The organism is Modestobacter muralis, assembly GCF_010682105.1.
Taxonomy (GTDB): Bacteria; Actinomycetota; Actinomycetes; order Mycobacteriales; family Geodermatophilaceae; genus Modestobacter; species Modestobacter muralis.
Window position 1 is genome coordinate 1 of the sequence record NZ_JAAGWH010000021.1, and the last position, 57,126, is coordinate 57,126.

54 protein-coding genes (1 of these 54 only partly in view) are annotated in these 57,126 nt (G+C 74.3%); 38 read left to right on the top strand and 16 right to left on the bottom strand.

All coding sequences use genetic code 11. From position 1 onward, the window contains the following. Positions 1-17: 17 nt before the first annotated feature. Positions 18-875, bottom strand: a complete 858-nt coding sequence (locus GCU67_RS09145) for a siderophore-interacting protein (RefSeq protein WP_338104892.1) — start codon at positions 873-875, stop codon at positions 18-20. Positions 876-1,231: 356 nt separating this feature from the next. Here GCU67_RS09145 and GCU67_RS09150 point away from each other — a divergent pair, with 356 nt between their 5' ends. From GCU67_RS09150 to GCU67_RS09160, 3 genes are read left to right on the top strand one after another with little or no spacing between them, the layout of a single operon-like run. After that, positions 1,232-2,047 carry a hypothetical protein gene (locus GCU67_RS09150; protein ID WP_163610918.1) on the top strand — a complete coding sequence of 272 codons (816 nt, stop codon included), beginning with the start codon at positions 1,232-1,234 and terminating at the stop codon, positions 2,045-2,047. Then, on the top strand, positions 2,044-2,613 hold the full coding sequence (locus GCU67_RS09155) for a phage holin family protein (protein ID WP_338104893.1): 570 nt from the start codon (positions 2,044-2,046) through the stop codon (positions 2,611-2,613). The genes GCU67_RS09150 and GCU67_RS09155 overlap by 4 nt, the downstream gene beginning before the upstream one ends. 17 nt (positions 2,614-2,630) lie before the next feature. Next, entirely contained in the window at positions 2,631-3,263 is a 633-nt protein-coding gene (locus GCU67_RS09160) for a DUF3618 domain-containing protein (RefSeq protein ID WP_163610919.1), read from the top strand. Between the two features lie 102 nt (positions 3,264-3,365). On the opposite strand, the gene GCU67_RS09165 is transcribed toward GCU67_RS09160, so the two are convergent. Together GCU67_RS09165 and pdxA are read right to left on the bottom strand one after the other, a co-directional pair. Continuing rightward, the gene (locus GCU67_RS09165) at positions 3,366-4,211 is read right to left on the bottom strand and encodes a DeoR family transcriptional regulator (protein ID WP_163610920.1); all 846 of its coding nucleotides are present in this window, start codon (positions 4,209-4,211) and stop codon (positions 3,366-3,368) included. 38 nt (positions 4,212-4,249) lie between these two features. Next, on the bottom strand, positions 4,250-6,550 hold the full coding sequence (pdxA, locus tag GCU67_RS09170; RefSeq protein WP_211661079.1) for a 4-hydroxythreonine-4-phosphate dehydrogenase PdxA: 2,301 nt from the start codon (positions 6,548-6,550) through the stop codon (positions 4,250-4,252). A gap of 201 nt (positions 6,551-6,751) precedes the next feature. On the opposite strand from pdxA, the gene GCU67_RS09175 reads away from it, so the two are divergent. From GCU67_RS09175 to GCU67_RS09245, 15 genes are all read left to right on the top strand, one after another. Beyond that, a complete protein-coding gene (locus tag GCU67_RS09175; RefSeq protein WP_163610921.1) occupies positions 6,752-8,335 on the top strand; it encodes an ABC transporter substrate-binding protein in 1,584 nt (527 codons plus the stop codon). A 2-nt stretch (positions 8,336-8,337) separates the two neighbouring features. Continuing rightward, positions 8,338-9,330, top strand: a complete 993-nt coding sequence (locus GCU67_RS09180; protein ID WP_163610922.1) for an ABC transporter permease — start codon at positions 8,338-8,340, stop codon at positions 9,328-9,330. Beyond that, the gene (locus GCU67_RS09185; protein ID WP_163610923.1) at positions 9,327-10,253 is read left to right on the top strand and encodes an ABC transporter permease; all 927 of its coding nucleotides are present in this window, start codon (positions 9,327-9,329) and stop codon (positions 10,251-10,253) included. Before GCU67_RS09180 ends, GCU67_RS09185 begins: the two co-directional genes overlap by 4 nt. Positions 10,254-10,256: 3 nt before the next feature. Then, positions 10,257-11,162, top strand: a complete 906-nt coding sequence (locus GCU67_RS09190; protein WP_211661080.1) for an ABC transporter ATP-binding protein — start codon at positions 10,257-10,259, stop codon at positions 11,160-11,162. Continuing rightward, positions 11,159-11,965: an ATP-binding cassette domain-containing protein gene (locus tag GCU67_RS09195; RefSeq protein WP_163610924.1), complete on the top strand. Its 807-nt coding sequence runs from the start codon at positions 11,159-11,161 to the stop codon at positions 11,963-11,965. The genes GCU67_RS09190 and GCU67_RS09195 overlap by 4 nt, the downstream gene beginning before the upstream one ends. Beyond that, positions 11,962-12,942, top strand: a complete 981-nt coding sequence (locus GCU67_RS09200) for an aldo/keto reductase (RefSeq protein ID WP_338104894.1) — start codon at positions 11,962-11,964, stop codon at positions 12,940-12,942. Before GCU67_RS09195 ends, GCU67_RS09200 begins: the two co-directional genes overlap by 4 nt. Positions 12,943-12,974: 32 nt before the next feature. After that, positions 12,975-13,772 carry an HpcH/HpaI aldolase family protein gene (locus tag GCU67_RS09205; protein ID WP_163610925.1) on the top strand — a complete coding sequence of 266 codons (798 nt, stop codon included), beginning with the start codon at positions 12,975-12,977 and terminating at the stop codon, positions 13,770-13,772. Then, positions 13,772-14,950 (top strand): sialidase family protein, encoded by a 1,179-nt coding sequence (locus GCU67_RS09210; protein ID WP_163610926.1) that lies wholly within the window; start codon positions 13,772-13,774, stop codon positions 14,948-14,950. Before GCU67_RS09205 ends, GCU67_RS09210 begins: the two co-directional genes overlap by 1 nt. Next, the gene (locus GCU67_RS09215) at positions 14,947-15,618 is read left to right on the top strand and encodes an SDR family NAD(P)-dependent oxidoreductase (RefSeq protein WP_211661081.1); all 672 of its coding nucleotides are present in this window, start codon (positions 14,947-14,949) and stop codon (positions 15,616-15,618) included. Before GCU67_RS09210 ends, GCU67_RS09215 begins: the two co-directional genes overlap by 4 nt. Before the next feature lie 123 nt (positions 15,619-15,741). Next, on the top strand, positions 15,742-16,128 hold the full coding sequence (locus GCU67_RS09220; RefSeq protein ID WP_163610927.1) for a response regulator: 387 nt from the start codon (positions 15,742-15,744) through the stop codon (positions 16,126-16,128). Further along, positions 16,125-17,576, top strand: coding sequence for an ATP-binding protein (locus GCU67_RS09225; protein WP_163610928.1), 1,452 nt, complete (start codon positions 16,125-16,127; stop codon positions 17,574-17,576). Before GCU67_RS09220 ends, GCU67_RS09225 begins: the two co-directional genes overlap by 4 nt. A 229-nt stretch (positions 17,577-17,805) precedes the next feature. Beyond that, positions 17,806-18,417, top strand: a complete 612-nt coding sequence (locus GCU67_RS09230) for a TasA family protein (RefSeq protein ID WP_163610929.1) — start codon at positions 17,806-17,808, stop codon at positions 18,415-18,417. A 49-nt stretch (positions 18,418-18,466) separates the two neighbouring features. After that, positions 18,467-19,111 (top strand): signal peptidase I, encoded by a 645-nt coding sequence (locus GCU67_RS09235; RefSeq protein ID WP_163610930.1) that lies wholly within the window; start codon positions 18,467-18,469, stop codon positions 19,109-19,111. Next, positions 19,108-19,554, top strand: a complete 447-nt coding sequence (locus GCU67_RS22375; protein WP_163610931.1) for a hypothetical protein — start codon at positions 19,108-19,110, stop codon at positions 19,552-19,554. Before GCU67_RS09235 ends, GCU67_RS22375 begins: the two co-directional genes overlap by 4 nt. Beyond that, positions 19,548-20,423, top strand: a complete 876-nt coding sequence (locus GCU67_RS09245; RefSeq protein ID WP_163610932.1) for a response regulator — start codon at positions 19,548-19,550, stop codon at positions 20,421-20,423. Before GCU67_RS22375 ends, GCU67_RS09245 begins: the two co-directional genes overlap by 7 nt. Before the next feature lie 96 nt (positions 20,424-20,519). Here the strand turns inward: GCU67_RS09245 and GCU67_RS22775 are convergent, their stop codons facing one another. The 3 genes from GCU67_RS22775 to GCU67_RS09260 form a co-directional block, all read right to left on the bottom strand. After that, complete coding sequence (locus GCU67_RS22775) at positions 20,520-21,224, bottom strand: response regulator (RefSeq protein ID WP_163610933.1); 705 nt, start codon at positions 21,222-21,224, stop codon at positions 20,520-20,522. 216 nt (positions 21,225-21,440) lie between these two features. Then, positions 21,441-22,622 (bottom strand): acyl-CoA dehydrogenase family protein, encoded by a 1,182-nt coding sequence (locus GCU67_RS09255; protein ID WP_163610934.1) that lies wholly within the window; start codon positions 22,620-22,622, stop codon positions 21,441-21,443. A 122-nt stretch (positions 22,623-22,744) separates the two neighbouring features. Then, on the bottom strand, positions 22,745-23,527 hold the full coding sequence (locus GCU67_RS09260) for an isocitrate lyase/PEP mutase family protein (protein ID WP_163610935.1): 783 nt from the start codon (positions 23,525-23,527) through the stop codon (positions 22,745-22,747). Between the two features lie 205 nt (positions 23,528-23,732). Here GCU67_RS09260 and GCU67_RS09265 point away from each other — a divergent pair, with 205 nt between their 5' ends. Continuing rightward, entirely contained in the window at positions 23,733-25,031 is a 1,299-nt protein-coding gene (locus GCU67_RS09265; RefSeq protein ID WP_163610936.1) for a DUF2786 domain-containing protein, read from the top strand. Between the two features lie 67 nt (positions 25,032-25,098). On the opposite strand, the gene GCU67_RS09270 is transcribed toward GCU67_RS09265, so the two are convergent. Both GCU67_RS09270 and GCU67_RS09275 read right to left on the bottom strand, forming a co-directional pair. After that, on the bottom strand, positions 25,099-25,281 hold the full coding sequence (locus GCU67_RS09270; protein WP_163610937.1) for a hypothetical protein: 183 nt from the start codon (positions 25,279-25,281) through the stop codon (positions 25,099-25,101). 102 nt (positions 25,282-25,383) lie between these two features. Then, positions 25,384-25,977 carry a WHG domain-containing protein gene (locus tag GCU67_RS09275; protein ID WP_163610938.1) on the bottom strand — a complete coding sequence of 198 codons (594 nt, stop codon included), beginning with the start codon at positions 25,975-25,977 and terminating at the stop codon, positions 25,384-25,386. 77 nt (positions 25,978-26,054) lie between these two features. Here GCU67_RS09275 and GCU67_RS09280 point away from each other — a divergent pair, with 77 nt between their 5' ends. Continuing rightward, positions 26,055-27,608, top strand: coding sequence for a DHA2 family efflux MFS transporter permease subunit (locus tag GCU67_RS09280; RefSeq protein WP_163610939.1), 1,554 nt, complete (start codon positions 26,055-26,057; stop codon positions 27,606-27,608). A gap of 79 nt (positions 27,609-27,687) precedes the next feature. Here the strand turns inward: GCU67_RS09280 and GCU67_RS09285 are convergent, their stop codons facing one another. Together GCU67_RS09285 and budC are read right to left on the bottom strand one after the other, a co-directional pair. Beyond that, positions 27,688-29,325: an APC family permease gene (locus tag GCU67_RS09285; RefSeq protein ID WP_163610940.1), complete on the bottom strand. Its 1,638-nt coding sequence runs from the start codon at positions 29,323-29,325 to the stop codon at positions 27,688-27,690. Positions 29,326-29,396: 71 nt separating this feature from the next. Continuing rightward, on the bottom strand, positions 29,397-30,173 hold the full coding sequence (budC, locus tag GCU67_RS09290; protein ID WP_163610941.1) for a meso-2,3-butanediol dehydrogenase: 777 nt from the start codon (positions 30,171-30,173) through the stop codon (positions 29,397-29,399). 146 nt (positions 30,174-30,319) lie between these two features. Here budC and GCU67_RS09295 point away from each other — a divergent pair, with 146 nt between their 5' ends. From GCU67_RS09295 to GCU67_RS09315, 5 genes are all read left to right on the top strand, one after another. Further along, a complete protein-coding gene (locus GCU67_RS09295; protein ID WP_163610942.1) occupies positions 30,320-31,855 on the top strand; it encodes a DHA2 family efflux MFS transporter permease subunit in 1,536 nt (511 codons plus the stop codon). 145 nt (positions 31,856-32,000) lie between these two features. Then, positions 32,001-34,103 carry a SpoIIE family protein phosphatase gene (locus GCU67_RS09300; protein WP_211661082.1) on the top strand — a complete coding sequence of 701 codons (2,103 nt, stop codon included), beginning with the start codon at positions 32,001-32,003 and terminating at the stop codon, positions 34,101-34,103. A gap of 113 nt (positions 34,104-34,216) precedes the next feature. Then, positions 34,217-35,179, top strand: coding sequence for an anti-sigma factor RsbA family regulatory protein (locus GCU67_RS09305; protein WP_163610943.1), 963 nt, complete (start codon positions 34,217-34,219; stop codon positions 35,177-35,179). A gap of 21 nt (positions 35,180-35,200) precedes the next feature. Further along, positions 35,201-35,596, top strand: a complete 396-nt coding sequence (locus GCU67_RS09310) for a TIGR03618 family F420-dependent PPOX class oxidoreductase (protein WP_163610944.1) — start codon at positions 35,201-35,203, stop codon at positions 35,594-35,596. Positions 35,597-35,769: 173 nt separating this feature from the next. After that, positions 35,770-37,020 carry a Cache 3/Cache 2 fusion domain-containing protein gene (locus tag GCU67_RS09315; protein WP_338104896.1) on the top strand — a complete coding sequence of 417 codons (1,251 nt, stop codon included), beginning with the start codon at positions 35,770-35,772 and terminating at the stop codon, positions 37,018-37,020. Positions 37,021-37,068: 48 nt separating this feature from the next. On the opposite strand, the gene GCU67_RS09320 is transcribed toward GCU67_RS09315, so the two are convergent. Continuing rightward, positions 37,069-37,659: a methyltransferase domain-containing protein gene (locus GCU67_RS09320; RefSeq protein WP_163610945.1), complete on the bottom strand. Its 591-nt coding sequence runs from the start codon at positions 37,657-37,659 to the stop codon at positions 37,069-37,071. 7 nt (positions 37,660-37,666) lie between these two features. Beyond that, positions 37,667-39,571, bottom strand: coding sequence for a lytic murein transglycosylase (locus GCU67_RS09325; RefSeq protein WP_163610946.1), 1,905 nt, complete (start codon positions 39,569-39,571; stop codon positions 37,667-37,669). Positions 39,572-39,885: 314 nt separating this feature from the next. Between GCU67_RS09325 and GCU67_RS09330 the strand changes: the two genes are divergently transcribed. The 6 genes from GCU67_RS09330 (at position 39,886) to GCU67_RS09355 (ending at position 46,606) form a co-directional block, all read left to right on the top strand. Next, a complete protein-coding gene (locus GCU67_RS09330) occupies positions 39,886-40,668 on the top strand; it encodes a DeoR/GlpR family DNA-binding transcription regulator (RefSeq protein ID WP_163610947.1) in 783 nt (260 codons plus the stop codon). 179 nt (positions 40,669-40,847) lie between these two features. Beyond that, positions 40,848-41,951 (top strand): ABC transporter substrate-binding protein, encoded by a 1,104-nt coding sequence (locus GCU67_RS09335; protein ID WP_163610948.1) that lies wholly within the window; start codon positions 40,848-40,850, stop codon positions 41,949-41,951. 93 nt (positions 41,952-42,044) lie between these two features. Next, positions 42,045-43,697, top strand: a complete 1,653-nt coding sequence (locus GCU67_RS09340) for a sugar ABC transporter ATP-binding protein (RefSeq protein WP_338104897.1) — start codon at positions 42,045-42,047, stop codon at positions 43,695-43,697. Continuing rightward, positions 43,690-44,718: an ABC transporter permease subunit gene (locus tag GCU67_RS09345; protein WP_163610949.1), complete on the top strand. Its 1,029-nt coding sequence runs from the start codon at positions 43,690-43,692 to the stop codon at positions 44,716-44,718. The genes GCU67_RS09340 and GCU67_RS09345 overlap by 8 nt, the downstream gene beginning before the upstream one ends. Beyond that, a complete protein-coding gene (locus GCU67_RS09350; protein WP_163610950.1) occupies positions 44,715-45,719 on the top strand; it encodes an ABC transporter permease in 1,005 nt (334 codons plus the stop codon). The genes GCU67_RS09345 and GCU67_RS09350 overlap by 4 nt, the downstream gene beginning before the upstream one ends. Further along, positions 45,716-46,606, top strand: a complete 891-nt coding sequence (locus GCU67_RS09355) for an aldose 1-epimerase family protein (protein WP_163610951.1) — start codon at positions 45,716-45,718, stop codon at positions 46,604-46,606. The genes GCU67_RS09350 and GCU67_RS09355 overlap by 4 nt, the downstream gene beginning before the upstream one ends. A gap of 2 nt (positions 46,607-46,608) precedes the next feature. On the opposite strand, the gene GCU67_RS09360 is transcribed toward GCU67_RS09355, so the two are convergent. Further along, positions 46,609-47,604: a LacI family DNA-binding transcriptional regulator gene (locus GCU67_RS09360; protein WP_163610952.1), complete on the bottom strand. Its 996-nt coding sequence runs from the start codon at positions 47,602-47,604 to the stop codon at positions 46,609-46,611. A gap of 102 nt (positions 47,605-47,706) precedes the next feature. Between GCU67_RS09360 and GCU67_RS09365 the strand changes: the two genes are divergently transcribed. Continuing rightward, the gene (locus tag GCU67_RS09365; RefSeq protein WP_163610953.1) at positions 47,707-48,543 is read left to right on the top strand and encodes a phytanoyl-CoA dioxygenase family protein; all 837 of its coding nucleotides are present in this window, start codon (positions 47,707-47,709) and stop codon (positions 48,541-48,543) included. A 57-nt stretch (positions 48,544-48,600) separates the two neighbouring features. Here the strand turns inward: GCU67_RS09365 and GCU67_RS09370 are convergent, their stop codons facing one another. Further along, positions 48,601-49,812 (bottom strand): threonine synthase, encoded by a 1,212-nt coding sequence (locus GCU67_RS09370; RefSeq protein ID WP_163610954.1) that lies wholly within the window; start codon positions 49,810-49,812, stop codon positions 48,601-48,603. 57 nt (positions 49,813-49,869) lie between these two features. On the opposite strand from GCU67_RS09370, the gene GCU67_RS09375 reads away from it, so the two are divergent. Further along, positions 49,870-50,598: a molybdopterin-dependent oxidoreductase gene (locus tag GCU67_RS09375; protein ID WP_163610955.1), complete on the top strand. Its 729-nt coding sequence runs from the start codon at positions 49,870-49,872 to the stop codon at positions 50,596-50,598. Further along, on the top strand, positions 50,582-51,238 hold the full coding sequence (locus GCU67_RS09380) for a cytochrome b/b6 domain-containing protein (RefSeq protein ID WP_163610956.1): 657 nt from the start codon (positions 50,582-50,584) through the stop codon (positions 51,236-51,238). The genes GCU67_RS09375 and GCU67_RS09380 overlap by 17 nt, the downstream gene beginning before the upstream one ends. Here GCU67_RS09380 and GCU67_RS09385 read toward each other — a convergent pair. Further along, positions 51,220-52,620 carry a TonB-dependent receptor gene (locus GCU67_RS09385; protein ID WP_163610957.1) on the bottom strand — a complete coding sequence of 467 codons (1,401 nt, stop codon included), beginning with the start codon at positions 52,618-52,620 and terminating at the stop codon, positions 51,220-51,222. The two genes, GCU67_RS09380 and GCU67_RS09385, sit on opposite strands and share 19 nt — an antisense overlap. Positions 52,621-52,777: 157 nt before the next feature. On the opposite strand from GCU67_RS09385, the gene GCU67_RS09390 reads away from it, so the two are divergent. The 4 genes from GCU67_RS09390 to GCU67_RS09405 all read left to right on the top strand — a co-directional run bounded on the left by GCU67_RS09390 (position 52,778) and on the right by GCU67_RS09405 (position 57,009). Next, entirely contained in the window at positions 52,778-53,470 is a 693-nt protein-coding gene (locus GCU67_RS09390; RefSeq protein ID WP_163610958.1) for a GntR family transcriptional regulator, read from the top strand. Between the two features lie 151 nt (positions 53,471-53,621). Continuing rightward, the gene (locus tag GCU67_RS09395) at positions 53,622-55,148 is read left to right on the top strand and encodes an NCS1 family nucleobase:cation symporter-1 (RefSeq protein ID WP_163610959.1); all 1,527 of its coding nucleotides are present in this window, start codon (positions 53,622-53,624) and stop codon (positions 55,146-55,148) included. 5 nt (positions 55,149-55,153) lie between these two features. Continuing rightward, a complete protein-coding gene (locus GCU67_RS09400; protein WP_163610960.1) occupies positions 55,154-55,930 on the top strand; it encodes an aspartate/glutamate racemase family protein in 777 nt (258 codons plus the stop codon). 95 nt (positions 55,931-56,025) lie between these two features. Beyond that, entirely contained in the window at positions 56,026-57,009 is a 984-nt protein-coding gene (locus tag GCU67_RS09405; RefSeq protein ID WP_163610961.1) for an intradiol ring-cleavage dioxygenase, read from the top strand. A 9-nt stretch (positions 57,010-57,018) separates the two neighbouring features. On the opposite strand, the gene GCU67_RS09410 is transcribed toward GCU67_RS09405, so the two are convergent. Then, positions 57,019-57,126 carry the 3' portion of a potassium transporter Kup gene (locus tag GCU67_RS09410; RefSeq protein ID WP_163610962.1) on the bottom strand. It continues 1,839 nt past the right edge of the window, so the window shows 108 of its 1,947 coding nt (coding positions 1,840-1,947); the start codon falls outside the window, past its right edge — the gene reads right to left on this strand; it ends in the stop codon at positions 57,019-57,021.

Sequence of the window (57,126 nt, forward strand, 5' to 3'; positions counted from 1 at the left end):
GGGCGCTCGCGGCCGCCTCAGCGGGCCGCGAGCGCCTGCTCGGCCGCCTCGACCTCGGCGTTCCACTGCGGCTTCTCGGCCTGCCAGCGGTCCTCGGTGCGGCCCTGGCGCCAGTAGCCGGAGATCGAGGTGAACGCCGGGTCCAGCCCGCGCTCGGCCCGCAGGTGCAGCCGCAGCTCCCGGACCAGCCCGGCCTCGCCGTGCACGAACACGTGCCCGGTGCCCTCGGGCAGCGTCGCCGCGCGGACGGCGGCGACCAGCGACTGCCCCACCGGGGCCGGCCCCCGGTGCACCCACACGATGCCCACGCCCTCGGGCAGGTCGAGGTCGTCCTGCTCCTCCGACCGGTCGGCCACCTCGACGACCACCAGCGCCGGGGTCCCCGCGGGCAGCCGGGTCAGCGCCGCACCGATCGCCGGGAGGGCGCTCTCGTCACCGGCGAGCAGGTGCCAGTCGGCGTCCGGGCTGGGCGCGTAGGCACCGCCCGGGCCGGAGAACTGGAGCAGGTCGCCGGGCTGGGCGGCGGAGGCCCACGGACCGGCGAGCCCGGTGTCGCCGTGGTGCACGAAGTCGATCGTCAGCTCGCCGGCCGCAGCGTCCCAGGCGCGCACCGTGTACGTGCGGGAGACCGGCCACTGCTCCGGCGGCAGCTCGGCGCGCAACTGCTCGACGTCGAAGGGCGCGCGGTAGCCGGCGCCGGGCGGCGGGAAGAGCAGCTTGACGTAGTGGTCGGTGAACTCCCCCGCCGGGAAGCCGGCGAGCCCCGCACCGCCGAGGACGACCCGGATCATGTGCGGCGTCACGCGGGAGGTGCGCAGCACCGTCCCGACCCGGGCCACCCGGGGACGTCGAGGTGCGCTGCTGGGACTGCTCACGGGGCCTCCTGGTCGACCGAAGGCGAGCCTTGCCTTCGCTCCGCACGCTACCCGCGCCCGCTGTGCGCCCCCGGCAACAGGATCGTCACCGGGAAAGATCGAACTCGCGGTTTACACCGTAGCGACGGGCGGGTACCAGACCCCCAACGGAACGGCGTCCCACCGAGGCCACGGTGGAACCCCCCAGTGTCGGTGCCGCGGAACCTCGCGGTGCCAGCGCCGTCCCGCTCCAGCAGCTGCAGCCGGCCCATCTGGTCCGGTGATCGACCATGCCCTGGAGCGGTCGGTGGTCCACCGGGCACGGATGCCCAGTTCTGCTCAGTCCACGAAACGCCCATGCACGACGAGGAGGAACGATGACGCACTCCATCGACACCCCGACGCCCTCAGCCCAGAGTGGCGCGACCAACGTGACCGGCACCCAGTCCACCGGCAGCCCGTCCACCAAGGACGTCGCCAAGGACCAGGCCGGCAACGTCGCCTCGACCGCCGCCTCCGCCGGCAGCCAGGTCGCCTCGACCGCTGCCGACCAGGCCAAGCAGGTCACGCAGGAGACCAAGCGCCAGGCGCAGGACCTGATCGCCCAGGGCCGCACCCAGGTGACCACCCAGCTCCAGGACCAGGCCCGCAACGGTCAGCTGAAGGCCAGTGAGGGCCTGGAGCAGATCGCCCAGCAGCTGCGCACCATGGTGTCCGGCAGCGGTGAGGCCCCCACCGGTCCCGCCGCCGACCTGGTCACCCAGGCCGGGGACAAGGCCCAGGAGCTCGCCACCTGGCTGCAGTCCCGCGAGCCCGGCGACCTGCTCGTCGAGGCGCGCAACTTCGCCCGCCGCCGTCCCGGTGCCTTCATCCTCGGTGCTGCCGTCGCCGGCATCCTCGCCGGTCGCCTGACCACCGGCGTCGTGGCCGCCCACAAGGACGCCGCCCCGAGCAACACGGGCACCACGCCGCTGCCGGCCACCCCGTCCTACGGCACCACGAACTACGCCGCGGAGACCACGGCCACCGGCTACGCCGACGCCGGTTACGCGGGCACCACCCCTGGCTACGCCACGACCGGCACCACGGGCTCGGTCCCGCCGCCGCCGTACGGCACGCCTGCCACCACCGGGACCGCCGGCATCGGCGGCTTCGACGACCCGGCCCGCACCTCGGGCCCCGGCCAGCTGTGAGCCACCCCTACGGCGGCCAGCCCGCCACCGGCTACGGCGACGGCGGGGCGACCAGCTACTCGCCCGGCATGGAGTCGAACCAGGCCCAGTACCTGGACGACGAGCAGCCGATGACCGCCGACGGGCACCCCGACGTCGAGCACACCTCGGTCGGGAACCTGATCGGCGGGGTCACGCAGGACTTCTCCGAGCTCATGCGGCTGGAGCTCGCGCTGGCCAAGGCAGAGCTGCGGGCCGAGGCGAACAAGGCCACGGCCGAGGTCAAGGCGCAGACCGGCAAGGCCGGCAAGGGCGTGGGCATGCTCGTCGGCGCCGCCGTGGCCGGCCTCATGGTCCTGGTCTTCCTCAGCTGCGCGATCTGGTGGGCACTGGAGAACGTCATGGACGCGGGCCTCGCGGCCCTCATCGTGACCGTCCTCTGGGTGGTCATCGCCGCCGTCCTGGCGTCGATGGGCCGCAAGGCCCTCAAGACGATCGACTTCTCGGGGCTGAAGCACCTCAACCCCAAGCCCGAACAGACCGTGGAGACCCTCCAGCAGGTCCCCGGCGCCCTCAAGCCCAACTGACCGGACAGGAGCTCGACATGACCAGCAGTGACCCGGACGTCATCCGTCGCCAGATCGAGGAGACCCGCGCCAACCTCAGCTACGAGGTCGACGCGCTCAACGAGAAGGTCAACCCCTCCCGTGTGGTCGACCGTCGCGTGGGCAAGGCCAAGACCAGCGTGACCGGGCTCAAGGACCGCGTCTTCGGCGCAGCCCACGAGACCGGCAACCACGCCGGTGGCGCCGCCCACAACGCGGCCGACACCGTGCAGGGCGCTGCCTCCGACGCCATGGGCGCCGTGCAGCAGGCCCCCGGCCAGCTCAAGACGCAGGCCCAGGGCAACCCGCTGGCCGCCGGTCTGATCGCCTTCGGCGTCGGCTGGCTCGTCTCCTCCCTCCTGCCCACCAGCGAGAAGGAGAAGCAGCTGGCGCAGCAGGCCGAGACCGCGGTCAAGGAGCACTCCCAGCCGCTGGTCGACCAGGCCAAGAACGTGGCCCAGGAGATCGGCGAGAACCTGAAGCCCGCCGCCCAGGACGCCGTGCAGTCGGTCAAGGCGACCGCGCAGGACGGTGTCCAGACGGTCAAGGCCGAGGGCCAGTCCGCCGCGCAGGACGTCCAGGGCACCGCCCAGGACGCCAAGCAGACCGTGCAGGGTCACGCCTCCGCCTGATCCTCACCCGCAGTTCCCGTCGGGCCCCGGTGCACCAGCACCGGGGCCCGACGTGCGTCCGGGGACGACCGCCGAGGACGGCGGTGCCGTCCCCGGGCGCGTTCAGTCGGGCGGCCCCGCGACGTGGCCCTCGGCGTCGACGACCACGACCTCCACCCCGGCGGCGTGGAAGGGCGCGACCGCCCCGGGCTCGGCGCCGTCGTCGGTGACCAGCGTCCACCCGTCGGGCAGCTGGGCCCAGGCGTGGAAGGGCCGGCGGCCCAGCTTGGTGGCGTGCGCCAGCACGTAGACCCGCTCCGCCTGCCGGGCCATCAGCTCCTTGAGCCGGGTCTGCTCCAGCTCTGCCTCGCAGATGCCGCGGTCGGCGGTGACGCTGTCGGCGCCGAGGAAGACCCGGTCGAACGTCATCCGCTCCAGCGCGGCCTCGGTCAGCGGACCGACGAACCCCTGCGACAGGTGCCGCAGCGTGCCCCCGAGGCACTCGACGTGGACGTCCTCCGCGTCGGCCAGCGCCTGGATGCTGGTCAGCCCCGTGGTCGCGACGGTCAACGGCGACGTCCAGCGCAGCTCGTGAGCGAGCGCCCCGACCGTGGAGCCGGCGTCGAGCAGCACCGTCTCCCCGGCCACCACCTGCCGGGCAGCCCAGCGGGCGATCCCCCGCTTGGCCTCGAACGCCTCGCCGATCCGCTGGCGGAGCGAGGGCTCGGCGTGGCTGAGCAGCGCCATGGCCCCGCCGTAGGTGCGGGCCAGCCGCCCCTCCGCGGTCAGCTGGGCGAGGTCCCGCCGGATGGTGGAGGCGGTCACCTCGAACGCCCCCGCCAGCTCCTCCACCGAGGCCAGCCCCGTGGAGGTCGCCAGCCGGACGATCTCCTCCCGGCGGTACCGGGAGCCCGACTGGCGGCTGGACTCGCCGCCGGTCTCCGACGGTGGGCGTTGCTCTGGCTGCACGACGTCTCCCCTGCTGGAGGTGCGGTCGCAGCCGGCGGTCAGGCCGCCGGTCGCGGGGACATCTGCGCAGCTTGCCGCAGTGCCTCGATCATGCTGCCGATCTCGACCTTCCCGGTGCCGGCGATGTCGAAGGCGGTGCCGTGGTCGACCGAGGTGCGGATGACGGGCAGCCCGACGGTGATGTTCACCCCGGCCTCGATGCCGAGCACCTTGACCGGACCGTGGCCCTGGTCGTGGTACATCGCCACCACCAGGTCGTAGTCGCCCCGGCCGGCGACGAAGAAGGCGGTGTCGGCCGGCAGCGGGCCGCGCACGTCGATGCCGTCGGCCTGCAGCCGCTCGATCGCCGGGACGATCTTCTCCTCCTCCTCGCCGTAGCCGAACAGCCCGTTCTCCCCCGCGTGCGGGTTGATGCCGCACACGCTGATCCGCGGGTTCGGGATGCCGGCCCGCACCAGGGCGTCGTGCCCGCGCCGGACCGTGCGCTCGACCAGGCCTGGCTCGATCCGGTTGATGGCGTCGATCAGGCCGAGGTGGGTGGTGACGTGGATGACCCGGATCCGCGGCGAGCTCAGCATCATCGACACCTCCTCGATGCCGCAGAAGTGCGCCAGCAGCTCGGTGTGCCCGGGGTAGACGTGCCCGGCGGCGTGCAGCGCCTCCTTGTTCAGCGGGGCGGTGCAGATGCCCTGCACCTCCCCCGCCATCGCCAGCTCGGCGGCGACCCGGATGTACTCGTAGGCGGCGTGCCCGGCCACCGGCGACAGCCGGCCCCAGGGCAGGTCGGCCGGCAGCAGGCCCAGGTCGATCACGTTGATCCGGCCGGGGGTGAACACGGCGTCGGCGACGCGCTCGACCACGGCGATCTCCGCGTCCAGGCCCAGGATCTCGGCGGCGGCGCGCAGGCGGGCGGCGTCGCCGATCACCACGGGACGGCAGCGCGCGAGAGAGGCCGGGTCGACCAGCGCACCGACGACCACCTCCGGGCCGACGCCGGCGCCGTCGCCCATCGTGACGGCGATGAACGGCGTGGGGCCGCTGTCGGCCACGGGCTCGGTCGGGGAGGTGAGGGTGCTCATGGAGGGGCCTTCCGTCGTGCCGCCGGAGGCGACGGGGTGCTGATCGGTGGAGGGGACGGCGACCTCGCCGGTGAGGGCGGTGAGGATCGCGAGCAGGGAGCCCGGGCCGCCGAAGCTGCCGGGGCGGGTGACGACGGAACGTCCGTCCGGGGCGGTGCAGACCACGGCGCCGTGGTGGACCGTCGCCCGGGGGGCCAGGGTGCGCACGCCGAGCCCGTCCAGCACGCGGCGGGCGGTCTCGCCCCCCGTGAGCGCGAGGTCCACGGGACCCCCGGGCACCGCGGCGAGCGCTGCGGACACGAGCCGGGCGAGGCCGGCGGACAGGTGGCGGCCCGCGCCGGGCACGACCCCGCCGGCCGGGTCCGGGCGCAGCACGACCGCACCGCGCGTGACGGCGTCGGCGAGCCGGCGCACCACGCCGGCGTCCGGGACGGCGGCCAGCAGGTCCGGCACGGGCACGAGCACCTCCGGCACCCCGCCGGCGCGCAGCCCGGCGACCTGGCCGAGCGCGACGCCCTCCGCCGTGCCGACGACGACCAGCGGTCCCGGGCCACCGGTGCGGTCCGGCACGGGGGTGGGCACACCGCCCAGCGGGGCGTGGCCCAGCCGGCGCCCGACCGCGGCGGCGAGGCCTGCGGAACCGGCCAGCGCGACGCCGGGGAGCCCGGCTACGGCGGCGGCCACCGCGTCGAGGTCGGCGTCGGACTCCCCGTCGCAGACCGGGACCCGCCCCGAGGCCAGGACCGACCGCAGCAGGTCCGGCAGACCGGACGAGCGCACGTCCGCGAGCGGGACGACCTGCACGAGCAGCGGGGCCAGCGCCTGGGCCAGCGACGACGGGGCGGTGCGGCCCTCGGTCGCCCAGGCCGGCGTGCCGGACAGCGGGCCGCCGGACACGACCGGGACGCCGTTGCGCACGACCCGGTCCAGGGCCGGCAGCGCGGTCGCGACGACCACCGGGCCGACGGCACCGACGGCCGCGGCCACCGGCCCGCGCAGCAGCGAGTCCAGCTTGACCAGGACGGCGGCGCCAGGGGTGCCGGCGACCGCGTCCCGCACGGCGGCGTCGGTGACCGCGGCGTCGGCGTGCCGGGTGTCCAGGTCGACGACGGTCACCCCGGCCGACACCGCGGCCCGCACCCCCGGACCGGACAGCACGACCCGCGCGGACCCCGTGCGGGGAGCGAGCAGCGCGGCGGTCTCGGCGGCCCCGGACAGGTCGTCGGCCAGCACGAGCAGGGCGGCCGCCGGTGCGGTCACGTCGGCCCCTCTCCCCGTCGGACGGTGGTCGGCGACGGCTGCACCGGAGGGTCAGCAGACCTGGCGGAGCTCGTCGATCAGTGTGCAGCCTGACACGTCATGCGCGGAATGCGCTAGCCCCTTGCGCGAAACGCGCACGGCTGTACGGTGACGTAGGCAACACGCCGGCAGCCCGCCGGCCGATGAGGTGAGAGGTCGACGATGACCGCAGCGGGACCCGGCGGAGAGCTCTCGCGCCGCTCCTTCTTCCGGCTGGGCGGTGCCGTGGGCGCCGCACTGGCGCTCGGCCCGGCGCTGTCCGCCTGTGCCGGCCCGACCGGCGCCGCCGGCCCGGGGACGATGACCCTGGCGCTCAACCGCTCCCTGGTGAGCCTGGACAACAAGCTCAACCAGTTCGACGCCGCCGTCACCGTGCAGCGGGCGGTCCGGCAGGGGCTGACCCGCATCGGGGCCGACCTGACCCCGGAGCTGGTGCTGGCCGAGAGCTTCGAGCTCACCGACGACACCCAGTGGACCGTCAAGCTCCGCGACGGCGTCCGCTACTCCGACGGCACCCCGGTCACCCCGGCCGACGTCGCCACCGCGCTGCAGATGTACCGCGACGTCAGCGGCTCGTTCCTGGCGGCGTTCTTCCGCGAGTGGCCCACGGTCGAGGTCCTCGACGACCGCACCTTCACCATGAACACCGAGCGGCCCGAGCCGGTGCTCGACTACCTGATGGCCAACATCCTGGTCACCCCGGCGGCGGCCAACGCCCCCGAGGAGCTGCAGACCGGTGTGGGCTCGGGCCCCTACGTGGTGGCCAGCTCCAACCGCGGCACCGGTGACTACACCCTGACCCGCAACGCGGCCTACTGGGGGCCCGCCGCCAACGTCGAGACCGTCCAAGTGCGCTTCCTGCCCGAGGAGTCCAGCCGGGTGGTGGCGCTGCGCTCGGGCGAGGTCGACGTCATCGACACCATCTCCCCCGACTCCGCCGACCAGCTGGCCGGACTGCCGCAGGTGACCGTGGAGCAGGCCGGCGGGACCCGGATCAGCCAGCTCTTCTACAACTTCCGCAAGCCCGCCGACCACCCGCTGTCCGACGTCCGGGTGCGGGAGGCGCTGTCCTACGCGATCGACGGCCGGGCGCTGGTCGAGGACGTGCTGGTCGGCTCGGTGAGCCAGGCGACCGGCGTCGTCCCGTCCGACCTCGCCGGCGCGACGGCCACCCACACCTACTCCTACGACCCGCGGAAGGCCCGGCAGATGCTCGACGCCGCCGGGGTCCGCAGCGGGGACCTCGAGCTCACCCTCATCTGGGAGACCGGCGAGTTCGCCAACGACGTGTCAGTGATGGAGTCCACCGTCCAGATGCTCGCCGACGCCGGGGTGCGCAGCCGGCTGGTGCAGTTCCAGCCCGGCGGCGACATCTCGCTGTGGCGGCAGGGCAGGGCCGGCGACTGGGACGTGCTCGGCAACGGCTACGCCTCCCCCACCGGCCTGGCGCTCACGATGCTCAAGGGCATGTACGGCGGGACCGCCGAGAAGGAGGCGACCCGCGACACGTACCACGGCTACGTCGTCCCCGACGTCCAGGAGCTGATCGACGCCGCCGGCACCGAGGTCGACCCGGCCCGCCGTCAGCAGCTGCTCGACCGGGCCCAGGACGCGGTCTGGGAGACCTGGCCGTGCATGTGGGCCTTCGTGCCCAAGTCGGTGCTGGCCCGCCGCGCGCGGGTCACCGACCTCGCCCTGCAGTCGACGAACTCCTACCCCCTCGCCTCCACGAAGCTGGCGGTCTGACCATGACGACCTACGTCCTCAAGCGGCTCGGTCAGAGCGTGCTCACGCTCTTCCTGACCCTGACCACGGTGTTCGTGCTGCTGCGGCTCGCCCCCGGCGACCCGGCCGCCGCCTACGCCGGGCCCAACCCCACCACCGAGGACCTCGCGCGCATCCGTGCGCAGTTCGGCCTGGACGACTCCCTGCTGGGCCAGTACGGGACGTTCCTGGCCAACCTCGTGCGGGGTGACCTCGGGACGTCGTTCTCCTTCCAGGCCCCGGCGCTGGACGTCGTGCTGGACCGGCTGCCCTACACGCTGACGCTGGCGGTCTCGGCCATCCTGGTGACCGCGGTCGTCGCCGTCCCGCTCGGGGTGTGGATGGCCCGGCACGTGCACACCGGCCGCGAGTTCGGCGCCAACCTGTTCACCATCGCCGGGCAGTCGATGCCCGACTTCTGGAGCGGCATCATGCTGCTCACCCTCTTCGCCGTCGTCCTCCCGGTGTTCCCGGCCTCGGGCTTCGCCACCTGGGGCGGGCTGGTGCTGCCCACGCTCACCATCGCCGTCCTGCAGATCGCGCTGATCAGCCGGATGGTCGCCCGCGAGATGAGCACGAACATGACCTCGCCGTTCCTGACCGTGGCCCGGTCCCGCGGGGTGTCCGAGCGCGGCCTGACCTGGCGCTACGGGATGACCAACTCCGCCATCCCGGTGCTGACCGCGCTGGGCACCCGGTTCGCCGCGATGCTCAACGGCGTCGTCGTCGTCGAGGTCGTCTTCGCCTGGCCCGGCGTCGGCTCGCTGGTGGTGCGGGCCCTGGAGACCCGCGACTACCCGCTCATCCAGGCGACGGTGCTGGTCACCGCGGTGCTCACGGTGGCCGTCCAGCTGCTCATCGACCTGGCCTACCCGCTGCTGGACCCGCGGGTCCGGCTCACGAAGACCTCGGGCAGGTCGGCGTCGCCGGCCACGGCCCCCAGCGCCCAGACAGCCCAGGAAGCGGTGCCGGCATGACGACCACCCTCACCCCGGGACCGGCCGCGCCGGCCCCGGTCACCCCGGAGCGGCCCAGCGCCGTCACCCCGGCGGACCTGCGGCGGGCAGGTGCCCGGCGGCAGGCCCGCTGGGCGCGGGCGAAGACCTGGACCGGTGCGGTCTGCACCCTGGTCGTCGTCGTGCCCGTCGTCCTGGCCGGCCTGCTGCCGTTGCCCGACCCCGACACCCAGGACCTGGGTGCCCGCCGGCTGGCGCCGTTCACCGACGGCCACCTCTTCGGCACCGACCAGCTGGGCCGCGACCTGCTCTCCCGGGTGCTGCACGGCGGTCAGACGTCGCTGATGATCGGCGTGCTGGCGATCATCGTGTCCGGCCTCATCGGCATCGTGCTGGGCTCGCTCGCCGGCTTCTTCGGCGGCTGGGTGGACGCGGTGATCAGCCGGCTGCTCGAGGCGCAGATGTCGCTGCCGCTGCTGCTCATGCTGCTGCTGGTGGTCGCCCTCTTCGGGCCCTCGATCCCGGTGATCACGCTGGTGATCGCCATCGCGCAGTGGCCCGAGGTGGGCCGGCTGACCCGCTCGCTGGTGCTGCGCGAGCGGGAGAAGCCCTACGTGGCGGCCGCGACGGTGCTGGGGCTGAGCCGGGTCGCGGTGCTGGCCCGGCACGTCGTGCCGAACGTGCTGCGCCAGGCGACGCTGGTCGTGCTGCTGCTGCTGGCCCAGGCCGTGCTGCTGGAGAGCGCGCTGTCCTACCTGGGCGCCGGTCCCGAGCGCCCGTTCGCGACCTGGGGCCGGATCATCTCCGACGGCCAGGACTACATCACGACGTCCTGGTGGCTGGTCACCCTGCCCGGCCTGTTCATCGTGCTGCTCGTCGTCGGTGTCAACCTCCTCGGCGACGGTCTCCGCGACCGCACCCGCCGGGCCGACAAGGAGGCCTGAGACGTGGTCTTCCCCATCCCGCACGACACCGTCCCCATCCTCGAGATCACCGACCTGCAGGTGGAGCTCATCACCGCCACCGGCGTCGTCCGGGCCGTGGACGGTGTCTCGTTCGTCATCCGGCGCGGTGAGACGGTGACCCTGATCGGTGAGTCCGGTTCCGGCAAGTCCACGACCGCGATGGGCGTGCTGCAGCTGCTGCCCGACGACCTCGCGGTGCTGTCGGGCTCGGTGAAGGTCGGCGGCGTCGACCTGCTCACCGACCGGGGCGCCGCCGGGCGCATCCGCGGCCGGATGGTCTCCCTCATCCCGCAGGACCCGATGACCTCGCTGTCACCGGTGCACACCGTCGGCGCGCAGCTCAAGGGCGCCATCCGGCTGGCCGGGCACTCCAAGGCCGCGGCCGGGAAGCGGGCGGTCGAACTGCTGGAAGCGGTGCGCATCCCGCGACCGGCCGAGCAGCTGACGAAGTACCCCCACCAGCTCTCCGGCGGCATGCTGCAGCGGGTCCTCATCGCCATCGCGCTGGCCGGCCATCCGGTGCTGCTGGTCGCCGACGAGCCGACCTCGGCCCTGGACGTGACCGTGCAGGCCGGGATCCTGGACCTGCTGATGGAGCTGCAGGAGCGCACCGGCGTCGGGATCCTCATGATCACCCACGACCTGGGCGTCGCCCGGCTGGTGTCCGACCGGATCCACGTCATGCGCGAGGGGCGGTTCGTCGAGTCCGGCGAGGCCGAGCAGGTGGTCGACGCGCCCCGCGAGGACTACACCCGCCGGCTTCTGGCCGCCGTCCCGCAGCTGGGTCCGATGGACGACGTCACCGCCCGCACCGACCCGCCCCACACCCCCTCCCCCGCCGGTGCCACCGCCGTCGTCCTCGAGAACGCCCCCGGAGGCACCCGATGAGCCAGCCGCTGCTGAGCGTGCAGGACCTGGTCGTCGACTACGGCGCCTTCCGGGCCGTGGACGGGGTGAGCTTCTCCGTCGAGCGCGGGACGACGCTGGCCGTCGTCGGCGAGTCCGGCTGCGGCAAGTCGACGGTGGCCCGCTCCCTGGTCCGGCTGCTCACCCCGACGTCGGGGCGGATCGTGCTCGACGGCACCGACCTCGCGCAGCTGCCCGAGCGCCGGCTGCGGCCGTTGCGCCGCAAGGTGCAGATGGTCTTCCAGGACCCCTACGGCTCGCTGGACCCGCACCTGACCGCCGAGCAGATCGTCGCCGAGCCGCTGCGGGAGCTCCCCCGCGCCGACCGGTCGAAGGAGGCCGCCCGGCTGCTGGACGCCGTGGGGCTGCCCACGAGCGCGCTGCGTCGGCGGCCGGCGGAGTTCTCCGGCGGCCAGCGGCAGCGGATCGGCATCGCGCGGGCACTGGCCACCAGCCCCGAGCTGCTGGTCTGCGACGAGGCGACCAGCGCCCTGGACGTGAGCGTGCAGGCCCAGGTGCTGGACCTGCTCACCGAGCTGCAGGCCGAGCGCGGGCTGACCTACCTGTTCATCTCGCACAACCTCGGGGTGGTCCGGCAGATCAGCCAGCGCATCGTCGTGATGCGGGCCGGGCGGATCGTGGAGTCCGGCGCCACCGCCGACGTGCTGCGGGCACCCGCCGAGGAGTACACGCGGGCGCTGCGCCAGGCGGCGCTGGACCCGACGGCGATGCGCGGTCGCAAGCCGCGCGACGTCGTCCGGCAGCTGCAGGCGGCCGGCGCGTGACCGCCCCGCTGCAGCTGCCCGGCGCCCCGGTGCCGCTGTCCCGGCTGGTGCTGGGCACGATGACCTTCGGCGACACGGTCGACGCAGCCGGCTCCGTCGCGATGCTCGACGCCGCGCTCGCCGCCGGGATCACCGGGCTGGACACCGCCAACGCCTACGCCGGCGGGGCCACCGAGGAGATCCTCGGACCCCTGCTGGCCAGCCGCCGCGACCGCGTCGTGCTCGCCACCAAGGCCGGCATGCCGCACCCCGACGCCGGGGAGCACGCACCGCTGTCGGCCGCCGGTCTGCGCGCCTCGCTGGAGGGCTCACTGCGCCGGCTGCAGGTCGACCGGGTCGACCTGTTCTACCTGCACCAGCCCGACCGCCGGACGCCGCTGACCGAGACGCTGACCGCGGTGAAGGAGGCGATGGACCGCGGGGAGGTCGGCGCGCTGGGCGTCTCCAACTACGCCGCCTGGCAGATCGCCGAGCTGAACGCCGCCGCCGACGCCGTCGGCTGCCCCCGGCCGGTCGTGGCCCAGCAGCTGTACAACCTGCTGGCCCGCCGGGTCGAGGAGGAGTACCTGGAGTTCGCCCGAAGCTCCGGGCTGCTGACCATGGTCTACAACCCGCTGGGGGGTGGCCTGCTCACCGGCCGCCACTCCTTCACCGACGGCGCGACCAGCGGCCGGTTCGGCGACTCCCGGCTGGCCGCGATGTACAAGCAGCGCTACTGGACCCCCGAGCTGTTCGACGCCGTCGGCCGGCTGACCGCCGTCGCCGAGGGCGCCGGGCTGCCGCTGGCCGAGCTGTCGCTGCGCTGGCTGCTGGCCTCGCCCGACGTCGGCGCGCTTCTGCTCGGCGGGTCGAAGGTCGCCCAGCTCGAGCAGAACGTCGCCGCCGCAGCCGCCGGTCCGCTGCCGGCCGACGTGGTCGCCGCCTGCGACGAGGTCGGCGTCTCCCTCCGCGGGCCGATGCCCGCCTACAACCGCTGACCCGCTCCCTCCCCCTGACGTCTGGAGACCCGTTGTCCCGCCACACCGAGCTCGCCGCCCGCATCCGCGCCCGGGAGCGCGTCCTGGGCTACTGGATCACCCTGGACTCCCCCGTCTCCACCGAGCGCATCGCCCGCAGCGGCTACGACTACCTCGCGCTGGACGCCCAGCACGGGTTGTTCTCCTACGAGGGCATGCTGCGCGGGATCACCGCCGTGGACGCCGGCGGTGCCGCGGTGGCGTGGGTGCGCGTGGAGGCCAACGACCCGACCTACATCGGCAAGGCGCTGGACGCCGGGGCGGGCGGGGTGATCGTCCCGCTGGTCGACGACGCCGCGCAGGCCGCCGCGGCGGTGGCCAGCGCCAAGTACCCGCCGCTGGGGCGCCGCAGCTACGGGCCGATGCGCTCGGGCCTGCGGGTGGGCCCGAAGCCGGCCGACAGCAACGCCACCACCCTGGTGCTGGCCATGATCGAGACCCCCGAGGGCCTGGCGAACGTGGCCGAGATCTGCGCGACCCCGGGCCTGGACGGCGTCTACGTGGGCCCCTCGGACCTGTGCATCGCCGTCGGCGGGGCGTTCCCCAACGACCCGGCGGTGGCCGAGGAGTTCGAGGCCGCGCTGGTGACGGTGCGCGAGGCCGCGGCGGCCGCCGGGGTCGCCGCGGGCATCCACACCATGGCGGGCGCGCACGCGGCCCAGCGGCTGGCCGAGGGCTACACCTTCGCCACCGTGTCGGCCGACCTGACCCACCTGGAGCAGGCCGCGAAGGACCACCTGGCCGCCGCCACCGCCGGCCCGGCGACCACCGGCGACGGGACGGGCTACTGATGACCGCTCCCGAGCTCGTCCGCGACGGCGCCCTGCGCGACCGGGGGCCGGGCCGCCGCGACGCGTTCCTGCCGACCACCACCGTGCAGGTGCACGCGGCCAACCTGATGACGCTGCCCGACGGCAGCCTGGGCTGCGTCTGGTTCGGCGGCACCCAGGAGGGCGTCCCGGACATCTCCATCTGGTTCTCCCGGCTCACCGGCGACACCTGGTCCCCGGCCGAGCAGCTCTCCGACGACGGCGCCCGCTCCGAGCAGAACCCGGTGCTGTTCCCGACGCCGTCCGGTGAGCTGTGGCTGCTGTGGACCGCGCAGCACGCCGGTGACCAGGACTCCGCCGAGGTGCGCGTGCGGGTGTCGCCGGACTCCGGGCGCACCTGGGACGAGCCGCGGACGCTGTTCCCGGCCACCGAGCGCGGCGGGGTCTTCGTCCGCCAGCCGGTCGTCGTCCTGCCGTCGGGGCGCTGGCTGCTGCCGGTGTTCTCCTGCGTCACGGTGCCCGGGCAGAAGTGGGTCGGCGACGAGGACACCAGCTCGGTGATGGTCAGCGACGACGCCGGCGCGACCTGGCGCGAGGTCGCCGTCCCCGGGTCGACCGGCTGCGTGCACATGGACGTCGTCCCGGTCGACGGCGGGCTGGCCGCGTTCTACCGCAGCCGCTGGGCCGACTGGGTGCACCGCTCGACCTCGTCCGACGACGGGGAGACCTGGACCGCACCCGTGCCCACGGAGCTGCCCAACAACAACAGCTCGATCCAGGTCACGGCGCTGGCGGACGGCCGGCTGGCGATGGTGCTCAACCCGACCCAGGCCGGGCCCGACACCCCGCGGCGGGTGTCGCTGTACGACGAGATCGACGACACCGGGCTGGCCGCCGAGCAGTCGGTGGTCACCGAGCAGGCCGACGACGGCCGGCGGCGCGCGTTCTGGGGCACCCCGCGCGCCCCGATGACGCTGGCACTGTCCGCCGACGGGGGCGTGACCTGGCCGCAGCGCCGGGACGTCGAGACCGGCGACGGGTACTGCCTGAGCAACAACAGCCGCGAGGGGGTGAACCGGGAGCTGTCCTACCCCTCGGTGCACCAGACCGCCGACGGCGCGCTGCACCTGGCGTTCACCTACCACCGCACGGCGATCGAGCACGTGGTGGTCGACCCCTCGTGGGTGACCGGGGCGTGAGGCACGCGCTGGTCACCGGGGTCAGCTCCGGCATCGGGGCGGCCGTCGTCGACCGGTTGCTCGCCGACGGGTGGACGGTCACCGGGCTGAGCCGCACCGCGCCGCCGGCCCGGGACGGGCTGACCTGGCTGGCCGCCGACCTCACCGACCTGGACGCGGTGCCCGCGGCGCTGGCCGGCGTCGGGCCGCTGGACGCGGTGGTGCACGCCGCCGGAGTGCAGCGCTCGGCCCGGCTGGGCACGCTGTCGGCCGCCGACGGGGAGGTGATGTGGCGGCTGCACGTCGGGGCGGCCACCGCCGTGGTCGACGCCGTCGTCGACCGGGTGGCCGACGGCGGCCGGATCGTGCTGATGGGCAGCCGCACGGCCACCGGCGTGGCCGGCAAGAGCCAGTACGCCGCCACCAAGGCGGCCCTGTCCGGGCTGGCCCGGTCCTGGGCGATGGAGCTGGCCGGCCGGCGGGTCACGGTGAACGTGGTGGCCCCCGGCCCGACGGACACCCCGATGCTGGCCGACCCGGGCCGGGCGGCGACCCCGCCGCGGACGCCCCCGCTGGGCCGGTTCGTCCGGCCCGCAGAGGTGGCCGGGCTGACCGCCTTCCTGCTCGGCCCCGAAGGCGGCATGGTCACCGGCCAGCACCTGGTCATCTGCGCGGGCGCCTCGCTCTGACCTCTTCCGGGTGACCGCTCCCCCGGGCCCGCTCCAGCTCCGGCCGTCGCACGCCGTTCCCCGACGGGACGGACTCCGCCCCCGACCGGGACGGCGACGCGACGAGCAGGAGGAGGGCGGACCGTGGACGCATCCGCGCGCGTGCTGGTGGCCGACGACGAGGAGGACATCCGCCTGCTGGTCACCCTGGCCGTGCGCCGGGCCGGCTGCTCGGTCGTCGCCGCGGTCGCCGACGGTGCCCAGGCCCTGGCTGCGGCCCGGGTCGAGCTGCCGGACCTGGTCGTGCTGGACGTGTCCATGCCCGAGGCCACCGGCCTCCAGGTGTGCGCCGCGTTGCGCGCCGAGCCCGGCACGGCCGGGTGCCGGGTGCTGCTGCTCTCCGCCGGCGCCTCCCCCGACGACATCGCCCGCGGCCTGGCCGCCGGCGCCGACGCCTACCTCGCCAAGCCCTTCACCGTGGCGGGTCTGGTGGCGCAGGTCCGGCTGCTGACCGCCCGGGACGCGGCGTGACCGCGCTGCTCGCCCGGCCCCCCGCGGCGGTGCCCGGTCCCCCGGCGACACGCGGCCGCGCAGCGCCCGCTGCCCTCGCGGTGCTGGCCCTGGCCGGCGTCGTCCTGCTGCTCACCGGGCCGTCGCTGCCGCTCGCCGTCCTCGGTGCGGCCGCGGTGCTCGCGTCCGCCGGCGAGCTCGCCCGGCGGCTGCACCGGTTGGTCACCGCGGCCGAGGAGCTGGAGGCCCAGCGCCGCGACCTCGTGACCCGCGGCCGGTCGACCGCCGAGGACCTCGAGGTCGCCACCCGCATGATGCGGGCGCGCGCGCAGACCATGACCAGCGTCATCGACGCCGTCACCGAGCAGTCCATCATCGGTACCGACCGCGACGGGCTGGTCCGGGTGTGGAACCCCGGCGCCGAGCGGATGCTCGGGCTGCCCCGGGCCGACGTGGTCCGGACCCGCACCATCACCGACTTCCACGCCCCCGAGGAGCTCGACACCGAGGCCGGCGCCGACGACGGGGAGGACGTCGCCCCGGCCGCCCGGTTCGCCGCGCTGGTGCGCACCGCACGGGAGCACGGCAGCGACGTCCGTGACTGGACCTACCTGACCGCCGACGGCCGCCGGCTCACCGTCTCGGTGGCGATCACCCCGCGCACCGACGACGAGGGCGAGCAGGCCGGCTGGAACTTCGTCGGCACCGACATGACCGAGGCCCGGGAGACCGAGCGGCTCAAGGACCAGTTCGTCAGCCTCATCTCCCACGAGCTGCGCACCCCGCTGGCCTCGATCCTCGGGTACCTCGAGCTGGTCATGGACGACGAGGAGCAGCCGCTCACCGACGAGCAGGCGCAGTACCTGGGCATCGTCGAGCGCAACGCGCAGCGGCTGCTGCGGCTCGTCGGCGACCTGCTGTTCACCGCCCAGGTCGACACCGGCCGGCTCACCCTCACCCCCGAGGACGTCGACCTGGCCGCGATCGTGCGCGCCGCGGAGGACACCGCCCGGGTGACCGCCGCCGCCCGCGGGGTCGCCGTCACCGTGGACCTGCCTCCCGAGGGCCTCCTCGCCCGCGGCGACGCCCTGCGGCTCGGGCAGGCCTGCGACAACCTGGTCTCCAACGCGGTCAAGTTCACCCCGTCCGGCGGCCAGGTCACCCTGCGGCTGCGGCGCGCCTGGCGGGACGCCGACGGCACGCTCGCCCACGCCGACGCCCCCGGCCGCTCGCCGGTGGCGCTGCTGTCGGTCAGCGACACCGGCATCGGCATCCCGACCGGGGAGCAGGGCAAGCTGTTCACCAGCTTCTTCCGCGCCTCCACCGCCCGGCGCAACGCCGTCCCGGGCGTCGGGCTGGGCCTGACGATCACCAAGGCCATCACCACCGCACACGGCGGCACCCTGGACGTCGAGAGCGCCGAGGGCCGCGGCACGACGTTCACCCTCGCCCTGCCTCTCCTGCCCTGACACGACGGTGGCCGGCCCCCTCATAGGGGCCCGCCGCGAGGGGAAGGACCCCCTCCTCCCCACCCCTCGCGAGCTCGCGGCGGTACCCGGGAGCGGGCCGGGGGCGAGGGGGTCCTCCATCTTGCGGCTTTCTTGCGGAACGCTGGCGGGTGGCCTGCGGATCGACCTCCAGAGTCATGTCTGTCGCCGGGAGAACCCGCCGACACCGAACTCCCGAGGAGACGCAGCCATGACCGCCACCACCACCACCCGCAGCCGCAACGCCCGCAAGGTCCTCGGCTCGCTGGGCATCATCGGTGCCGCTGCCGCCGTCGCCGGCATGGGCACCTTCGGCTCCTTCACCGACAGCACCACCCCGCTGGCCGCCTCGGTCACCTCCGGCACCCTGTCGCTGGACCTCAACGGCTTCACCGACACCCTGACCATCTCCGCTGCGAACCTCGTGCCCGGTGACTCGGTCGCCACCCGGTTCAACCTGGACAACACCGGCAACGTGGACATGGCCGCGATCGGCCTGGGCGTCACCGCGTCGCCGTCGAGCGTGCTGGACACCGACAAGGTCAACGGCCTGAAGCTGGCCATCGACTCCTGCAGCGTCGCCTGGACTGCCGCCGCCAACAACACCTTCACCTGCGCCGGCACGACCAAGTCCGTGCTCGCACCGACCGCTGCGGCGAGCAACAGCACCCTGGCCAACCTGGCGAGCGTGGCCGCCGGCAAGTCGGACAACCTGCTGGTCAAGCTCGCCCTCCCCGAGGCGGCCGGCAACGAGTTCCAGGGCAAGACCAGCACCCTCTCCCTCGTCTTCACCGGCACCCAGAAGACCGGCACCACCCGCTGACCTGCCGGCCCTGACCACCCCCTTCTGACGCTCCCCGAGAGGACCTGCCATGACCACCGCACTCGCCACGGACTTCGCCCCCGCGTTCCGCCCGGCGCAGCAGCTCGCCGGGATGCCGCGGCTCGCCGCCGGCCTCGGGAAGCGCGCGGTCGCCCTGGTCCTCCGCTGGACGGTCCGCCTGGTCGTCACCCTCGCCGTCCTGGCCTTCGGCCTGCTGGCCGTCGGGCCGCACGTCTTCGGCTACCGGACGATGACGATGCTGACCGGGAGCATGACCGGCACGATCGACGTCGGGGACGTCGAGATCGTCACGCCGCTGCCGGTGGCCGAGGTCACCGAGGGCATGATCATCGCCTACCACATCCCGATCGACGACCACCACCTCGTCACCCACCGGGTCATCGGCGTGCAGACCGCCGCCGACGGCACCGTCACCGTGCAGACCAAGGGCGACGCCAACTCCGCGGCCGACCCGTGGCAGGCCCAGCTGCAGGGCGACACCGCCTACCAGGTCCGCGCGGTCGTCCCCGAGCTCGGCCACGTCATCCAGGCCCTCCGCTCCCCCGTGCTGAGCCAGGCGCTGGTCTACGGCGCCCCGGCCCTGCTGGCCGGCTGGCTGCTGCTGTCCATCTGGCGTCCCACCGCCCCGGCCACCCCGGCCGCGGACCAGCGCACCGAGGACGACGACGAGTGAGCCGCCTCCGCAGCCGCGCCCTGCTGGTCGCCGTCTCCGTCGCCACCGTCCTGGGCTTCGACGCGACCGCCGCCCAGGCCGGCTTCACCGCCCGGGCCGCGCTGCCGGTCACCGCCGGCACCGTCACCGTCGCCCCGCCGAGCGGGCTGTCGACCGCCGGGACGCGCTGCACCACCACCTCCTACGGCTGGTACTCCACCCGCACGATGCACGCCACGGTCAGCTGGCAGGCCAGCCCGACCCGGGGCGTCAGCGGCTACCAGCTCACCGCGGTGCTCGCGAACGGCACGGTCCACCCGATCGGCACCGTCCCGGCGAGCACGACCACCGTCTCGCAGAGCGAGGACGCCGCCCTCGCCGAGGGCGCCCGCGTCCGCCTCACCACCCTCACCAGCTACGGCTGGACCTCCACGACCGTCCTGACAGGAGCCCTGACGTGCTGACCGCCCTGGTGATCGACGAGTCCCACACCGCCCGAGCCCAGGTGACCGGCCTGCTGGAGCTGGCCGGCTGGGGCGTGCACGAGGCCGGCGACGCCGAGGACGCCCACTGGCTGAACGCCTCGCTCGCCGTCGACCTGGTCGTCACCGGCGCCACCGTCCCGGGCTCCCCGTCCGGCGCCGCCCTGCTGACCGAGCTGCGCAACGCCGGCAGCACGGCCCGCTTCCTGGTGGTCACCCCCGAGCCCACCGTCGAGGTGCGCGCCGCAGCCGCGACCGCCGGCGCCCTCGCCTGCCTGCCCGCCCCGGTGGACACCCAGCTGCTGCTGGACCTCCTCGCCCGCCGCGCCGCCGCACCGACCGCGCTGGTCGACGCCGACGACCTGCACGACACCGACCGGGACGACGAGCTGGCCGACCGGCTGCAGGCGATGTACGACGCGGCGCTGCCCGGCCGCTTCTCCGCCATCGACCGCGGTGCCCGCGCCGGTGACCCGCAGGCGCTCGCCGACGCGGCCTTCACCCTGGCCGGGACGTCGGGCCAGCTGGGACACCCCGAGGTCGCCGACGTCTGCCAGGCCATCGCCGCCGACGCCCGCCGCGGCGTCCTGGCGCACTCCCGGGTCTCCGCGCTGGCCGGGCTGGCCGGCGTCGAGCGCCGGGTCGCCGACCGCCGCCGGGCTCCCGGCGCCGTCCACGCGGACCGCGGCGAGCCGCGCGGCACCCGGGACCGCCGTCGCGCCCAGGCCGACCGGCGCAGCCGGGCGGTGGCGGCGATGTCCGCCGGCACGGCCACGGACGTGCTCGAGCAGGCCGCCGACGCAGCGGCCGGCCGCCTCGCCGCCCGCCGGCGCGGTCCCGCCGGCTGCTGAAGGACCCTCCCGCCCCCCGCTCCGCACGGGGACCAGACGACGAAGGGCCCGGTCCCCGAGGGGGCCGGGCCGTTCGCCGGATGCAGGAGGTGCCGGTCAGGCCACCAGTCGGTAACCCACTCCGCGCACCGTCTTGATCTCCGGGCTCTGCAGCCCGGCCGCCGTCAACTTCCGGCGGAGGTTGGACATGTGCGCCTCGACGAGGCGCAGGTTGCCCTCCCAGTCCGTCTGCCACACCTCGCGCAGCAGGGTCTCCCGCTGCAGCACCCGGCCGGGCCGGGAGACGAGGGCGGCGAGCAGGTCGAACTCCGTTCGGGTCAGGTCGACGGCCGAGCCGTCCACCCGCACCTCACGGCTGTCGGGGTCCACCTCGAGCTCGGCCAGCCGCTGGACGCTGTCCTCGAGGGGGGCGCGCGGCTCGGGGACGGAGACCGTCCGCGGCCGGCGCAGCATGGTCTGCACCCGCGCGACGAGCTCGCGCGGGGAGAAGGGCTTGGCCATGTAGCCGTCGGCGCCGACGGCCAGCCCGATGAGCAGGTCGACCTCCTCGGCGCGGGCGGTGAGCATCAGCACGTAGCAGTCGGTCTCGGCGCGCAGCTGCCGGCAGACCTCGGTGCCGTCGGCGTCGGGCAGCCCCAGGTCCAGCACGACGACGTCCGGTGCCTCGCGGCGTACCTCGGCCAGGCAGGCCGCTCCGGAGACCGCCTCCCGGACGTCCATCCCGGCGCGACGCAGCACGGTGACGACGAGTTCGCGGATCTCGTCGGTGTCCTCGACCACGAGCACGGTCTGACCCGGCACGACCCCTCCTCACGACACCCACGGCACGCCGCGGTGGCGTCCACCGGGGTCATCGTCACCGGCGCGCCGGATCCCCACCCGGACGCCGGGTCGATCACCCCAACGGATGACGGACCGGCGCACCCGTGCCGTCGCCAGCGCACCGACCATGCGCCCAGCGGGGTCCCCGGACGTCCTCAAGCCCGCTGAGCGCACAGTCGATGAGGGGGTCCTTCCTCAGGCGAAGGCGCTGAGGCCGGTGATCGAGCGGCCGACGATGAGGGTGTTCATCTCCCGGGTGCCCTCGTAGGAGTACAGCGCCTCGGCGTCGGCGAAGAACCGGACGACGTCGTGCTCGAGGACGATCCCGTTGCCGCCGAACAGCTCCCGCGCCCACGCCACGGTCTCCCGGCACCGGCTGGTGACGTAGCTCTTGGCCAGGGCCGCCTGGTCGTCGCGGAGCAGTCCCTCCTCCTGGAGCTGGGAGACGCGCACCGTCATGCCCATGCTGGCGGTGACGTTGCCCAGCATCCGGGCCAGCAGGTCCTGGATGAGCTGGAACCCGCCGATGGGCCGGCCGAACTGCTCGCGCTCCTTGGCGTAGGCCACCGCGACCTCGTAGGCGCCGAGCTGGCAGCCCACCCCGGCCCAGGCGACGCCGGCGCGGGTCTCCTTCAGCACCTTGTTGACGTCGCGGAAGCTGTTGCAGTTCTCCAGCTTCGCCGACGCCGGGATGCGGCAGTCGGTAAACGTGAGGTCGGCGTTCTGCACCGTGCGGAGGGCGAACTTGTCCTCGATCTTGGCGGCGCTGAAGCCCGGCGTCCCCTTCTCGACCAGGAAGCCCTTCACCTGGTCGTCGGCCACGTCGCGGGCGAACACGATGAGGACGTCGGCGAAGGTGCCGTTGCCGATCCAGCGCTTGGCGCCGTCCAGCACCCACTCGTCGCCGTCCCGGCGGGCAGTGGTGCGCATCCCGCGGGCGACGTCGGAGCCACCCAGCGGCTCGGTCAGCCCGAACGCGCCGATGGTCTCCATGCTGCGCATCGAGGGGACCCAGCGGGCCTGCTGCTCGGCCGAGCCCAGCAGCATCAGCGAGCCGAGCGCCAGGCCGTTGTGGACGCCGAAGAAGGTGGCCATCGACGGGTCGACCCGGGCCAGCTCCATGGCCGTGAAGCCCTCCAGCAGCCGGGAGACCCGCGGCCGGCCCTCGTACTCGTAGCCGCGGCCGACCAGGTCGGCCTCCACGAAGCGCGGGATGAGGTCCATCGGGAACTCGGCGGCGGCCCACGCGGCGTTGACCCGCGGCTTGACCTCGGCGGCGAGGAACTCGCGGAGGGTCACGAGCTCCTTCTGCTCGGTGTCGGTCAGCAGCGACTGGAACGCGAAGAAGTCCGCGGGCAGCAACTGGTCGGCGGTCATGGCAGCGCCTTCTCTCTCGTCATCGTCGACGTCGTTCTCGATGATGACGAAGTTACCCCTCGGTAACAAGAGTCCGCCGGCACGTCACCGCGTGTCCCGGGACGTGCCGGCCGCGCCCTGCGTCAGTTCAGCGGACGGGTGTCCGCCGGCAGGGTGCCGCCGCCGACCATCGCGGTGACGGCGTCCTGCAGCGCGGTCAGCGCCACGCGCTGGGTGAACGGGCCGGTCGAGACCCGCGCGACGCCCAGCTCCTGCAGCTCGCTGGCCGGCAGCGACTTCCCGGGCACGCTGATCACGGTGAGCTTGCGGGGCCCGAACGCCTCAGCCAGCGCGGCGATCTCCTCCCGGGCGACGACGCCGGGCACGAAGACGACCGGCGCCCCGGCCTCGAGGAACGCCTTCCCGCGGGTGACCGCCTCGGTGAGCACGGCCGAGCGGTCGGCGTCGGCACCGGCCTTCACGAAGGCGTCGGTGCGGGCGTTGAGCACGAAGTCGATCCCGGCGTCCCGGCCGGCGCGCAGCACGGCCTCGACCGCGGCGACCGCGTCGTCCAGCGGCTTCATCTGGTCCTCGAGGTTGCCGCCGACGACGCCGACCTCGATCGCGCGGCGGGTGGCCTCCCCGGCGTCGCCGTAGCCCGCCTCGAGGTCCATGGTCACCGGCACGTCGACGGCGGCGACGATGCGGCCGACCATGTCCAGGTGCAGCTCGAGCGGGATGTTCTCCCCGTCCGCGTAGCCGAACGTGGCCGCGATCGAGTGGCTGGCGGTGGCCAGGGCGCGCACGCCCGGGGTGCCGGCGACGACGGTGGCCGACACGACGTCCCAGACGTTGGTCAGGGTCAGGATCTCCGGGGCCGTGTGCAGGTCGAGCAGGGTGCGGGCGCGGGTCGCGAGGTCGGTCATGCCCGTCCCCGTAGCCACATGTCGACTCCTCGACACCTCGACCGGCAGCTCCCCGGGCGTCCGTAGCCTGACCGCATGGTCTCCCCCGGGCCGAGGACGTCGACACCGCGCGCGCCACCGCCCGCCAGGCCGCCGGCCGGGTGCACCCCCGGGCCTGACCCGCCCACCGCCGTCCCCAGCGCGGGGTGCGGTCCACAGCCTGCGCGTGTCCACCCCGCCGGCCGACGGCGCCGGGGACGATCGCGGCACGCCCCGCCCGACCCGCCGAGCCCAGGAGGACCCCATCACCGGCGACCGGACCACCCAGGACCCCGTCCCGCTGCTGCTCGTCGCAGGCTCGCGGCTGGCCGGGCAGCCCGGCGTCCAGGCCGCCGAGCTCGACCCGCTGGTGCGCCGGCTGACCGCACTGGACGACGGCGTCGACACCGACGGGCACGCCCAGCGCGCACTGGCGGCCCTGCTGCCCTTCCTCTGGGAGGCGGGCTGGCAGCCGGCCGACGTCGTGCACGCCGTGCGCCGGCGCACCAACCAGCGCGCCGGCCGGCTGGCCGCCGCGCTGATCCGGGCCGACGCGGCGGCGGCCGCCGACCGGGCGCCGGCGGCCTGGACCGCCCAGCTGGCCGGCCTCGACGGCACGGCCGGCTCGGTGGTCGCGTGGTGGCGCGGCGAGGGGGTCGACGCGGCCGCCGGCTGGCGCGACGTGCTGCGCGTGCTGGGCGTCGTCCGCGACCTGCCGCCGCTGGAGCAGCTGCTCGCACCCCCGTCGGCCTGGTCGGCGGACACCCGGGCGGAGGCCGCCCTCGACCCGGGCACCGACCCGAAGCTGGTGGGCCGGGTGCGGGCCCTGCTGGCCAAGGCGGAGTCGACCGACTTCCCCGAGGAGGCCGAGGCGCTGAGTGCGAAGGCGCAGTCGCTGATGGCGCGGCACCGGATCGACACCGCGGTGCTGGCCCAGCAGCCGGGTGGCGCGTCGTCGTCGGTGGTCGCCCGGCGGCTGCACCTGCAGGAGCCGCACGTCGACGCCCGGGCCGCGGTCGTGCAGGCGGTGGGCGCGGCGAACGGCGTGCGCGTGGTGCTGCTGCCGGCGTTCGGCATGGCCACCCTGGTCGGGGCCGCGGACGACCTGGACCTGGTGGAGCTGCTGGTGGCCTCGCTGCTGCTGCAGGCCGACCGGGCGCTGGGCGCGGCCGCACGGGAGGGCGGCGCGCGGGTGCGGTCCACGGCCTACCGCAAGGGGTTCCTCTACGCGTTCGCCCAGCGCATCGGCGAGCGGCTGGAGAGCGCCCGCGAGGCGGCGACCACAGCGGCGATGGCCACCTACGGTCCGGCCCTGCTGCCGGCGCTGGCCGAGCGGGAGCAGGCCGTCGACCGGCTGGTCGGCGAGCTGTTCCCGCGGCTGCGCAAGCGCACCGGCCGGTCCGTGGACGCGGCGGGCTGGCACGCCGGCCGCCAGGCGGCCGACGCAGCCGACCTCGGCACCGGCCAGCGGGCACTCCCCCGCTGACCGGCCCGGCCCCCTTCCCGAGGCTCGCCCCGAGCTCGCGAGGGGCGAGGAGGAAGGGGGTCCTGCGTCAGAGCAGGACGTCGAGGGAGGCGCCGAGCTCGGCGATGAAGTTCGCCTGGTGGGTCAGGTCGACCGCGGTCGTCAGCCAGCCGGCCACGAACATCAACTGGTCGGCCGAGGCCTGGTCCAGCGACGCCGTCGTCGCCGCCGTGCCCGCCCTCGCCACTGCACTGCACGCCAAGGTCATCATGACCGGCTCCTCTCGTCGTGGAGGAGGAGTCGGCACGACCGTGCAGGAACTGGAGCAGCGGCAGCCGATCGGCCCCCGACCACCCCGGAGGGGTGAGCCGGGTCAGCGCAGCCCGTCGAGCAGCATCTGCAGCAGCGCCTCGTAGCTGGCCGCGGCGTCGGGGGTGAGGACCAGGCCCCCGAGCTCCAGGCTCACCGCGCCGTGCACCGAGCTCCAGATCAGCTGCGCGGTGCCCCGCGGGTCGCCGGGGCGCAGCGCGCCCCGGTCCATCCCGTACCGGACCCGGTCGACCAGCGCGGTGAACGCGGCGTCCGCCCGGTCGGCGAGCTCCGCGGTGGGCGCGGCCTGCGACAGCCCGGGCCCGAACATCGCCCCGTAGTGCTGCGGATGAGCGAGGGCGAACCGGCGGTAGTTGCGCCCGCAGGCGAGCAGCCGGGCGGTGGGGTCGACGTCGGTGTCCTCGCTGGTGGCAGCGGCCAGGCCGTCGAAGCCGCGGGCGAGGACCGCGGCGACCAGCCCGTCCTTGTTGCCGAACCGGTTGTAGACGCCCATCGGGGCCACCCCCGCCTCGGCCGCGACGGCGCGCACGGTCAGCCCGCCCAGCCCGTCGCGCACCAGCACCCGCTCGGCGGCGTCGACCAGCGCCTGCTCCACCGCACGGCTCGGCGTCCGCCCGCCCGCACTGCCCTCAGTCACGCGATCATCCTGCCCGTTGACGTTCGTAGAACAACGTTCTACGTTTGTAGGACAACGTTCTACACCAGGAGGCTCTCGTGACCGTGCCCGCCGCCCCGCCGACCACCCGACGGTGGTGGGTCCTGCTCGCGCTCTGCCTGTCGGTGCTCCTGGTCAGCGTCGACAACACGATCGTTAACGTCGCGCTGCCCACGCTCGGACGCGAGCTGTCGGCGTCCACCAGCGACCTCCAGTGGGTGGTCGACGGCTACACGCTGGCCTTCGCCGCGCTGCTCCTGCTCGGTGGCGCCCTGGGCGACCGGTTCGGCCGCCGGCGGGTGCTCGAGATCGGTCTGGTCCTCTTCGCCGCCACCTCCGTGCTGGCCGCGACGGCCGACACCACCGCCCAGCTCGTGGTCGGGCGGGTCGCGATGGGCGTCAGCGCCGCCGCGATCTACCCGGCGACCCTCGCCCTGCTGGTCTCGACGTTCACCGACCGCCGGGAACGCGCCACGGCGATCGGCATCTGGTCGGCGGTCACCGGCCTGTCGGTCGCGATCGGGCCGGTGAGCGGGGGCCTGCTGCTCGAGCAGTTCGCCTGGGGCTCGGTCTTCCTGGTCAACCTGCCGCTGGCCGCCGCCGCCGTGGTGGCGGGCCGCGTGCTGCTCACCGAGTCCGCCGACCCGCGCCCGCGCCGGTTCGACCTCGTCGGCGCCGCCGCCTCCATCGCCGGCATCGGACTGCTGGTGTCCACCACGATCGAGGCGCCCGACCGGGGCTGGTCCTCCGCCGCCACGGTCGGCGGTTACGTCGCCGCGGTGGCCGCGCTCGCCCTCTTCGTGCGGTGGGAACTGCGCCAGGAAGCACCGATGCTCGACGTCCGGCTGTTCACCGACCGGCGGGTCTCGGTGGGCAGCGGCGCCATCGCGCTGGCGTTCTTCAGCCTGTTCGGGTTCATCTTCCTGATCACCCAGTACTTCCAGGCCGTCCGCGGCTACGACACCCTCACCGCCGGGCTGGCCACGCTGCCCTTCGCGCTGGTCATCGCCCCGGTCAGCCCACTGGCGATCCTGGCGATGCGGGCGGTGGGCACCAAGCTCGTGGTAGCCGCCGGCCTGCTGACCATGGCCGCGGGCTTCGTCGTCGCGGCCGGCAGCACGCTGGAGTCGGCCTACTGGGGCCGGATCGTGGTCGCCATGGTGCTCATGGCCGCCGGCCTCGGCCTGGTCACCGGCCCCGCCACCGAGGCGGTGATGGGCGCGCTGCGCAGCGCGGAGGCCGGTGCCGGTTCCGCGGTGAACGACACCGTCCGCGAGGTCGGCGGCACGCTCGGCGTCGCCGTCGTCGGCTCGGTGCTCAGCACCGTCTACGGCCCGGCGGTCGTCGACGGGCTGACCGGCGCCGGCGCACCGGCCGGGGCCGCCGGGTCGGCCGCGGACTCGGTGTTCGCCGGCCTCGCGGTGGCCGGGTCGCTGCCCGGCGAGGCCACCCTCGCCGTCCAGCAGTCGTTCCTCGACGGCGTCAGCGCCGGGTCGTGGGTGTGCGCCGCCGTCTCGGCCGCCGGCGCGCTCGTCGTCCTGGCCCTGCTCCCCGCCCAGCACCGCACCGCCGACCCGGACCTCGCCGCGGCGCCCGCGGCGATGATCAGCTGACCTGATCGTGCGTGCTCCTGGCTCACCGCACACCGTGAGCCAGGAGCACGCACGGTGAGCCCGGACGGCGGTGGACGCGTCAGCTGCGGGGGTCGAAGGGCTCGCGGCCCGGGGGCAGGTTGGAGCGGTCGGGGGCGATGACGGTGGCCTCCGAGGAGTCCGGCAGGGCCACCGTCGGCGGGGCCGGCTCCAGCAGCAGGTCACCGGTGCCGTGCAGCATCGTCTCGCCGCGGAAGAAGGCCGGTGCGGCCACGTTCCAGGCCACCATCAGCAGCACGCCCAACAGCAGCGCGCCGATGCCGATCACGAACACCCCGCCCACGCCGTGGAACACCGTCTCGCCGTACTCGGGGTCGGCGTACTCCACGCAGGCCAGCACGAAGACGGCGAGCATGAACAGCCCGCCCAGGGCCGGCAGCACGACGCGCATCAGCACGTCGCGCACCGAGTGCACCGACCGGCGGAACTCCCAGGCGCAGGCGAACCCGGTGAGCCCGTAGTAGAAGGCGATGAGCATTCCGGTGGCGGTGATGGAGTCGACGAGCACGTTCTCGCTGACCAGGGTCAGCCCGACGTAGAAGGCGATCGAGACCAGGCCCATCCACACCGTGGAGACCGTCGGGGTGAAGTACCGCGGGTGGATCCGGGCGAAGCTCGTCGGCAGCGCGCCGTAGGCGGCCATCGACAGCGAGCCGCGCGCGGTGGGCAGGATCGTCGTCTGGGTGCAGGCCGCGGCCGACGTCAGCACCGAGATGATCAGCAGCGCCTCGAAGACCCTCCCGAGACCGCTGTCGCCGAACACCGTCGGGCCCAGGGCGTTGAACACGTCGTCGGCGTTGGCCTCGTTGCCCAGGCCCAGCCCCTCGGTGCCCACGCCGGCGAAGGCGACGGTGGCGACGGAGACCACCGTGTAGATGCCCACCAGCAGCACCGTGGAGATGATCGCGGCTCGGCCCGGCGCACGGGTCGGGTTGGCGGTCTCCTCGTTGACCGCGACCGCGGAGTCCCAGCCCCAGTAGATGAAGATCGCCAGCAGCACCGCCTCGGTCATCGCCGTCCAGCTGATCCCCGAGGGCACCAGCCACGACAGCGACGGCGTCAGCGAGCCCGCCGGTGCCGTCCCGGAGTAGACCTTGACCAGCGCGTACACGGCGAAGGCGACGAGGACGACGACCTCGATGGTGAGCAGCACGTTCTGCGTCCGCGCCGTGGGCTCGATGCCCCGGTAGCAGATCCAGGTCATCAGCGCGATCCACACGACGCCGGCGACGGTGGTCCACAGCGCGCTCTCGGCCAGGGAGTCCAGCCCGACCAGCCGGTAGCTGTAGGCGCCGGCGACCTGGGCGAGGTTGGCCATGACGATGACGTCGGCGGCGATGATCCCCCAGCCGCCCATCCACCCGGTGCGCGGACCGAAGGCCCGGGCGGCCCAGGTGAACGTCGTCCCGCAGTCGGGCTCGCGCTTGTTGAGCTCGGCGTAGGCGACCGCGATCAGCCACATCGGCACGAAGGCCAGCAGCATGATCGCCGGCGCCTTCACCCCGACGGCGATGACGACGAACCCGAGCGTCGCCGCGAGGGCGTACGCCGGGGCCGTCGAGGAGACGCCGAGGACGATCGAGGAGACCAGCCCGAGGGCGCCCCGCTTCAGGCCCTTGTCGACGGCCTCGCCCTCCACCCGGGGAGGCGCGGCCGGCGCCGGGGTCGGAGCGGTCATGCCGGAGCCGTGCGCGCGTTCATGGCACGGTTTATCGCACAGCCGCTCCGGCTCCGCCGTGCCGGGGCCGGTCACACGTGCGGCTGCCCCGTCGAGGCGGTGGTCCCGCCGTCCACGGGCAGGACGACGCCGGTGACGTAACGGGCGGCGTCGCTGGCCAGGAACAGCACCGCCGGCGCGACGTCGTCGGGCTGCCCCGGGCGGCCCAGCGCGATCCGGTTCACGAACGGCGCCAGCGACGCCTCGTCGCGGCCGACGCCCTCGGTCAGGTCGGTGAGGGTGAAAGCCGGCGCAACGGCGTTGAGCCGCACACCCTGCGCACCCCAGTCCAGCGCCAGCGAGCGGACGAAGTTGCTGATCGCGGCCTTGGTCGCGTTGTAGGCCGCCTGCCCCCAGTCGCCGCGCTCGCCGGAGACGGAGGAGACCGCGACCAGCGACCCACCGCTGGCGGCCAGGTGCGGCAGGGCGTGCTTGGCCAGGTGGAAGAAGGCGTCGACGTTGGTGGCGCGCAGCCGCTCCCACGCGTCGTCCGCCAGCTCGGTGATCGGCCCGGACTCGTACCCGGCGGCGTTGCTCACCACGACGTCCAGCCGGCCGAACCGCGCCACGACCTGCTCCACCAGGCCGGCCACCTGGGCCGGGTCGGACACGTCGGCCGGGACGGCGGCGGTGCGCTCGGCCGGGGCGCCGGCCAGCGCCTGCTCCAGCCGGTCGGCACGCCGCCCGGTGACGGCGACGGTCGCACCGGCCGCCAGGAACGCCCGCGTGATCGCCAGCCCGATGCCGCTGCCCCCTCCCGTCACCAGGACGACGGAGCCGGTGAAGTCGAACGTCGCTGTGGAGGTCATGGACCCGGTTGTCCCCCGCCGGGAACAGACCGACACCCGAGTTAGTTGCGTGCACCGAGCAATCACCTGGCACGCTGTGCCCAGGCGTTCGCACGCCGGCGCGACGATGCGCCAGTCCACCCCCGCTCGTCGATGCCGGAGACCCCGTGTCCCATCCCGCTCCCCCCCCCAGCACGGGCACACCCACCACCGGACCGGCCACCGCGGCCGACACCAAGGCGGCCGCCGAGGTCGACCACGACCACGGCCGCCGCTGGTGGACCCTGGCCACCCTGGGCCTGGCCCAGCTCATGGTCGTCCTGGACGCCACCATCGTGAACATCGCGCTGCCCAGCGCGCAGGCCGGCCTCGGCTTCTCCGACGCCGACCGCCAGTGGGTCGTCACCGCCTACTCCCTGGCCTTCGGTGGCCTGCTGCTGCTCGGTGGCCGCCTCGCCGACCTCTTCGGCCGCCGCCGGACCCTGATGGTCGGCCTGGCCGGCTTCGCCCTCGCCTCGGCCCTGGGTGGTGCGGCCACCGGGTTCGGGACGCTCGTCGCCGCCCGCGCGCTGCAGGGCGCGTTCGGCGCGCTGCTGGCGCCGGCCGCCCTGTCGCTGCTCACCATCACCTTCAGCGACCCGAAGGAGCGCGGCAAGGCCTTCGGGATCTTCGGCGCCATCGCCGGCGCCGGTGCGGCCATCGGCCTGCTGCTGGGCGGGGTGCTCACCGAGTACCTGAGCTGGCGCTGGTGCCTCTACGTCAACGTGCCGATCGCCGTCGTCGCCGGCCTCGGTGCGCTGCGCTTCATCCGCAAGGTGGCCCCGGCGCAGGGCGTCAAGCTGGACATCCCCGGCGTCATCACCGCCGTCCTGGGCCTCTCCGGCCTGGTCTACGCCTTCGCCCGCGCCGAGAACGAGGGCTGGTCGGACCCGGTGACGATCACCCTCATCGTGGTCTCGGTGCTGCTGCTGGTGGCCTTCGTGCTCATCCAGCAGCGGGTCGCGCACCCGCTGCTCCCGCTGCGGGTCGTGCTCGACCGGCGCCGCGGTGGCGCCTACCTGGCGATCGGCCTGGCCGCGATCGGCATGTTCGCCGTCTTCCTGTTCCTGACCTACTTCCTGCAGCAGACCAAGGGCTTCACCCCGCTCAGGAGCGGGTTCGCCTTCCTGCCCTTCGTCGCCGGCATCATCACCAGCTCCACGGTGGTCGTGCCCCGGCTGCTGCCGAGGATCGGCCCGCGCTTCCTGATCACCACCGGTCAGCTGCTCGGCGCCGTGGGCCTCACCTACCTGTGGCGACTGGAGGCCGACAGCGGGTACCTGCCCCACGTCCTGCCGGCGCTGTTCGTCATGGGCCTGGGCATGGGCCTGATCTTCGCCTCGTGCTTCAACACCGCGACCTCCGGCACGCAGCCGGCGGACGCGGGGGTGGCCTCGGCGCTGGTCAACACCGGTCAGCAGGTCGGCGGGGCCCTGGGCACCGCGCTGCTGAACACCATCGCCGCCACGGTCACCGCCTCCTACGTGCGGGCCAACGGCCAGACCCCGGCGGCGCTGGCCGACGCGGCGGTCGCCGGCGAGACCCGGGCGTTCCTGGTCTCGGCCGGGGTGTTCCTGCTCGGCGCCGTGCTCAGCCTGCTGGTGATCCCCAGCGGCCCGAACCCGGTCAGCTCCCGTGGCCCGCAGGCGCCGGCCGGCCACTGAGCGACAGCGTCGTCCCCGGCCGCCCACCCCGGCGGCCGGGGACGACGCGCGCCCACACCCCGACAGGCACTGCGGGACACGGGTCGACCACACTGTGCAGCGATCAGCGACCCCCGGCGCGGACGCCGGCCGACCGCGTGGAGTGATGGTTGTGGTGGAGCCGGCGGACGTCGGCCCGGAGAGCGCCGACGCCGAGGGCGCCCGCGTCCGGGCCCAGCTGGCGGTGGACGCCGCCGGCATCGGGACCTTCGACTGGGACCTCACCACCGGCCAGCTCACCTGGGACGAGCGGCTGATCGAGATGTTCGGCTACGACAGCACCGGCTTCGAGCAGACCATCGAGGCGTTCAACGCCCGGCTCCACCCCGACGACCTGCCGCGGGTCGGCGACGCCCTGGCGGTCTGCATCGCCACCCGGGGCGAGCTGGACACCGACTACCGGATCGTGCTGCCCGGCGGGGACACCCGGTGGGTGAGCGCGCGCGGCCGGGCCCTGGGCCCCGGCGACGGCCCCGCCACCCGCGTCATCGGGGTGGCCTACGACGTCACCGCCGAGGTGGCCAGCGAGGCACGGGTCAGCCGTGTGCTGGAGGCGATGCCGGCCGGCTTCTACTCCCTGGACCACGACTGGCGGTTCGTGCACGTCAACGCCCAGGCCGAGCGGCTGCTGGGGCGCAGCCGCGAGGACCTGCTCGGGCAGGTGATCTGGTCGGCCTTCCCGGCCACCGTGAACAGCGTCTTCGAGGACAGCTACCGGGCCGCCGTCGAGCACGGGGAGCCGATCTCCTTCGACGCGCACTACCCGGCCCCGCTCAACGGCTGGTACGAGCTGCGGGCCTGGCCCACCCCCGACGGGCTGTCGGTCTACTTCATCGAGGTCACCGAGCGCCGCGCCGCCCAGGCCCAGGCCGACCGGGCCACCCGCCGGCTCACCCTGCTGGCCCAGGTCAGCGCCGAGCTGGCCGGCACGCTGGACGTGCAGGCGGCCACCACGCGGCTGCCCCGGCTCGTCGTCCCGGCGCTGGCCGACTACTGCATCCTCACCGTCATCGACCACGACGGTCAGCCCCGCGACATCGGCAGCTGGCACCACGACCCGGCCAGCCGGGCCCTGCTGGAGCGGTATGCCGAGGTCCGCCTGGACGCCATGCCCATGACCGCCCCGGTGGGCCGGGCGCTGCACGCGAACGAGGCCGTCCGCTTCTCCGGGGACGACGTGCTCCGACTGCTCCCGCCCGGCCGGGCCCGGGAGCTGCTCACCCTGCTGGCTCCCGCGACCGAGGTCGCGCTGCCACTGCGAGCGCGCGGCCGGACACTCGGGTTGCTGACGCTCTTCTTCTCCGCCGGGCACTCCCCCACTCCCGAGGACGTCTCGGTCGCCCAGGACGTCGCCGACCGGGCCGGGCTGGCCTGGGACAACGCCCGGCTGTTCGGCCAGCAACAGCAGATGGCCGAGACGCTGCAGCGCAGCCTGCTCACCGAGCCGCCGGAGCCCGACCACGCCGAGATCGTGGTGCGGTACATGCCCGCCGCCGAGGCGGCCCGGGTCGGCGGCGACTGGTACGACGCGTTCCTGCAGCCCAACGGCGCCACCATGCTGGTCATCGGCGACGTGGTCGGTCACGACACCGCGGCCGCTGCCGCGATGGGGCAGGTGCGCAGCCTGCTGCGCGGGATCGCCGCCTACAGCGACGCCGGCCCCTGCGAGGTCCTCCGCGGGCTGGACTCGGCGATGTCGGTGCTCCAGCTGGACACCCTGGCCACCGCCGCCGTTGCCCGTTTCGAGCAGACCCCGGACGAGCGGAGGCGCGGGGTCACCCGGATGGTGTGGGCCAACGCCGGGCACCTGCCGCCGCTGGCGCTGAACCCCGACCGCAGCGTCACGGTGCTGGCCGACTGGAAGGGCGACCTGCTGCTCGGGGTCGACTCGTCGGCGACCCGCACCGAGAACGTCGTCACCCTCGACCGCGGCGCCACGGTGCTGCTCTACACCGACGGCCTCATCGAGCGCCGGGACGCCGACCTGGACACCGGGCTGCAGCGGCTGCGCACCTCGCTGTCGGAGCTGGCCGAGCTCCCGCTGCAGCAGCTGTGCGACGAGCTGATCGACCGGCTGGTCGACGGCAAGCCCGAGGACGACGTCGCCCTGGTGGCCGTGCGGCTGCACCGGCAGGACCGCCCCCGCCCACCCGAGGCCGGCCCCAACCGGGTGCCCGCCGGCGTCCCCGCCGACCCGGGTGCCCCGTGAGCCCGACGACCCGGGAGGGCGGCGCCTCGGCCAGCGACCCGGGACCTCTCGGCCTACCGTGGGCAGGGCGCCCCGGCACAGGTCGGACCACATCGACCGGAGGGAGCTCCCCCGTGCCCGCGACGACGACCGAGCCGACTCCCGACCGGCACGTCCACGAACTGCTGGTGCACGACTCCCCCGACCAGCTCCTGGCGGGTGCCGTCCCGTTCCTGCAGGCCGGGCTGGACGCCGGCGAGTCCGCCGTCATCGCCACCGGGGACGACTCGGGTGAGCTGATCCTGGAAGCCCTGGGCCACGACGAGCGGGTGGTCGTCATCCCCCGCAGCGAGGTGTACCGGATCCGCACCCCCACGGCGCTCACCGCCGTGCGGCGCCTGGTCGCCCAGCAACTGGCCGCCGGCAGCACCCGGGTGCGCGTGCTCGGCGAGACCGACTTCGGGCGGACGCCGCGCGACTGGCTGGAGTGGCAGCGCTACGAGGCCGTGGTCAACGAGGCCTTCCGCCCTTTGCCGCTGTGGGGGCTGTGCGCCTACGACACCGCCGTGCTGCCCGACCAGGTCATCGCCGCTGGCCTGCAGACCCACCCCTTCCTGCACACCGCCGCCGGGCGCCTCGAGAACCCCGACTACGTCGACCCCGCCGGCTACCTGCGGTCGCTGCCGGTACCCGACGAGCCGCTGGAGGGCACCGCACCGCTGCTGCGCGTCGACGACGTCCGCGAGTTCAGCGGGCTGCGCCGTGCCGTCGCCCGGGTGCTCGCCGACCTGGGCGGCGACCCCGACCTGCTCGAGGACCTCCACCTGGCCATCGACGAGATGAGCTCCAACGCGGTGCGGCACGGCGGCCCGCCGGTCACGCTGCGGCTCTGGGCCGGTGCCGACCGGGTGGTCTGCCGGATCAGCGACGGCGGCACGGGCATGGACGAGCCGTTCGCCGGCTACGGCCCGGCCCACGGCGAGGACCTCTCCCGCGGCGGGATGGGTCTGTGGCTGGCCCGCCAGCTCTGCGACCACGTCGACGTCATCGACGACGGCGCCGGTCTGACCGTGCGCCTGACGACGTCCCTGCACTGACCACCCCGAGAGGCGACCTGAGTGGACCTCCCCCCGCGGCTGCTGGACCTGCTGCACCGGCCCAGCCCCTGCTTCCTCGCCACGACCATGCCCGACGGGTCGCCGCAGCTGACCCAGACCTGGGTCGACACGGACGGCACGCACGTGCTGGTCAACACCGTGGCCGGGTTCCAGAAGGTGCGGAACATGGAGCGCGACCCGCGGGTGGCGCTCAACGTCGCCGATCCCGACGACGTCTCCCGCTACTACGCGGTGCGTGGCCGGATCGTGGAGATCACCCCCGACGGGGCCGCGGAGCACATCGACCGGCTGGCGCAGAAGTACCTCGGCGGCCCTTACCCCTGGTACGGCGGCCGTGACCAGGTCCGGCTGACCGTCCGGATCGCCGCCGACCGGATCAGCTCACCCCAGGGCTGACCGCTGCCCCAGGGGCTGCTGGGGGCGCTGTGACCGACGCGGCGCGTCACGGCGCGCTTTCCGGTCCACGACCGTCCGCGCCCTAGCATCGTGCCGCGTACTGCTGCCCGACCGGTCGGACCCGGCCGGTACGTGGCATCGGGAACGGTGCGCGTCCGGAGGAGGAGCGAGTCGTGGGCTGGTCGACCAAGGGCAACACCGCAGTGACCGCGGCGGGCGCGGCCGCCGTCCCGCCGCCGGCCGCGCCACCGGTGCCCCGTCCGCGCCGCAAGGTCGAGCAGGACTCCAGCCTCGAGCACGCCGCCCAGCAGGCCGGGGTGCTGACCCAGGCCAGCCGGGAGGTCTCCGACACCTCCCAGCAGGCGGCCGAGTCGCTGAGCGAGCTCCAGTCGGCGATCACCGACATCTCCTCCAGCACCAGCCGGGCCTCCTCCATCGCCGAGGACGCGGTGCGTGACGCCCGCGCCGTCGACGAGCGGATCGCCGCCCTGCAGCAGGCCAGCGAGTCGATCACCGAGATGGTGCGGCTGATCTCCGCGATCAGCCAGCAGAGCCGGTTCCTCGCCCTCAACGCCTACGTCGAGGCCGCCCGCGCCGGGGACGTCGGCCGCGGGTTCGCCGTGGTCGCCGACGAGGTCAAGCAGCTGGCCAGCCGCACCGCCCAGGCGGCCGAGGACATCGGCGCCCAGATCGAGGCCGTGCAGTCCGAGACCCGCCAGGCGGTCAGCGCAATCCAGCGGATCAGCGGCACCCTCGGCTCCATCGCCGACGCCCAGGACGCCATCGCCGCCGCGGTCGAGCAGCAGCGGGCCGCCACCGACCGGGTCGTGGACAACGTCGACCGGGCGGCCAGCGGCTCGGCCCGGATCAGCCGGGCGGTGGCCGAGCTGGCCGACAGCCAGCGGCTGGCCTACGTGCGCCGCGCGCTCACGCTGGCCCAGGACCTGCTCGACGACGCCGGCGGCATCTCCCTGGGGACCGGTACCCGCCCGACGACCGTGACCGACCAGGCGACCTCGACCAGCCACCGCGCGGACCTCCCCGAGCTGGTGCTCGGGAGGGCACCGCTGACCTGGGTGGACGACCCCCGCCGGCCCGCGCCGCTGGTGGACGACGTCGTGGCCCAGGTGGGCGGCACGTGCACGCTGTTCCAGCGTCTGGACGACGCCGGGGCCATGGTGCGCGCGGCCACCACCGTCGTGAACGCCGCGGGCCGGCGCAACATCGGCACGTTCATCGCCCCGGTCAACGCCGACGGCACGCGCAACCCGGTGCTGGCCGCCGTGCTGGCCGGGCAGCTCTACACCGGGCCGGCGACCGTGGCCGGCAAGCCGTACTTCACCGCCTACGCCGGTGTGCACGCCCCCGACGGCGCACTGGTCGGCATGCTCTACGTCGGTCTGCCGACCGAGGCGCTGGGCTGATCCCCGGGGCCGGGTCCTCCGACCCGGCCCCGGGTCCGGACCGAGGGGTCACTGCCGGACGGCGAGCACCAGCCAACGGTCCTCGGCGTCGTCGACCAGCGTCGTCGTCCAGCCGGCGCGGCTCAGCAGCGCGCTGATCCGCGGCTGACCGCGTACGTCGTCCGGGCGCAGCTCGTGGCCGTGCCGGCGGGCCAGAGCCACCCGGCCGATCGGGGAGAACAGCGCCAGGCGGGCACCCCGGGCGCAGACCCGGCCCAGCTCGCGCAGCCCGGCCTCCGGTGCCGCGAGGTGGGACACCAGACCGGCGGCCAGCACGGCGTCGAAGGTCCCCGCAGCGAACGGCAGTGCGTGGACGTCGCCGCGCACCAGCCCGGCGAGCCGGCCCCGTCCCCGGCCGGCGGCCTCGGCGAGCATCTCCGCGGTCAGGTCGACCCCCACCACGGTGCCGGCGGGCCCGGTCGCGTCCCGGAGCACCGGCAGCGCACGGCCGGTGCCGCAGGCGGCGTCCAGCACGAGGTCCCCGGGCGTGACCCCCAGCTCGGCGACGGCGCGGGCGAAGCGCGGCCCGTCGTCGGGGAACCGCTCCTCCCACCCGGCGGCCCGGACCGCGAAGAAGGACTGACCGGCCGGGTCGCTCACGGCCGGCTCAGCAGGGCAGCCCGGTGAACGCACGGACCGCCTCGACCAGCGCGGCCGCGTCGTCGGCACCGAGCACGACGGTCACGTGCGCACCGCTGCCTGCCCGCAGCAGGTCCGCCTCGCCCAGGACCGCGGCCAGCCGCTCGGCCCGCTCCCGGTCCGCCTCGGCGAACTCGATGCCGGAGGTGGCGGCCACCCCGGCGATCACGGTGCCGACGGTCAGCCCGCCCTCCCGCAGCCGCTGGGCGACCTCCTCGGCCAGCACTGGGTCACCGGCGCCGTCGAGCACGTCGACGGTGGTCGCCGCAGCCGGCTCGCAGGAGTCGGTCGGCGGGGCGGGAGCCACTGGCGGCTCCGTCGCGGGCGGCGCAACCGGCGGCTCCGTCGTAGGCGGCACGACCGGCGGCTCCGTCGTAGGCAGCACGACCGGCGGCTCCGTCGTAGGCGGCGCCACCGGCGGCTCCGTCGTAGGCGGCACGACCGGCGGCTCCGTCGTAGGCGGCGCCACCGTCGTAGGCGGCACGACCGGCGCTTCCATCGTCGGCGGCGCGACCGGCGCCTCGGTCGTGGGCGGCGCGGAGCTGGCGGGCGGCTCCGTCGGCGGCGCGACCGGCGGCTCCGTCGGCGGTGGCGCGACCGGGGGCGTCGAGGTGACGGGCGGCTCGGTCGTCGTAGGCGGCGCAGAGCTGGCGGGCGGCTCCGTCGTCGGCGCGGGAGGCGTCTGCGCTGGAGTCACCTCCGGCGCAGACGACGTCGGCGCGGCCGGCGCCTCGGGCTCCGGCACCTCGAGCCCCGGCGCCGCGAGCCCCGGCGCCGCGAGCCCCGGCGCCTCAGGCTCCGGCTCCGGCTCCAGCGCGACGGGCGGCTGGGCAGCCGACGCGACCTCGGGCGGTCGGCTGGCGCTCGGCGGCGCGGCCGGGGGCTCGGCCGCGGCCGGCACCCGGTCCACGGACGGCTGCGGCGGCTCCACGACCCGGCCGATCGCCGGGGGCCGGGCCGGGTCGGCCGGCGGCACGGTGGGCGCGGGGCCGGCCGGCGTCGGCACCCGCGGCGACGGCGTGCCGGCGTAGCTGGCGGCCAGCCCGAGCACGGTGGCCACGTACTCGGCGGAGTGGTTGTAGGCGAAGACCGCGCGAGACCGGCCGGCGTCGCTGGTGAGGTCGCCACCAGCGGCGCACAGGTAGTTGCCGGTCGCCACGGCGGCGTCGTCGATGTCGAACGGGTCGCGGCGGCCGTCGCCGTCGCCGTCGGCGCCGTAGACCGCCCACGTGGTCGGGATGAACTGCATCGGGCCGACGGCCCGGTCGTGCACCGTGTCCCCGTCGAAGCGGCCGCCGTCGGAGTCCAGGATGCGTGCGGTGCCGTTGCCGGTGAGCGGGATGCCGACGATCGGCGGCGTGGAGCGCCCGTCGGTCGACAGCACGGCGCCGGCGAAGCGCCCGTGGTCCGACTCGACCCGTCCGATGGCGGCGATGAGGGTCCAGCTGATGTCGCAGTCGGCGAGCCCGGTGGCGCGGGTGTAGGCCTCGAGCGCCGTCGTGGGCACCCCACCGGCCGCGAGCGGGGACCGCGCGGCGTCCGGGGACCGGGGGGCCGCGGTGCCGGGGGCGGCGGTGGCGGTGGGGGTGGCGGTGGGGGTGGCGGTGGGGGTGGCGGACGCCGCCTCCGCCAGCGCGACGCCGTCCAGCACCGGTGGGGCTACCAGGTCGGGGTCGGCGCGGTGCACCGACAGCCGGCCGGGCGTGGGCGCCGGGGCACCGGCCTCCTCGTCCCCGGCCACCGGCGCGGCAGCGGCCTCCAGGGACGGCGCAGCGGAGGCCCCGGGAAGCAGCGCGACCAGCGCGGTGGTCAGACCTGCCGTCAGCACGACGCCCTGGCTGCGGCGGCCGTCCCGGCGGTGACGCGGGCTCACGCGGCAGTCCTGCGGTGGTCGTGCGGCGAGCGAGTCGGCACCGTTGATCCCCCTGGAGCGTCCACCGTGCGCCCGTCCCGGGTCGCGCGCACCGGGGGGTGCACGCGTCCGGACGGGACGAGGTCGACCGTAAGCGGAGCGAACCGTCAGCGCCATGGCCCGGCGTGGGCTCTTTCCGCGACCGGCGGCCCGGGACACCCGCACGGGGGCCACCGGGTTCCGGAACGGCACAGCACGGCACCATGATCGAGGGGCACGCCGGCCCCGACGGTCCACGGCCCGGTCAGGTGCGGTCCCGCCCGGGAGGGGTGCAGATGCTCGCGCGACAACGGCAGGAACGGATCCTCGAGGCGGTCCGGGCGCACGGCGGGGCCCGTGTCTCGGAGCTGGTGGGGCTGCTCGGCGTCTCGGAGATGACCGTGCGCCGCGACATCGCCACCCTCGCCGACCGTGGGCTGGTGGCCCGGGTGCACGGTGGGGCCACCGCACTGGACGGGCGCAGCGCCGACGAGCCCGGCTTCCAGGTCAAGTCGGCGATGGCGCTGGTGGAGAAGCGGGCGATCGCACGGGTGGCCGCCGGTCTGGTCCAGCCCGGCGACTCGGTCGCGCTCTCGGCGGGCACCACGACCTTCGCGGTCGCCGAGGCACTGCTGGGCGTCCCGGGTCTCACCGTCGTCACCAACTCGCTGCCCGCCGCCCGGCTGCTGCACGACAGCTCCCGCGAGGACCAGACGGTCGTGCTCACCGGCGGGGTGCGCACCCCCTCCGACGCGCTCGTGGGCCCGGTCGCGGTCTCCGCGCTGCGCGTGCTGCACGTCGACTGGCTGTTCCTCGGCGTCCACGGCATGGACGAGGAGGCCGGGCTGACCACCCCGAACCTGGTCGAGGGCGAGACCAACCGGGCACTGGTGGCCTGCGCCCGGCAGGTCGCCGTCGTCGCCGACTCCTCGAAGTGGCGCGTGGTGGGGCTGTGCAGCATGGCCTCCCTCGACGAGGTCGACGTGCTGATCACCGACTCCGGCCTGCCCGACGTCGGACAGCGGGAACTGTCCGCCCGCACCGGCCGGCTGGTGATCGCGCCCGTCCCGACGGCCTGACCAGCACGGCGACCCGGGCAGCCTGGTCCAGCCCGCTCTACCGGGACCCCGCGTCATGCAGCGTTGCACGACCGTGATGTGATCTTCCTTGCGCAGAAATGTCCGGTCCTGTTCGATCCGGACAGGCGGGACTCCGGGCCCGCACCGAGGCAACGACGCCTAGCAACAGGGAGTTCGACATGACACCCATCACCGCCCGACGGCGCGCACTGCGCCCGTCCCGCCTCCTCGTCGCCGGTGCCGCAGCAGCGCTCGCACTGACCGGCTGTGCCAACAGCGGCGAGACCGACGCCCCCGCGGCCGCCGCCTCGTCCGGTGACGGCGGCGCGCAGACCACCAAGTCGGCCAGCGCGCCCGCCGGCGAGGGCTGCACGCTGGAGAAGTACGGCCTGGAGGCGATCGACCTCAAGGGCGCCAAGGTCGGGTTCTCGCAGTCCGAGCCCGACACCGCCGCCTTCCGCGCCGCCGAGACCCAGTCCATCAAGGACGAGGCGGCCAAGATCGGCGTCGGCGAGCTGCTGGTGACCAACGCCAACGCGCAGCTGACCAAGCAGATCTCCGACATCCAGGACCTGCTCAACCAGGGCGCCCAGGCCCTGATCGTCGCCCCCGTCAACTCCGACGGCCTGGACCCCGCACTCGCTGCGGCCAAGGCCAAGGGCGTGCCGGTGCTGACCATCGACCGCAAGGTCACCAACACCGCCTGCTCGGACTACCTGGCCTTCATCGGCTCGGACTTCGAGGAGCAGGGCAAGCGCGCCGCCGACGCCATGGCGACGGCCACCGGCGGGCCGGCGAAGGTCGCGATCCTGCTGGGCTCCTCGGGCAACAACGTCACCGACCTGCGGACCTCCGGGTTCGTCGACCAGGTGGAGGCCGAGTACCCCGAGCTGGAGATCGTCGCCCAGCAGACCGGTGACTTCGAGCGGGCCAAGGGCCAGTCGGTGGCCGAGCAGCTGCTGCAGTCCAACCCCGACATCAACGCCATCTACGCCGAGAACGACGAGATGGGCCTCGGTGCGGTCCAGGCCGTGCTGAGCGCCGGCAAGCAGCCCGGCACCGACGTCAAGATCGTCTCGATCGACGGCACGAGGAACGCGGTCCAGGCGCTCGTCGACGGCCAGTACAACGGCGTCATCGAGTCCAACCCGCGCTTCGGCCCGCTGGCGTTCTCCACCCTCCAGGACTTCATGGACGGCAAGGAGATCCCCGAGGACATCATCATCGAGGACGACGAGTACACCCCCGACAACGCCGAGGCCGAGCTCGCCAACGCGTTCTGACCCGACCCCGGGTCGACCCCTGCCCCACCTGACCGGCGCCCCCGTCCCCCGCGGACGGGGGCGCCGGCTCAACACCGCTCGACGAGGAGTCCGGTGTCCCACCCGCTCACCACCACCCCCGGCCGTCCTCCGGGTCGCCCCCACGACGGCCCGCTGCTCACCGTCTCGGGGGTGACCAAGTCCTTCGCCGGGGTCCACGCCCTGCGCGGCGTCGACTTCACCCTCGAGCCCGGCTCCGTCCACGCCCTGGTGGGCGAGAACGGGGCCGGCAAGTCCACCTTCATCAAGGTGCTCACCGGCGTGCACGCCGCCGACGCCGGCGAGGTCCGCTTCCTCGGCGACCCCGTCGCCTTCTCCCGCCCCGCCGACGCCCAGGACGCCGGGATCTCCACGATCTACCAGGAGATCAACCTCGTCCCGCTGCTCACCGTGGCGCAGAACATCTACCTCGGCCGCGAGCCGCGCCGCTTCGGCCTCGTCGACACCCGCGCCCTCAACCGGCAGGCCGCCGAGCTGGTGCAGCGGCTGGGCATCGAGGTCGACGTCCGGGCCGAGCTCGGCTCGCTGGGCCTGGGCGTGCAGCAGATGGTCGCCCTGGCCCGCGCCGTCTCCATCGACGCCCGCGTCGTGATCATGGACGAGCCGACGTCCTCCCTGGAGGTGCGCGAGGTCGAGACGCTCTTCGGCGTCGCCCGCACCCTGGCCGCCTCCGGCGTCGGGCTGGTCTTCGTCTCCCACCGCCTCGACGAGCTGTGGGCGCTGTGCGACACGGTGACCGTCCTGCGCGACGGCCGGGCCGTGCACACCGGCCCGATGGCCGACCTCGAGCGGGTGAAGCTGGTCGCGCTGATGCTCGGCCGCGAGGTGAGCGACGTCCGCGCCGAGGGGACGACGGACTTCGGCGCCTCGCACGCCCAGGGCGACGCCCCGCTGCTGTCGGTCTCCGGCGTCGACGTCCCCAACCGGCTGCGCGGCGTGGGGCTCACCGCCCGGCCCGGCGAGGTCGTGGGCCTGGGCGGGCTGCTGGGCTCGGGGCGCAGCGAGACGCTCAAGGCCATCTACGGCGACCTGACCACCACCGCAGCCGACGTCGAGGTCGGTGGCACCAAGGTGAAGGCCGGCTCGGTGAGCCGGTCGCTCCGCGCGGGGATCGCGCTGCTGTCGGAGGACCGCAAGGCGGAGGGGATCGTCCCGGACATGTCGGTGCGCGACAACATCGCGCTCGCCGTGCTGCCCAAGATGGCCCGCGGCGGGATGGTCTCCGACGCCCGGATCGACGCCCTCGTCGACACCTTCATGCGCCGGCTGCAGATCAAGGCCTCCAGCCCGCGGCAGAAGGTGCGCGAGCTGTCCGGCGGCAACCAGCAGAAGGTGCTCATCGCCCGCTGGCTGGCCACCGAGCCGCGGGTCTTCCTGCTCGACGAGCCCACCCGCGGCATCGACGTCGGCGCCAAGCGCGAGGTGCAGGGCCTCATCGACGAGCTCGCCGACCAGGGGCTGGCCGTGGTGCTGGTCTCCAGCGAGATGGACGAGCTCGTCGAGGGCAGCGACCGGGTCGTGGTCCTGCACGACGGCGCCGTCTCCGGCGAGCTGGACGGCGACCGGCTCACCTCCGCCGAGCTGCTCCGCGTCCTCGCCGGCGGCATCCCCGACGAGCACCCCACCGGGCCGCCTCCCGGCCCGGGCACCGGCGCGAACGCCGTCGGCACCCACCCCACCACCCCGGGAGGGGACCACCGTGGCTGAACACACCGCGACCGCAGCGGGCACCGCGCCCGCTCCCCCACCGGCCGCCCCGCCCGGCGAGGCGGCGACCACCTCGCGTCGCCGGCCGGACGGCGAGTGGTTCCGCCGCAACGGTGTCTACCTCGGCCTGGTGGCGCTGGTCCTGGTCAACCTGGCCATCACGCCGAACTTCGCCAGCACCGGGTCGCTGCGGCTGCAGATGGTGCAGGTCGCGCCGATCATCGTGGTCAGCCTGGGCATGGCGATGGTCATCGGCACCGGCGGTATCGACCTGTCGGTCGGTGCGGTGATGGCGATGACCGCCGCGGTCATCCCGCTCTACATCGGCTACGGCACCCTCGGCGCGATCGCGGTCGGGCTGATCGCCGGCGTGCTCTCCGGCGCGCTGGCCGGCAGCGTGGTGGCCAGGATCGGGGTGCAGCCGATCATCGCGACGCTGGCGATCATGGTCGGCCTGCGCGGCCTGGCCAACATCGTCGGCGGCCAGATCAAGAGCATCCGCGACCCCGGCTTCCGCGAGCTGGGCAGCGGGGACCTGTTCGGCGTCCCGTGGGTCGTGCTGGTCGCGATCGTCGTCGCGGTGCTCGTCTGGGTGCTGATGTCCCGGACGACGTTCGGGCGCCAGCTGATGGCCATCGGCGGCAACGCCCGGGCCTCCCAGCTCGCCGGCCTGCCGGTGAAGCGGGTGCTCACCACCGTCTACGTGCTCTCCGGCCTGCTGGCCGCGCTGGCCGGCGTGCTCCTGGTGGGGCGCAACCAGGCGAGCGACCCGGCCACGCTGGGCCGGCTGGTCGAGCTGACCGCGATCACCGCGGTCGTCGTCGGCGGCACGCCGCTGACCGGCGGCCAGGTGCGGGTGCTGGGCACGGTGGCCGGTGCGCTGCTGATGCAGCTGATCACCTACACCCTCGTCGCCCAGGACATCACCAACTCCGTCGCCCAGATGGTGCAGGCGGTCATCGTCGTCCTGGCCGTGTACGCCCAGGTGGGCACCCGGAAGCGGCGGAGGTCGCGCGCATGAGCACCATCGAGACCACACCCCAGGCCGCCGGCACCGACGCCACCGCCCGCCGGCTGAAGTTCGTCCAGCGGGTGCAGCGGCAGGGCGCGCTCGCCGTCCTGGTGCTGCTGTGCCTGGTGGCCAGCTTCCAGTTCGACTCGTTCGCCACCGGACCCAACATCCGGTCGATCGGCCTGCAGGCCTCGTTCCTGGCCGTCATCGCCCTCGGCATGACCTTCGTGATCTTCACCGGCGGGATCGACCTGTCGGTCGGCTCGGTGTTCGCCCTCGGCGGCGTGCTCGCCGCGTGGGCGGCGCAGGAGTACGGCACGCTCGCCGCGATCGTGGTGCCGCTGGTCGTGTGCGGGGCGATCGGGCTCGTGCAGGGCCTGGTGATCGCCTACGGCAAGCTCGCCCCGTTCATCGTGACCCTGGCCGGGCTGCTGTTCGCCCGCGGTCTGCTGCTGTTCATCAGCGACGAGGGCGCCACGGTCAACAAGGTCCCGGCCGACAGCGGCTTCCGGAACCTGGCCCAGGGCAGCCTGCTCGGGATCCCGTACCCGATCTGGATCGTGGTCGTCTTCTTCGGCCTCGGCGCGCTGGTGCTGCACCGCACCTCCTTCGGCCCGACCGTGCTGGCCATCGGAGGCCAGGAGGACGCCGCGGACCTGATGGGCCTCCCCGTGGCGCGCACGAAGGTGATCACCTACACCGCCAGCGGGCTGCTCGCCGGGTTCGCCGGCGTGCTCATCGCCAGCTACACGTCCTCGGGCGTGGCGATCATCGGGGTCGGCACCGAGCTGCAGGCGATCTCCGCGGTCGTCCTCGGCGGCACACTGCTGGCCGGCGGCGCCGGCACGATCTTCGGCACGCTGGTCGGCGTCCTGCTGCTGCAGGTCATCGCCAACGTGATCAACCAGGTCGGGTCGCTGAACTCGAACTGGCAGGACCTGGTCAGCGGCGGCATCCTGCTGGCCGTCGTGGTCCTGCAGCGCTACCTCGCCGGGACCGTCCGCAGATGACCGGCGAGCGCAGCTGGACCATCCGGTCGGGCGGGCACGAAGCGGTCATCGGCCGCACCGGCGCCGGGGTGCGCGGCTACCGGGTGGACGGCGTCCAGGTCGTCGACGCCCTCGGCGAGCGGGAGGTGGCCTCGGCCTACCACGGCCTGGTGCTGGCGCCCTGGCCCAACCGGGTCCCCGACGGGCGCTGGAGCTGGGGCGGGCAGGAGCTGCAGCTGCCGGTCAACGAGGCGGCCACCGGCTGCGCGCTGCACGGCCTGGTCGCCTACGCCGCCTGGCAGGTGCGCGAGCTGACCGGGGACGCCGTCGAGCTGGGCATCGCGGTCGAGCCGCAGCCGGGCTACCCGTTCGCCCTCGACCTGACCGTGCGCTGGTCGGTCGGCGAGGACGGGCTGCGCTGCGCGATGGGCGTCGTGAACACCGGCTGGGACACCGCCCCGTTCGGGGTCGCCGTGCACCCCTACGTGGTGCTGCCCGGCTGCGGCGTCGACGACCTGGAGCTGACCCTCCCCGCGGGCAGCTGGCTGCAGACCGACGAGCGGCTGCGGCCGGTCGCACTGCACCCGGTCGACGGCGGCGACCGCGACTTCCGCTCGGGTGCGCCGCTGCGCAGGCGGTCGCTGGACACCGCGTTCACCGACGTCACCGGGCAGGTGGCGCGGGTTGCCGGTGGCGAGCGGGTGGTCGAGGTGTGGGCCGACCCGGCGTTCGGCTGGTGGCAGGTCTACACCTCCGACTACTTCCCGGCCGGCTCGGAGCGGTACCGGCACGCGCTGGCGGTCGAGGCGATGACCTGCGGGCCCGACGCCCTCAACACCGGCCGCGACCTGCTCACCCTGGAGCCGGGCGCCCGCTGGGACGCGGCGTGGGGCGTGCGGGCGGCCTGAGCTCAGCTGCTCTCGCGGACCACCAGGCGGTGGCCGGCGGTGTGCACCCGGGCGGGGGTGTCGTCGCCGGCCAGCCGGTCGCGGAGAACCTGCAGCGCGAGCCGGGCGATCTGGTCGCGGTCCGGGGAGACGGTGGTCAGCCGCGGGACGGCGTACCGGCCGTCCTCGATGTCGTCGAACCCGACGACGGCGACGTCCCGGGGCACCCGCAGCCCGGCGTCCACCACGGCCCGCAGGGCCCCCAGGGCGAGCTGGTCGCTGAAGCAGAAGACGGCGTCCGGCGGCTCGAGCGAGTCCAGCAGCTCGGTCATCGCCCGGTGCCCCTCCGCGCGGTGCAGCGAACCGACCGGCGCCTCCCGGTCGCTGCGCGGCTCCATCCCGGCGGTGGCCAGGGCGCGGCGGTGGCCCAGCAGGCGCTGGTGGGCGGTCGCGTTGCCCAGCGTGGGCCGGACGCCGATCGCGGCGATGGCGGTGCGGCCCCGGGCGACCAGGTGCCCGACGGCCTCCTCGGCGGCGCGGACGTTGTCGATGACCACGTGGTCGACCGGCGGCGCACCGTCGTGCTCACCGAGCAGCACGATCGGAGTGGCGTCGGACCGGCTGGCCAGCTCCTGCGCCGGCACCGACCACGGGCTGAAGATGACGCCGTCGACGAGCTGGCTGCGCTCGCCGTGGAGCAGCCGCCGCTCGCGGGCGGGGTCGCCGTCGGTCTGGTCGATGAGCACCGTCCAGCCCTCGTCCTCGGCGATCCGCACGGTGCGCGCGGCCAGGTCGGAGAAGTAGGGCGAGTCGATCTCGGGGACGACGAGGGCGAGCAGCCCGGTGCGGCCGCGGCGCAGGTTCCGGGCGGCCATGTTGGGCCGGTAGCCGAGCTCGTCGATGCTGGCCTGGACCCGGGCGCGGGTGTGCGGGGCGACGTGGCGGAAGTCGTTCACCACGTTCGAGACCGTGCGCACCGAGACACCCGCGTGCACCGCGACGTCGCTCAGCCGCACCATCGCCGTCCCCTCCCGAGGTCCCTCCGAGATTCCCGACGCTACCTGTTGCGCACGGGCATGCAACGTTGCAAACTGGGGGCACCCACTGCGAGGGAGAACACGATGACGACCAGCACCCAGGCCCCCACGGACATCGACGTCCAGGCCATGCGCGACCGCATCTACACCGACGGCATCGTCGGGGTCCCCGGCGCCTTCTCGCCGGACTGGGCCGACCAGCTCAACCGTGACATCCAGGTCGCCTTCGAGGAGGCCCGCTCCCGGGAGAACGGCGCCATCGGCCGCGGGCCCAACCGCTGGTACGTCGAGGTGCACCCCGAGCAGATCAGCGGCTTCCTCGAGCTGGTCACCCACCCGGCCGTCACCGGCGTCTGCGAGGCCGTGCTCGGCCCGGACTACGAGATCGTCGAGGTCGGCTTCGACATCCCGTTCGAGGGCGCGATGAACCAGCCCTGGCACCGTGACTTCCCGAGCCCGGAGCTCACCTACCGGGACAAGCAGATCAACTCGCTGGCGATCAACGCCACCGCGGTCGACACCGCCGAGGACATGGGCCCCTTCGAGGTCGCCCCGGGCACCCAGTTCGACCACGACCCGTCGTTCAAGCACGACATGTTCCCGCCGAAGGACCTGTGGTCCCGGTACGAGGAGCGGGCGGTGCGCAAGTACCCCAAGCGCGGTGACATCTCCATCCGCTCCGCACTCACCATCCACCGCGGCACGGCGAACCAGTCGGCGAAGTCCCGCCCGGTGCTGGTGCTGGGCGTCGACGCCCCCGGCGCCGGCCACGGGGCCATGCACGACCTGGCCGTCACGAAGGGCTTCTGGGAGACGCTGCCGGAGTCGGTGCGCGCCCACCTGAAGTGCCCGGTGGTCGACGAGCTGACCCCGATCACGCAGAAGCACGACATCGAGGGCCTGGTGATGGGCGAGGCCTGACCTCCCGTCCCCCGCGACGCGCGTCCGCCCACCCGGGCGGGCGCGCGTCGCGCGCGTTCAGGGGATGACGCCGTCCTTGGCCAGCGTCGGGACGTCGACCGGCACCGTGTCGGGGTACAGCAGTCCGGTGCCGGTGTTGAGCACGACGACGTGCTCGGTGCCGTCCAGCCAGCCGGCCTCCCGCAACTGCCCGACCGCGGCGAAGCAGGCCGCCCCCTCCGGGCAGACCCAGGTGCCCTCGTCCTGGGCCAGCGCCACCTGGGCGGCCAGCAGCTCCTCGTCGGTCACCGCGATCGCCGTCCCGCCGGTGGAGCGGACGGCGTCGAGCACCAGGAAGTCACCGAGCGCCTTGGGCACCGTGATGCCGAAGGCCACCGTGTGCGGATCGGCCGGCGGGGTGCTCTCGGTGAGCCCGGCGGCGAAGGCGTCCACGATCGGCGCGCAGCCGGTGGCCTGGACGGCGACCAGCCGCGGCAGGTCGCCGGTGATCCAGCCCAGCTCGCGCAGCTCCAGCAGCGCCTTGTGGATGGCGATGATCCCGACCCCGCCGCCGGTCGGGTAGAGGATCACGTCCGGGCAGCGCCAGCCCAGCTGCTCGGCGATCTCGTAGCCCATCGTCTTCTTGCCCTCGATGCGGTACGGCTCGCGCAGCGTCGCGGTGTCCTGGTAGCCGGGGCGGCGGGCGACCGCGGCCTTGACCAGCGCACCGGCGTCGCCGATGAGCCCGTCGACCAGGTACAGCTCCGCGCCGGTGACGACGCACTCCCGGCGGGTGATCTCCGGGGCGTCGACCGGCATCGCGATCAGCGCCTCCATCCCGGCCCGCGCCGCGTACGCCGCCCAGGCCGCCCCGGCGTTGCCGTTGGTGGGCATCGCGATGCCGCGCACGCCCAGCTCCCTGGCCCGGGAGACGCCGACCGCCGCGCCGCGGGCCTTGAACGCACCCGTCGGCACCAGGCCCTCGTCCTTCATCCGCAGCCCCGGGACGCCGAGCCGGGCACCGTGGGTGGGCAGGTCCAGCAGCGGCGTCATGCCCTCGCCGAGGGTGACCACGTGCGCGGGGTCCCGCACCGGCAGCAGCTCGTGGTACCGCCACAGCGTCGGCGGGCGGGACGCGATCTCGGCCGTGGTCACGGTGTCGGCCACCTGCGCCAGGTCGTAACGGGCCAGCAGCGGAGCGCCCAGCGGCGAGGTGCCCTGGACGACGTCGGCGTCGTGCCGCGACCTGTCGCGGGAGCACTCCAGGTGCGAGAGGGAGGAGAACGTCACCGCCCCAGTCTGCCCATCGGCCACCGCTGCCCGGCCTGGGCGCCGATACTCGGCGGCATGACCCCTTCCGCCGACCGCCGTCCCGAGGGCGCCCCGGTCGGCCGGCGGGTGTTCCTCGGCCTGCTCGGCCTGGGTGCGGTGGGCATCGTCGGCGGCGCCGCGCTGCAGGAACGGCTGACCCCGCTGGTGGCCGAGCTGCAGATCCGCGACCCGACCGGCCTGCTCGCGGCCCTCCCCGCCGGGGAGAGCTTCCGCTTCTACTCGGTCACCGGCGCCGTGCCCGAGGCGAGCGCGGCGGGCTACCGACTGGCGGTGTCCGGGCTGGTCGAGCGCCCGGCCGAGCACACCCTGGCCGCGCTGCAGGCCATGCCGCAGACCGAGCTGGTGCGCGACTTCCAGTGCGTCACCGGCTGGCGGGTCCGCGCGGTGCCGTGGGTCGGCGTGCCGCTGTCGCACCTGCTCGACCTGGCCGGCCCGACCGACGGCGCGACTGCGGTGCGGCTGACCTCCTTCGACGGCGAGTACACCGAGAACCTGACCCTGGAGCAGGCCCGCCGCCCCGACGTCCTGGTCGCCCTGCAGATGCTCGGCGCCCCGGTCACCCACGACCACGGCGGCCCGGTGCGGCTGTTCGCCGCACCCATGTACGGCTACAAGTCCATCAAGTGGCTGGGCGGCATCGAGCTCACCTCCGACGTCCGGCCCGGGTACTGGGAGCGGCGCGGGTACGACCTGGACGGCTGGGTCGGCACCACGAACGGGCGCGACGATGACCCGACCGCCTGAGCGCGAGCTGCCCCGGTTCAGCGTCGCGGTGCGCTGGGTGCACGGGGTGGCCGGCGTCCTGGTGCTGGTGTTGATCGCCACGGCCGCGGTGCTCTACAACAGCGAGCTGCAGGTGCTGGTCGGGCACCGGCCGGTGGTCGAGGCGGTGCACGTGTGGAGCGGGTTCGCCCTGCCGGTGCCGGTCCTGGCCGGGCTGGCGTTCCGCAGCGTGCGCGCCGACGTCGCCGAGCTGGACCGCTTCACCGCCCGCGACTGGCGGTGGCTGCGGTCGCGGACCCGGCGCGACGGGACGATCCCGGTGGGCAAGTTCAACGCCGGGCAGAAGCTGAACGGCTCACTGAGCGCGGGAGGCGGCGCCGTCCTGCTGCTCACCGGGGCGGTCATGCTCGCCACCGACCTCGCCCCGCTGAGCTGGCGGACCGGGGCCACCCTGGTGCACGACTGGACGTCGCTGGCGTTCGGGCTGCTGGTGTTCGGCCACCTGTACCACGCACTGCGCGACCCCACGGCGATGCGCGGCATCCGCACGGGCACCGTCCCGGCGTGGTGGGCCCGGCACGAGCACGCCGCGTGGGCCGCGGAGTTCGACGACCAGCCGGCCGACGATCATCCGGCCGAGGATCAGCGCTCGCGTCGGTAGCCGAAGAACCCGCGCTTGCGGATCAGGCCGCTGACCTCCGGGGGCACCATCGCCTCCCAGCTCTCGTCGTCGGTGGGGATCCGCTGCAGCACGTCGCGGCTGAGGATCGCCAGGTGCTCGGGCCGGTAGTCCGACAGGCCCACGAAGCTCCCCCGCCGGAAGAGGTAGTCGTAGAGCGGCTGCAGCTCCTCGGCCACCCGGACGGTGTCGACGGTGGTGACCTCGCCGTCCCGCAGCATCGGGTAGACGAACAGCTTCAGGTCGTTCTTCAGCAACCGGCCGAAGCTCTCCAGGATGCCGCCGGGCAGCAGTGCTGCGGCCGACTCGTCGAACAGGTCGATCAGGGTGGGGACGCCCATGACCATGGCGATCCGGCCGTCGGTGCGTGAGCTCAGGTAGGACGCGAGGCGGTGGTGGGCGGCGAAGTCGGAGATCAGCACGGTCATCCCGCAGGCGGCCAGCAGGTCCGCGCGGGCCAGGAAGTCCCGGCGGTCGACGGCGTTCCCGCCGGCGCGCAGGTTGGCCATGGTCAGCTCGGTGAGCACCAGGACCTCCCGGCCGGCCACCGCCGGGTCCTTGCCGAACTCCGCCTCGGCCGCCTCCAGCATGGCGACGTTGACCACCGTGGGCGGGCGGAAGCTGCCCCGCTCGACCAGGACGGCGCGCTTGCGCAGCACCTCACTGGGCTGCAGCACCTGCCGGTCGGGGCCGAACATGGCCAGGCCGCTGAGCCCCAGCTGCACCAGCTGCATCGCCATCAGCCGGTTGTCCACGGACCGGAACTCGATGCCCTGGAGCTCGATCATGTCGATCTCGATGCGCCCGGTGGTCAGCCGGTCGAGCAGGGCCTCCACCAGCCGTTCGGGCTCGTGGTGGGCGAAGAAGGCCGCGTGCAGCAGGTTGACCCCGACCACGCCGAGCGCCTCCTGCTGCAGCGCGGCCTCGTCGTCGAGCATCCGGACGTGCAGGACGACCTGGCTGGGCTCGTCGCGGGGCGACGCCTGGAACTTCACGCCCATCCAGCCGTGGCACTCGTTCCCGCCCCGGTAGCTGCGGGCCACCACGGTGTCGGCGAAGGCGAAGAACGCCGTCTCGTCGCCGCGGGCCTCCCCGAGCCGGTCGATGTTCAGCTCGTACTCGTGGTCGAGCATCGCCTGCAGCCGGCCCTTGGAGACGTAGCGGTCGGACTTGCCGTAGACGGCGTCGCTGACCGACATGTCGTAGGCCGACATCGACTTGGCCACCGTGCCGGCCGCGCCGCCGGCCCGGAAGAACCAGCGGGCGACCTCCTGGCCGGCACCGATTTCGGCGATCGTGCCGTACCAGCGGGGGTCGAGGTTGATCTGCAGGGCCTTCTGCAGGGTGTCGGTACCGGCGTCCACGGAAGGGCTCCTGTCTGCACCGGCAACGCCCTGCCGGACCGGGGTGGGGCGGAGCGTAGCGAGCCCGGGCGACCCCGCGGTGTCCACCGGACGTCGGGACGACGACTCGTAACACGCCTCCACTAGCGTCCGCGGCTCCCGCTCCGGAGGAGGTCGCATGGCCCGACAGCGCCCGACCGCGCCCTGGGTCGCCGCCCTCGCCGGGCCGCACGACACCCCGTCGCAGACGCTGGTGCTGGAGGAGCTGCGGGCGGCGATCCTGTCCGGCCGGGTCCGGCCCGGGGCCCCGATCCCGGTGGACGACGTCGCGGCCCGGTTCTCCCTGAGCTCCATCCCGGTGCGCGAGGCGCTCAAGACGCTGGTCGCCGAGGGGCTGGTCGCCCACCAGGTGCGCGGTGCCTACGTCGTCGCCCGGCTCACCCGCGAGGAGCTGGCCGAGCTCTACGTCGTCCGGGCGTCGCTGGAGCACGCCGCGATCACCGCAGCGGTGGCCCGGGCCACCCCGGCCGACGTCGGGACGGCGGCGACGGCGCTGCGGGAGCTGGAGGCGGCGACCGCCCGGGGTGGCTCGGCGGACCACCACCGCTGGAGCCGGCGGTTCCACCTGGCGCTGCTGGCGCCCTGTCAGATGCACCGGCTGCTGCGGATGCTGGAGGGCGCCTGGAACGTCACCGAGCCGGGCCGGCCGATGTCGCACGCCTCACCGGAGGCCACCGCGGCGCTGGCCGCTGACCACGTCGGGATGCTCGACGCCTTCGCCGCCCGGGACGCCGCAGCGCTGGTCGAGCTGACCGACGTCCACTACCGGCGGCTGCAGCAGATCGTCGCGGACCTCCCCGCCGACCCCTGAGCGGATATACCCGCGACGTCATCCGGGGGCAACACCTGCTCCCTAGCGTTCGCGCCGTCGGATCCGCGACGGCCGCTCCCCCTGCTGGACCACGGATCCCGACGGACCCCGCCGCTGCCGCGCACCAGCCGACGATCCGCCAGGAGCCCCCATGACCACCACCGCACCCGAACTGGTGACGCTCGACGCGACGGCCCCCTCGGCCGCCGCACCGGACGGCGCCCTCGTCGCCGAGGGCTACGACCCCCGGCTCACCAACGCCGACCTCGCTCCCCTGCGCGAGCAGCGCTGGGGCTCCTACAACATCTTCGCGTTCTGGATGTCCGACGTGCACAGCGTCGGCGGGTACGTGACCGCCGGCAGCCTCTTCGCCCTCGGCATCGCCGCCTGGCAGGTGCTCATCGCACTCGTCGTCGGGATCGTGATCGTCCAGGTGTTCGTCAACCTGGTCGCCAAGCCGAGCCAGCAGACCGGCGTCCCGTACCCGGTGATCAACCGGGCCGTGTTCGGCGTCAAGGGCGCGAACATCCCGGCGATCATCCGCGGGCTCATCGCCGTCGCCTGGTACGGCGTGCAGACCTTCCTGGCCGCCAGCAGCCTGAACATCATCTGGCTGAAGTTCGTGCCGGGCTCGGAGACGCTGCTCGAGCACTCGTTCCTCGGGCTGGAGGCGCTGGGCTGGATCTCCTTCGCCGTCCTCTGGGTCGCCCAGGCCGCGCTGTTCTGGCGGGGCATGGAGACGATCCGGAAGTTCATCGACTTCGCCGGCCCGGCCGTCTACGTGGTCATGATCGTCCTGGCCGGCTACCTGGTCTCCCAGGCAGGCTGGGCTGACATCGACCTGAGCCTGCACACCGGCCCGACCCTGAGCGGCTGGGCGACGGTGTCCACGATGCTCGGCGCGATCGCGCTGGTGGTCTCCTACTTCTCCGGCCCGATGCTGAACTTCGGCGACTTCGCCCGGTACGGCAAGAGCTTCGCCGCGGTGAAGCGGGGCAACCTGCTCGGCCTGCCGCTGAACTTCCTCTTCTTCTCCCTGCTCACCGTCGTCTGCGCGTCGGCGACCGTGCCGGTGTTCGGCGAGCTGATCACCGACCCGATCGCCACCGTCGAGGCGATCGACTCCACCTTCGCGATCCTGCTGGGCGGGCTCACCTTCGTCATCGCGACGGTCGGCATCAACATCGTCGCCAACTTCATCGCCCCGGCGTTCGACTTCTCCAACGTCTCGCCGCAGCGGATCAGCTGGCGCGCCGGCGGGATGATCGCCGCCGTCGGCTCGGTGCTGCTCACCCCGTGGAACTGGTACGACAGCGCCGAGGGCATCCGCTTCAGCCTCGGCATCCTGGGCAGCCTGATCGGCCCGCTGTTCGGCATCCTCATCGCCGGCTACTACCTGGCCAGCAAGCAGCGCATCGCCGTGGACGACCTGTACTCGATGGCCCCGACCGGCCGGTACTGGTTCCGTGGCGGCTACAACCCCAACGCGGTCATGGCCGTGGCGGGCGCCGGCGTGCCGACCGTGCTGCTCACGCTCTTCGCCTCGGTGGGCGACTACGGCTGGTTCATCGGGTGCGCGCTGGGGTTCGTCCTCTTCACCGGCCTGGAGCGGGTGCGCCCGATGATGCCGCAGCTGGACCCGGCCGAGGCCGGCGTCTCCGACGGAACGCTCGCCTGAACCCAGTGCTGATCCAGGTCGTCAACCCGAACACCACCGCGTCGATGACCGACCTGATCGGGCGCAGTGCCCGGGCCGCCGCCGGCCCGGGCACCGCGGTCGTCGCGGTGAACCCGGCGATGGGGCCGGTGTCCATCGAGAGCCACTACGACGAGGCGCTGGCCGTCCCCGGTCTGCTCGCCCAGATCGCGGCCGGGGAGGCCGGCGGCGCCGACGGCCACGTGGTCGCCTGCTTCGGCGACCCCGGCCTGGACGCCGCCCGGGAGCTGGCCGCCGGGCCGGTGGTCGGCATCGCCGAGGCCGGGATGCGGGTGGCCACCCACCTCGGCCGCTCCTTCGGCGTGGTGACGACGCTGGCGCGCACCACCGGCCGCGCGTGGGACCTCGCCGCCCGCTACGGGCTGCGGGAGCACTGCCGCACGGTGCGGGCGGTGGAGATCGCCGTCCTGGCGCTGGAGACCGACCCGGCGGCGCGGGCACGGATCGCCGCAGAGTGCGCCGACGTCGTGGCCACCGAGGGCGTCGACGCGATCGTGCTGGGCTGCGCGGGGATGGCCGACCTCGCCGCGGAGCTGACCGTGCGGGTGGGCGTGCCGGTGGTCGACGGCGTCGCGGCGGCCGTGGTCACCGTCGAGGGGCTGGTCCGGCTGGGGCTGACCACCGGCAAGCGCGGCGAGTTCGCCCCACCACCGCCCAAGCCCTACTCCGGCCCACTGGCCGGCTTCGGCGGTGAGCCGTCCGGTGCACACGCTCCGCACCTCTCCCCGGTCCCCACGCGGTAGGCGGTCCACAGCGACAGCACAGCGAGCACAGCTCCCCGCACAGGTCGCCCCGGCACCGTCGGCCCCGACGGACAGCAGGACGACTGGGGGACGACATGACGCACGGACAGCAGCCCACCTACGAGGGCCGGCCACTGGCCAGGCCGCAGGAGGAGGTCGTCGACCAGGGTCTCGGCTTCGACCTGGGGACCCTGCTCAGCCGCCGCAGGATGCTCGGCGTCCTGGGCCTGGGCGCCGCCGCTGCCGGGCTCGCCGCCTGCGGCGGTGGGTCGACCAGCAGCACCGCGGCGGCGACCGCCTCCGCGGCGTCCGGGGAGATCCCCGACGAGACCGCCGGCCCCTACCCCGGCGACGGCTCCAACGGACCGGACGTCTTGGCGCTCAGCGGCATCGTGCGCAGCGACATCCGCTCCAGCTTCGGCGACGCCAGCGGGACCGCCGAGGGCGTGCCGATGACCCTCGAGCTGACCATCACCGACCTGGCCCAGGGCGGCGCCCCCTTCGCCGGCGTGGCCGTCTACGTCTGGCACTGCGACCGCGACGGCGGGTACTCCCTCTACTCCGAGGGCATCACCGAGGAGAACTACCTGCGCGGCGTGCAGATCGCCGACGCCGACGGGAAGGTGACCTTCACCAGCATCTTCCCGGCCTGCTACACCGGACGGTGGCCGCACGTCCACTTCGAGGTGTACCCCGACCAGGCCAGCATCACCGACTCCACCACGGCGATCGCCACCTCCCAGGTGGCCCTGCCCGAGGACGTCTGCACCACGGTGTACGCGACCGCCGGCTACGAGTCCTCGGTGCGGACCCTGGCGCAGGTGAGCCTCGCCGAGGACAACGTCTTCGGCGACGACGGCGGAGCCAGCCAGCTCGGCACCGTCACCGGCGACGTCAGCAGCGGTCTCACCGTGTCCCTCACCGTCGGCGTCGACACCACGACCACCCCGACCGGGGGCCAGCTCTCCGGCGACGGCGCACCCTCCGGTGCCCCTGGTGGCCGCGGTGGCACCCCGCCGTCGGGCGGCCCCGGTGGCGCACCGCCGTCCGGTGCGGTCCCGGGCAGCCCCACGACCTGACGCGCCGGCTCAGACCTCGACGTCGCTGCCCATCGTCACGGTCGAGTCCGGCGGCAGGTTGAAGTACGCCGCCGGGTTCGCCGCCCCCTTGGCCAGGCCGATGAAGAGCGTCTTGCG

Bases quoted from the DNA above. Each gene is read 5' to 3' on its own strand.
- GCU67_RS09150 (WP_163610918.1), top strand. From the start codon at position 1,232: ATGACGCACTCCATCGACACCCCGACGCCCTCAGCCCAGAGTGGCGCG.
- GCU67_RS09160 (WP_163610919.1), top strand. From the start codon at position 2,631: ATGACCAGCAGTGACCCGGACGTCATCCGTCGCCAGATCGAGGAGACC.
- GCU67_RS09175 (WP_163610921.1), top strand. From the start codon at position 6,752: ATGACCGCAGCGGGACCCGGCGGAGAGCTCTCGCGCCGCTCCTTCTTC.
- GCU67_RS09180 (WP_163610922.1), top strand. From the start codon at position 8,338: ATGACGACCTACGTCCTCAAGCGGCTCGGTCAGAGCGTGCTCACGCTC.
- GCU67_RS09185 (WP_163610923.1), top strand. From the start codon at position 9,327: ATGACGACCACCCTCACCCCGGGACCGGCCGCGCCGGCCCCGGTCACC.
- GCU67_RS09195 (WP_163610924.1), top strand. From the start codon at position 11,159: ATGAGCCAGCCGCTGCTGAGCGTGCAGGACCTGGTCGTCGACTACGGC.
- GCU67_RS09210 (WP_163610926.1), top strand. From the start codon at position 13,772: ATGACCGCTCCCGAGCTCGTCCGCGACGGCGCCCTGCGCGACCGGGGG.
- GCU67_RS09230 (WP_163610929.1), top strand. From the start codon at position 17,806: ATGACCGCCACCACCACCACCCGCAGCCGCAACGCCCGCAAGGTCCTC.
- GCU67_RS09235 (WP_163610930.1), top strand. From the start codon at position 18,467: ATGACCACCGCACTCGCCACGGACTTCGCCCCCGCGTTCCGCCCGGCG.
- GCU67_RS09255 (WP_163610934.1), bottom strand. From the start codon at position 22,622: ATGACCGCCGACCAGTTGCTGCCCGCGGACTTCTTCGCGTTCCAGTCG.
- GCU67_RS09260 (WP_163610935.1), bottom strand. From the start codon at position 23,527: ATGACCGACCTCGCGACCCGCGCCCGCACCCTGCTCGACCTGCACACG.
- GCU67_RS09270 (WP_163610937.1), bottom strand. From the start codon at position 25,281: ATGATGACCTTGGCGTGCAGTGCAGTGGCGAGGGCGGGCACGGCGGCG.
- GCU67_RS09285 (WP_163610940.1), bottom strand. From the start codon at position 29,325: ATGACCGCTCCGACCCCGGCGCCGGCCGCGCCTCCCCGGGTGGAGGGC.
- budC (WP_163610941.1), bottom strand. From the start codon at position 30,173: ATGACCTCCACAGCGACGTTCGACTTCACCGGCTCCGTCGTCCTGGTG.
- GCU67_RS09300 (WP_211661082.1), top strand. From the start codon at position 32,001: ATGGTTGTGGTGGAGCCGGCGGACGTCGGCCCGGAGAGCGCCGACGCC.
- GCU67_RS09330 (WP_163610947.1), top strand. From the start codon at position 39,886: ATGCTCGCGCGACAACGGCAGGAACGGATCCTCGAGGCGGTCCGGGCG.
- GCU67_RS09335 (WP_163610948.1), top strand. From the start codon at position 40,848: ATGACACCCATCACCGCCCGACGGCGCGCACTGCGCCCGTCCCGCCTC.
- GCU67_RS09350 (WP_163610950.1), top strand. From the start codon at position 44,715: ATGAGCACCATCGAGACCACACCCCAGGCCGCCGGCACCGACGCCACC.
- GCU67_RS09355 (WP_163610951.1), top strand. From the start codon at position 45,716: ATGACCGGCGAGCGCAGCTGGACCATCCGGTCGGGCGGGCACGAAGCG.
- GCU67_RS09360 (WP_163610952.1), bottom strand. From the start codon at position 47,604: ATGGTGCGGCTGAGCGACGTCGCGGTGCACGCGGGTGTCTCGGTGCGC.
- GCU67_RS09365 (WP_163610953.1), top strand. From the start codon at position 47,707: ATGACGACCAGCACCCAGGCCCCCACGGACATCGACGTCCAGGCCATG.
- GCU67_RS09375 (WP_163610955.1), top strand. From the start codon at position 49,870: ATGACCCCTTCCGCCGACCGCCGTCCCGAGGGCGCCCCGGTCGGCCGG.
- GCU67_RS09380 (WP_163610956.1), top strand. From the start codon at position 50,582: ATGACCCGACCGCCTGAGCGCGAGCTGCCCCGGTTCAGCGTCGCGGTG.
- GCU67_RS09390 (WP_163610958.1), top strand. From the start codon at position 52,778: ATGGCCCGACAGCGCCCGACCGCGCCCTGGGTCGCCGCCCTCGCCGGG.
- GCU67_RS09395 (WP_163610959.1), top strand. From the start codon at position 53,622: ATGACCACCACCGCACCCGAACTGGTGACGCTCGACGCGACGGCCCCC.
- GCU67_RS09405 (WP_163610961.1), top strand. From the start codon at position 56,026: ATGACGCACGGACAGCAGCCCACCTACGAGGGCCGGCCACTGGCCAGG.